Annotated in this window: 58 protein-coding genes (2 of these 58 running past the window's edge); 28 read left to right on the top strand and 30 right to left on the bottom strand. The window is 69.1% G+C overall.

What is annotated here, in order from left to right; genetic code table 11:
* Together ACOCEP_RS16685 and ACOCEP_RS16680 are read right to left on the bottom strand one after the other, a co-directional pair.
* Positions 1 to 341: the 5' portion of a DUF2332 domain-containing protein gene (locus ACOCEP_RS16685; RefSeq protein WP_482338236.1), read on the bottom strand. Its footprint begins 763 nt before the window's first position; the window shows 341 of its 1104 coding nt (coding positions 1-341); it begins with the start codon at positions 339 to 341; its stop codon lies beyond the left edge, outside the window.
* A 33-nt stretch (positions 342 to 374) separates the two neighbouring features.
* On the bottom strand, positions 375 to 953 hold the full coding sequence (locus ACOCEP_RS16680) for a MaoC family dehydratase (protein WP_482338234.1): 579 nt from the start codon (positions 951 to 953) through the stop codon (positions 375 to 377).
* 249 nt (positions 954 to 1202) lie between these two features.
* Between ACOCEP_RS16680 and corA the strand changes: the two genes are divergently transcribed.
* The 3 genes from corA to ACOCEP_RS16665 all read left to right on the top strand — a co-directional run bounded on the left by corA (position 1203) and on the right by ACOCEP_RS16665 (position 3952).
* Positions 1203 to 2291: a magnesium/cobalt transporter CorA gene (corA, locus tag ACOCEP_RS16675; protein WP_340684437.1), complete on the top strand. Its 1089-nt coding sequence runs from the start codon at positions 1203 to 1205 to the stop codon at positions 2289 to 2291.
* A gap of 177 nt (positions 2292 to 2468) precedes the next feature.
* Positions 2469 to 3116 carry a metallophosphoesterase family protein gene (locus ACOCEP_RS16670; protein WP_482338232.1) on the top strand — a complete coding sequence of 216 codons (648 nt, stop codon included), beginning with the start codon at positions 2469 to 2471 and terminating at the stop codon, positions 3114 to 3116.
* Positions 3113 to 3952: a ParB N-terminal domain-containing protein gene (locus ACOCEP_RS16665; protein ID WP_037332111.1), complete on the top strand. Its 840-nt coding sequence runs from the start codon at positions 3113 to 3115 to the stop codon at positions 3950 to 3952. Before ACOCEP_RS16670 ends, ACOCEP_RS16665 begins: the two co-directional genes overlap by 4 nt.
* 200 nt (positions 3953 to 4152) lie before the next feature.
* Here the strand turns inward: ACOCEP_RS16665 and ACOCEP_RS16660 are convergent, their stop codons facing one another.
* Positions 4153 to 5676: an MFS transporter gene (locus ACOCEP_RS16660; RefSeq protein WP_482338231.1), complete on the bottom strand. Its 1524-nt coding sequence runs from the start codon at positions 5674 to 5676 to the stop codon at positions 4153 to 4155.
* A gap of 122 nt (positions 5677 to 5798) precedes the next feature.
* On the opposite strand from ACOCEP_RS16660, the gene ACOCEP_RS16655 reads away from it, so the two are divergent.
* Positions 5799 to 6476 (top strand): TetR/AcrR family transcriptional regulator, encoded by a 678-nt coding sequence (locus ACOCEP_RS16655; RefSeq protein WP_482338229.1) that lies wholly within the window; start codon positions 5799 to 5801, stop codon positions 6474 to 6476.
* A 66-nt stretch (positions 6477 to 6542) separates the two neighbouring features.
* On the opposite strand, the gene ACOCEP_RS16650 is transcribed toward ACOCEP_RS16655, so the two are convergent.
* Positions 6543 to 7466, bottom strand: a complete 924-nt coding sequence (locus ACOCEP_RS16650; RefSeq protein ID WP_482338227.1) for a hypothetical protein — start codon at positions 7464 to 7466, stop codon at positions 6543 to 6545.
* A 199-nt stretch (positions 7467 to 7665) separates the two neighbouring features.
* Between ACOCEP_RS16650 and ACOCEP_RS16645 the strand changes: the two genes are divergently transcribed.
* The gene (locus tag ACOCEP_RS16645) at positions 7666 to 7866 is read left to right on the top strand and encodes a PspC domain-containing protein (RefSeq protein WP_034313416.1); all 201 of its coding nucleotides are present in this window, start codon (positions 7666 to 7668) and stop codon (positions 7864 to 7866) included.
* Positions 7867 to 7872: 6 nt separating this feature from the next.
* Here the strand turns inward: ACOCEP_RS16645 and ACOCEP_RS16640 are convergent, their stop codons facing one another.
* From ACOCEP_RS16640 to ACOCEP_RS16610, 7 genes are all read right to left on the bottom strand, one after another.
* On the bottom strand, positions 7873 to 8634 hold the full coding sequence (locus ACOCEP_RS16640) for an NPP1 family protein (RefSeq protein ID WP_482338225.1): 762 nt from the start codon (positions 8632 to 8634) through the stop codon (positions 7873 to 7875).
* Positions 8635 to 8770: 136 nt separating this feature from the next.
* Positions 8771 to 9949 (bottom strand): ABC transporter ATP-binding protein, encoded by a 1179-nt coding sequence (locus ACOCEP_RS16635; RefSeq protein ID WP_482338224.1) that lies wholly within the window; start codon positions 9947 to 9949, stop codon positions 8771 to 8773.
* 3 nt (positions 9950 to 9952) lie between these two features.
* Complete coding sequence (locus tag ACOCEP_RS16630; RefSeq protein WP_034313318.1) at positions 9953 to 10795, bottom strand: carbohydrate ABC transporter permease; 843 nt, start codon at positions 10793 to 10795, stop codon at positions 9953 to 9955.
* Positions 10795 to 11745, bottom strand: coding sequence for a carbohydrate ABC transporter permease (locus tag ACOCEP_RS16625; RefSeq protein ID WP_482338222.1), 951 nt, complete (start codon positions 11743 to 11745; stop codon positions 10795 to 10797). The genes ACOCEP_RS16630 and ACOCEP_RS16625 overlap by 1 nt, the downstream gene beginning before the upstream one ends.
* Positions 11742 to 13064 (bottom strand): ABC transporter substrate-binding protein, encoded by a 1323-nt coding sequence (locus ACOCEP_RS16620; RefSeq protein WP_482338220.1) that lies wholly within the window; start codon positions 13062 to 13064, stop codon positions 11742 to 11744. Before ACOCEP_RS16620 ends, ACOCEP_RS16625 begins: the two co-directional genes overlap by 4 nt.
* Before the next feature lie 225 nt (positions 13065 to 13289).
* Positions 13290 to 13805, bottom strand: a complete 516-nt coding sequence (locus tag ACOCEP_RS16615; RefSeq protein ID WP_482338219.1) for a YflT domain-containing protein — start codon at positions 13803 to 13805, stop codon at positions 13290 to 13292.
* Positions 13806 to 13950: 145 nt separating this feature from the next.
* Entirely contained in the window at positions 13951 to 15147 is a 1197-nt protein-coding gene (locus tag ACOCEP_RS16610) for an acyl-CoA dehydrogenase family protein (protein ID WP_482338217.1), read from the bottom strand.
* Between the two features lie 159 nt (positions 15148 to 15306).
* Here ACOCEP_RS16610 and ACOCEP_RS16605 point away from each other — a divergent pair, with 159 nt between their 5' ends.
* Genes ACOCEP_RS16605 through ACOCEP_RS16595 form a run of 3 tightly spaced genes read left to right on the top strand, consistent with a single transcriptional unit; the run spans position 15307 to position 16730 of the window.
* A complete protein-coding gene (locus tag ACOCEP_RS16605; RefSeq protein ID WP_482338216.1) occupies positions 15307 to 15624 on the top strand; it encodes a DUF4190 domain-containing protein in 318 nt (105 codons plus the stop codon).
* 31 nt (positions 15625 to 15655) lie between these two features.
* Entirely contained in the window at positions 15656 to 16030 is a 375-nt protein-coding gene (locus ACOCEP_RS16600) for a DUF4190 domain-containing protein (protein ID WP_482338214.1), read from the top strand.
* A 49-nt stretch (positions 16031 to 16079) separates the two neighbouring features.
* Positions 16080 to 16730 (top strand): DUF4190 domain-containing protein, encoded by a 651-nt coding sequence (locus ACOCEP_RS16595; protein ID WP_482338212.1) that lies wholly within the window; start codon positions 16080 to 16082, stop codon positions 16728 to 16730.
* A 48-nt stretch (positions 16731 to 16778) separates the two neighbouring features.
* On the opposite strand, the gene ACOCEP_RS16590 is transcribed toward ACOCEP_RS16595, so the two are convergent.
* Positions 16779 to 17627 (bottom strand): slipin family protein, encoded by an 849-nt coding sequence (locus tag ACOCEP_RS16590; protein ID WP_482338211.1) that lies wholly within the window; start codon positions 17625 to 17627, stop codon positions 16779 to 16781.
* An 88-nt stretch (positions 17628 to 17715) separates the two neighbouring features.
* Here ACOCEP_RS16590 and ACOCEP_RS16585 point away from each other — a divergent pair, with 88 nt between their 5' ends.
* From ACOCEP_RS16585 to ACOCEP_RS16570, 4 genes are read left to right on the top strand one after another with little or no spacing between them, the layout of a single operon-like run.
* Positions 17716 to 18627, top strand: a complete 912-nt coding sequence (locus ACOCEP_RS16585) for an aminoglycoside phosphotransferase family protein (RefSeq protein ID WP_482338209.1) — start codon at positions 17716 to 17718, stop codon at positions 18625 to 18627.
* A 44-nt stretch (positions 18628 to 18671) separates the two neighbouring features.
* Positions 18672 to 19970 carry a magnesium transporter MgtE N-terminal domain-containing protein gene (locus ACOCEP_RS16580; protein WP_482338208.1) on the top strand — a complete coding sequence of 433 codons (1299 nt, stop codon included), beginning with the start codon at positions 18672 to 18674 and terminating at the stop codon, positions 19968 to 19970.
* Positions 19963 to 20472, top strand: a complete 510-nt coding sequence (locus ACOCEP_RS16575; RefSeq protein WP_482338206.1) for a DUF1003 domain-containing protein — start codon at positions 19963 to 19965, stop codon at positions 20470 to 20472. The genes ACOCEP_RS16580 and ACOCEP_RS16575 overlap by 8 nt, the downstream gene beginning before the upstream one ends.
* A gap of 9 nt (positions 20473 to 20481) precedes the next feature.
* Positions 20482 to 21627, top strand: coding sequence for an Mrp/NBP35 family ATP-binding protein (locus ACOCEP_RS16570; protein WP_482338204.1), 1146 nt, complete (start codon positions 20482 to 20484; stop codon positions 21625 to 21627).
* Positions 21628 to 21704: 77 nt separating this feature from the next.
* Here ACOCEP_RS16570 and tatB read toward each other — a convergent pair whose 3' ends face one another.
* From tatB to sigE, 4 genes are all read right to left on the bottom strand, one after another.
* Positions 21705 to 22124, bottom strand: coding sequence for a Sec-independent protein translocase protein TatB (gene tatB, locus ACOCEP_RS16565; protein ID WP_482338203.1), 420 nt, complete (start codon positions 22122 to 22124; stop codon positions 21705 to 21707).
* Positions 22125 to 22179: 55 nt separating this feature from the next.
* Positions 22180 to 23709, bottom strand: a complete 1530-nt coding sequence (locus ACOCEP_RS16560; protein WP_482338201.1) for a S1C family serine protease — start codon at positions 23707 to 23709, stop codon at positions 22180 to 22182.
* Positions 23710 to 23989: 280 nt separating this feature from the next.
* Positions 23990 to 24664, bottom strand: a complete 675-nt coding sequence (locus tag ACOCEP_RS16555; RefSeq protein WP_482338200.1) for an anti-sigma factor family protein — start codon at positions 24662 to 24664, stop codon at positions 23990 to 23992.
* A complete protein-coding gene (gene sigE / locus ACOCEP_RS16550) occupies positions 24661 to 25281 on the bottom strand; it encodes an RNA polymerase sigma factor SigE (RefSeq protein WP_037332153.1) in 621 nt (206 codons plus the stop codon). The genes ACOCEP_RS16555 and sigE overlap by 4 nt, the downstream gene beginning before the upstream one ends.
* 178 nt (positions 25282 to 25459) lie before the next feature.
* Between sigE and ACOCEP_RS16545 the strand changes: the two genes are divergently transcribed.
* Positions 25460 to 26110 carry an O-methyltransferase gene (locus ACOCEP_RS16545; RefSeq protein ID WP_192746594.1) on the top strand — a complete coding sequence of 217 codons (651 nt, stop codon included), beginning with the start codon at positions 25460 to 25462 and terminating at the stop codon, positions 26108 to 26110.
* 13 nt (positions 26111 to 26123) lie between these two features.
* Here ACOCEP_RS16545 and ACOCEP_RS16540 read toward each other — a convergent pair whose 3' ends face one another.
* Positions 26124 to 27368, bottom strand: coding sequence for an MFS transporter (locus ACOCEP_RS16540; protein ID WP_482339740.1), 1245 nt, complete (start codon positions 27366 to 27368; stop codon positions 26124 to 26126).
* Positions 27369 to 27476: 108 nt separating this feature from the next.
* On the opposite strand from ACOCEP_RS16540, the gene ACOCEP_RS16535 reads away from it, so the two are divergent.
* A complete protein-coding gene (locus tag ACOCEP_RS16535; RefSeq protein ID WP_482339739.1) occupies positions 27477 to 28361 on the top strand; it encodes a LysR family transcriptional regulator in 885 nt (294 codons plus the stop codon).
* A gap of 69 nt (positions 28362 to 28430) precedes the next feature.
* Positions 28431 to 29042, top strand: a complete 612-nt coding sequence (locus ACOCEP_RS16530) for a phosphatase PAP2 family protein (protein WP_482338198.1) — start codon at positions 28431 to 28433, stop codon at positions 29040 to 29042.
* A gap of 7 nt (positions 29043 to 29049) precedes the next feature.
* Here ACOCEP_RS16530 and ACOCEP_RS16525 read toward each other — a convergent pair whose 3' ends face one another.
* Together ACOCEP_RS16525 and ACOCEP_RS16520 are read right to left on the bottom strand one after the other, a co-directional pair.
* On the bottom strand, positions 29050 to 30504 hold the full coding sequence (locus tag ACOCEP_RS16525) for a leucyl aminopeptidase family protein (protein WP_482338196.1): 1455 nt from the start codon (positions 30502 to 30504) through the stop codon (positions 29050 to 29052).
* A gap of 90 nt (positions 30505 to 30594) precedes the next feature.
* Positions 30595 to 30762, bottom strand: coding sequence for a DUF3117 domain-containing protein (locus ACOCEP_RS16520; RefSeq protein ID WP_005155393.1), 168 nt, complete (start codon positions 30760 to 30762; stop codon positions 30595 to 30597).
* 195 nt (positions 30763 to 30957) lie between these two features.
* Between ACOCEP_RS16520 and ACOCEP_RS16515 the strand changes: the two genes are divergently transcribed.
* Positions 30958 to 31752 (top strand): enoyl-CoA hydratase/isomerase family protein, encoded by a 795-nt coding sequence (locus ACOCEP_RS16515; protein WP_482338193.1) that lies wholly within the window; start codon positions 30958 to 30960, stop codon positions 31750 to 31752.
* A 110-nt stretch (positions 31753 to 31862) separates the two neighbouring features.
* Entirely contained in the window at positions 31863 to 32342 is a 480-nt protein-coding gene (locus ACOCEP_RS16510) for a hypothetical protein (protein ID WP_482338191.1), read from the top strand.
* Here the strand turns inward: ACOCEP_RS16510 and ACOCEP_RS16505 are convergent.
* From ACOCEP_RS16505 to ACOCEP_RS16475, 7 genes are read right to left on the bottom strand one after another with little or no spacing between them, the layout of a single operon-like run.
* Positions 32339 to 32908 (bottom strand): DNA-3-methyladenine glycosylase I, encoded by a 570-nt coding sequence (locus tag ACOCEP_RS16505; protein WP_482338190.1) that lies wholly within the window; start codon positions 32906 to 32908, stop codon positions 32339 to 32341. The two genes, ACOCEP_RS16510 and ACOCEP_RS16505, sit on opposite strands and share 4 nt — an antisense overlap.
* Positions 32901 to 33350, bottom strand: a complete 450-nt coding sequence (locus ACOCEP_RS16500) for an SRPBCC family protein (protein ID WP_482338188.1) — start codon at positions 33348 to 33350, stop codon at positions 32901 to 32903. The genes ACOCEP_RS16505 and ACOCEP_RS16500 overlap by 8 nt, the downstream gene beginning before the upstream one ends.
* The gene (locus ACOCEP_RS16495; RefSeq protein WP_482338186.1) at positions 33347 to 33649 is read right to left on the bottom strand and encodes a DivIVA domain-containing protein; all 303 of its coding nucleotides are present in this window, start codon (positions 33647 to 33649) and stop codon (positions 33347 to 33349) included. The genes ACOCEP_RS16500 and ACOCEP_RS16495 overlap by 4 nt, the downstream gene beginning before the upstream one ends.
* The gene (locus ACOCEP_RS16490) at positions 33646 to 34317 is read right to left on the bottom strand and encodes a permease prefix domain 1-containing protein (RefSeq protein WP_482338185.1); all 672 of its coding nucleotides are present in this window, start codon (positions 34315 to 34317) and stop codon (positions 33646 to 33648) included. Before ACOCEP_RS16490 ends, ACOCEP_RS16495 begins: the two co-directional genes overlap by 4 nt.
* Complete coding sequence (locus ACOCEP_RS16485) at positions 34314 to 34964, bottom strand: permease prefix domain 1-containing protein (protein ID WP_482338184.1); 651 nt, start codon at positions 34962 to 34964, stop codon at positions 34314 to 34316. Before ACOCEP_RS16485 ends, ACOCEP_RS16490 begins: the two co-directional genes overlap by 4 nt.
* A complete protein-coding gene (locus tag ACOCEP_RS16480; protein ID WP_482338182.1) occupies positions 34961 to 35626 on the bottom strand; it encodes a permease prefix domain 1-containing protein in 666 nt (221 codons plus the stop codon). The genes ACOCEP_RS16485 and ACOCEP_RS16480 overlap by 4 nt, the downstream gene beginning before the upstream one ends.
* Positions 35623 to 35949: a helix-turn-helix transcriptional regulator gene (locus tag ACOCEP_RS16475; RefSeq protein ID WP_016331437.1), complete on the bottom strand. Its 327-nt coding sequence runs from the start codon at positions 35947 to 35949 to the stop codon at positions 35623 to 35625. Before ACOCEP_RS16475 ends, ACOCEP_RS16480 begins: the two co-directional genes overlap by 4 nt.
* Positions 35950 to 36089: 140 nt before the next feature.
* Here ACOCEP_RS16475 and ACOCEP_RS16470 point away from each other — a divergent pair, with 140 nt between their 5' ends.
* Genes ACOCEP_RS16470 through cydC form a run of 4 tightly spaced genes read left to right on the top strand, consistent with a single transcriptional unit; the run spans position 36090 to position 41380 of the window.
* Positions 36090 to 37268, top strand: coding sequence for a cytochrome ubiquinol oxidase subunit I (locus tag ACOCEP_RS16470; RefSeq protein ID WP_482338180.1), 1179 nt, complete (start codon positions 36090 to 36092; stop codon positions 37266 to 37268).
* A 3-nt stretch (positions 37269 to 37271) separates the two neighbouring features.
* A complete protein-coding gene (locus ACOCEP_RS16465; protein ID WP_482338179.1) occupies positions 37272 to 38264 on the top strand; it encodes a cytochrome d ubiquinol oxidase subunit II in 993 nt (330 codons plus the stop codon).
* 9 nt (positions 38265 to 38273) lie between these two features.
* Entirely contained in the window at positions 38274 to 39833 is a 1560-nt protein-coding gene (gene cydD / locus ACOCEP_RS16460) for a thiol reductant ABC exporter subunit CydD (RefSeq protein ID WP_482338177.1), read from the top strand.
* Between the two features lie 11 nt (positions 39834 to 39844).
* Positions 39845 to 41380: a thiol reductant ABC exporter subunit CydC gene (cydC, locus tag ACOCEP_RS16455; protein ID WP_482338175.1), complete on the top strand. Its 1536-nt coding sequence runs from the start codon at positions 39845 to 39847 to the stop codon at positions 41378 to 41380.
* On the opposite strand, the gene ACOCEP_RS16450 is transcribed toward cydC, so the two are convergent.
* Entirely contained in the window at positions 41369 to 42271 is a 903-nt protein-coding gene (locus ACOCEP_RS16450; protein WP_482338172.1) for a glucosyl-3-phosphoglycerate synthase, read from the bottom strand. The genes cydC and ACOCEP_RS16450 overlap by 12 nt on opposite strands.
* A 51-nt stretch (positions 42272 to 42322) precedes the next feature.
* Here ACOCEP_RS16450 and ACOCEP_RS16445 point away from each other — a divergent pair, with 51 nt between their 5' ends.
* The gene (locus tag ACOCEP_RS16445; protein ID WP_126736376.1) at positions 42323 to 42997 is read left to right on the top strand and encodes a lysophospholipid acyltransferase family protein; all 675 of its coding nucleotides are present in this window, start codon (positions 42323 to 42325) and stop codon (positions 42995 to 42997) included.
* A 460-nt stretch (positions 42998 to 43457) separates the two neighbouring features.
* Here ACOCEP_RS16445 and ACOCEP_RS16440 read toward each other — a convergent pair whose 3' ends face one another.
* The 3 genes from ACOCEP_RS16440 to ACOCEP_RS16430 all read right to left on the bottom strand — a co-directional run bounded on the left by ACOCEP_RS16440 (position 43458) and on the right by ACOCEP_RS16430 (position 46796).
* Entirely contained in the window at positions 43458 to 44036 is a 579-nt protein-coding gene (locus ACOCEP_RS16440) for an LOG family protein (protein WP_465417352.1), read from the bottom strand.
* Entirely contained in the window at positions 44036 to 44821 is a 786-nt protein-coding gene (locus ACOCEP_RS16435) for an LOG family protein (RefSeq protein ID WP_126736377.1), read from the bottom strand. The genes ACOCEP_RS16440 and ACOCEP_RS16435 overlap by 1 nt, the downstream gene beginning before the upstream one ends.
* A gap of 112 nt (positions 44822 to 44933) precedes the next feature.
* Positions 44934 to 46796, bottom strand: coding sequence for a glycoside hydrolase family 9 protein (locus ACOCEP_RS16430; RefSeq protein WP_482338171.1), 1863 nt, complete (start codon positions 46794 to 46796; stop codon positions 44934 to 44936).
* Between the two features lie 182 nt (positions 46797 to 46978).
* On the opposite strand from ACOCEP_RS16430, the gene ACOCEP_RS16425 reads away from it, so the two are divergent.
* The 6 genes from ACOCEP_RS16425 to ACOCEP_RS16400 form a co-directional block, all read left to right on the top strand.
* Positions 46979 to 48292, top strand: a complete 1314-nt coding sequence (locus tag ACOCEP_RS16425) for a tetratricopeptide repeat protein (protein ID WP_482338169.1) — start codon at positions 46979 to 46981, stop codon at positions 48290 to 48292.
* A 279-nt stretch (positions 48293 to 48571) separates the two neighbouring features.
* Entirely contained in the window at positions 48572 to 50839 is a 2268-nt protein-coding gene (locus tag ACOCEP_RS16420; RefSeq protein WP_482338168.1) for a M4 family metallopeptidase, read from the top strand.
* A gap of 97 nt (positions 50840 to 50936) precedes the next feature.
* A complete protein-coding gene (locus ACOCEP_RS16415; RefSeq protein ID WP_482338167.1) occupies positions 50937 to 52526 on the top strand; it encodes a M28 family peptidase in 1590 nt (529 codons plus the stop codon).
* 204 nt (positions 52527 to 52730) lie between these two features.
* On the top strand, positions 52731 to 53786 hold the full coding sequence (locus ACOCEP_RS16410; protein ID WP_465483796.1) for a chitinase: 1056 nt from the start codon (positions 52731 to 52733) through the stop codon (positions 53784 to 53786).
* 93 nt (positions 53787 to 53879) lie between these two features.
* Positions 53880 to 55130, top strand: coding sequence for a helix-turn-helix domain-containing protein (locus ACOCEP_RS16405; protein ID WP_482338166.1), 1251 nt, complete (start codon positions 53880 to 53882; stop codon positions 55128 to 55130).
* On the top strand, positions 55127 to 55783 hold the 5' portion of the coding sequence (locus ACOCEP_RS16400) for an aminoglycoside phosphotransferase family protein (RefSeq protein ID WP_482338164.1). Its footprint extends 231 nt past the window's final position; only the first 657 of its 888 coding nucleotides appear in the window; it begins with the start codon at positions 55127 to 55129; the stop codon falls past the right edge of the window. The genes ACOCEP_RS16405 and ACOCEP_RS16400 overlap by 4 nt, the downstream gene beginning before the upstream one ends.

Here is a 55783-nt window from a genome sequence, read left to right as displayed (position 1 = left end):
GTGTACCGCGAGGAGATGATCGCCCTGGCCTTGTCCGCCCGTTCCAGCAGGAACGAGCGGAACAGCGGCCACGTTTCCGAGTCCACGCCGTCGAAACCGCCGACGGACGGGTAGTACCGCGAGAGCGGGTGGATGGGGTCGGCCTGGATGAGCCGGTGCGCCGTCGCCAGGAGCAGCGTTCCGCGCGCTTCACCGCCACGCGCGTCGGTCAGGAGCCCGGCGACGTCGTCGTCCTCGGCCGCCTTCACCGCCAGGTGCTCGTACAGCGGCGAAACACCGGCCGCCTCGACCGTCGCGAACTTCCGCAGACGGCTCTTGATCTCATCCAGCCCGATGGGCATCGACGCGCTCCCTCTTCCCGTTCGTGACACCCATTATTCGTGCGGGACGGGACGGCCGGGCTGTTCACCGCCCCGGCTGTCACCGTAAGACCGCTTCGGCACCATCACCTTGCGACGGAAGACACACACGATCGTGCCGTCCTGCTTGTAGCCGCGGGTCTCGACGTAGACGACGCCCCGGTCGTCCTTCGACTTCGACGGCGTCTTGTCCAGCACCTCGGTCTCGCCGTAGATCGTGTCACCGTGGAAGGTCGGCTTCACGTGCTTCAGCGATTCGACCTCGAGGTTCGCGATCGCCTTGCCGGACACGTCGGGCACGGACATCCCCAGCAGCAGCGAGTAGATGTAGTTGCCGACCACGACGTTCTTGCCGAAGTCGGTGGTCTCCTCCGCGTAGTGCGCGTCGAGGTGCAGCGGATGGTGGTTCATGGTGATGAGACAGAACAGGTGGTCGTCGTACTCGGTGACCGTTTTGCCCGGCCAGTGCTTGTAGACCGCACCGACCTCGAACTCTTCGTAATAGCGACCGAACTGCACCCATTCCTCCTGCACGAGTAACGCGGCGTGAGCCTGGAACGACAGGCCTTCATGTTGAGGAGTACCATCGACCATTGGTGTCGGGCCGTCAACGCGACCCACACCACTGCGTAACCGTCCGCCGAGCCGAGGAGGTGAGGAACCCGATGTCCAGTGGCGATAGTCCGCTTCCTAGTAGTCGCAGCGTTTCCGCCTTCACATCTCGCCGGATCCCCACCTGGCAGGGCTGACGAAACCGGGAACGCTGGCCTAGCCGAGCGGCTCCCCGACCGCTTGGCCCGTCGTCTTCGCGCATCAACGCACGACGTCTGCCCAGGAGATCCCATGCCTGCCATTCCCTCGCTCGGCGGCCTTCGCGGCCGGAGCAACGGCCGCGCCAAGAGCGTCCCCGAACGCCCGCTGCCCGTCCCCCTTTCGGCGTACGTCGTCGATTGCGCGGTGTACGTGGAGGGCAAGCGCCTGCCCGGCCGCTGGACGCACGCCGAGGCCATCAAAGAGGTGCGCAAGCGGCACGCCGGGTTCGTCTGGATCGGCCTGCACGAGCCCGACGCGGTCCAGATCCAGGGCATCGCGGACACGTTCGGCCTGCACGAGCTGGCCGTCGAGGACGCGCTCGAAGCACACCAGCGGCCGAAGCTGGAGCGCTACGACGACACGCTGTTCATGGTGCTGAAGACCGTCCGGTACGTCGAGCACGAGTCGCCCGCGACGGCGAACGAGATCGTCGAGACCGGCGAGCTGATGGCGTTCCTCGGCCGCGACTTCGTGATCACCGTGCGGCACGGGAACCACTCGGGGCTCGCCCGGCTGCGCCGCGAACTCGACCAGGACCCGGAGCGGCTCGACCTCGGGCCGTCCGCCGTGCTGCACGCGATCGCGGACCACGTCGTCGACCACTACCTCGACGTCACCACCGCCATCGAGGCGGACATCGACGAGATGGAGACGCACGTCTTCGCGCCACGGTCCAAGGTGAGCGCCGAGCAGATCTACTTCATGAAGCGCGAGGTGCTGGAGCTGCGGCGCGCGGTCATGCCGCTGGGCACCCCGCTGCAGCGCCTCGCCGAGGGGTACACGCGGCTGATCCCGGACGAGGTCCGCTCGTACTTCCGTGACGTCTCCGACCACCTGACGACCGTGGCGGAGCGGGTCGCGAACTTCGACGAACTGCTGACCACCCTGGTCGACGCGACACTGGCGAAGATCACGCTCCAGCAGAACACCGACATGCGCAAGATCACCGCGTGGGCGGCGATCATCGCGGTCCCCACGGCGCTGGCCGGTATCTACGGGATGAACTTCGACTACATGCCGGAGCTGCACTGGCGCTTCGGCTACCCGGTGGCGATGACGGTCATCTTCGGCGTCTGCATCCTGCTCTACCGAATATTCAGGAAGAACCGCTGGCTCTGACCTCTTCCCGCTTTCGGTAGTACCTGGAGTTCCCCATGCCAAGGATCCTGACCAACCTCAAGTTCTGGGCGCTGGCGTTCTGCGTCGTCTGGCTCGGCATCGTCGTCGCGATCATCGCCAAGGACCCCGCGTTCGCGCACGGCCCGAAGTAGCGCCGCCGGCATTACCCTGGAGCGCGTGAAAGCGCTGGTGGTCGCGGACGAGGTCGAGGAGCGGCTGTGGACGTCCGCCGTCCGCAACCACCCGGCCGACCTCGTGATCGGCGCCGGCGACCTGCCGTACGACTATCTCGAGTTCCTGGCGGGCGCGCTCGACGTGCCGTGTGTCTTCGTTCCCGGCAACCACGACCCCGATCTGTCCGGCTACACGCGCTACGGCGGACTGTCCATGAAGGACGGTTTCCCGACCGTGTGGCCCGGGCCGGCGGGCGGGGTGAACGCGGACGGCCGGGTCGTCGACGTCGGCGGGCTCCGGTTCGCCGGGCTCGGCGGTTCGGTGCGCTACAACGACGGCCCGAACCAGTGGACCCAACGCCAGCAGGCGCGGCGTGCCCGGCGGCTCGTGCGCCGGGCCCGGCTCCGCCGCTGGCGGGACGGACGAGGCGTCGACGTCCTGCTCACGCACGCGCCACCGCGGCACTGCGGCGACCGCGAGGATCCGCCGCACCGCGGGTTCGACTGTCTCCATCGCACGATCGAGTTGTTGCGCCCGAAGTGGTTGCTGCACGGGCATATCCACCCGCACGGTGAACCCGTGCCGGACCGGGTGGTCGGTCCGACCACGGTCCGCAACGTGGTCGGGCACCGGATCATGGAGTTCTCATGAAGGACACGGGCTTTCCCCGCGCGGACGCGGAGCACGACTTCCTCCGCGCGCGACGGCGTCAGGTGCTGTCCCGGCTGGCGAACTGGCTGCGCCGCGAACCCGACGACGTCAACATCATGCTGCCGTTCCACGAGGTGGTCGACGCGCTCGGCTATCTCGGCGAACGCAAGATCGGGGCGCGGGTGATCCGGCTCGATTCGATCGTCGGCAGCGTCGACCGCGGCCGCGACTTCGACCGGCGCTTCCGCCCGACGTCCGGGCGCGTCCGGGAACGCTGGGAGCGGCTGGCACTGGCCACCCGGCGCGGTGAGTCGATTCCGCCGATCGAGGTGTACCGCGTCGGCGAACTGCATTTCATCATCGACGGGCACCACCGCGTTTCGGTGGCGCACGCGATGCGACTGTCCACAATAGAGGCGATGGTCACCGAGGTGCGGACCAAACTGGACCCGAGCGGGATCCGGTACCGCGGCGACCTGATCGTCAAGGACTACCGGCGGCTGTTCCTCGAACGCGTCCCGCTTTCGGGGCACGCGCGGGCTTCGGTGGTGTTCACGGATCCGTGGGACTACGCGCGGCTCGGCGAGCACGTGGAGGCTTGGGGTTTCCGGCTGATGCAGGACGAAGGCGCGTACTCGGACCGCGCGACGCTCGCGCAGCGCTGGTTCGACGAGGAGTTCGTGCCGGTGGTGGCGATGCTGCGGCAGGCGGACCTGATCGGCGCGCGGACGGACGCCGAGGCGTATCTGTGGGTGGCTTGCGAACGGTACCGGTTGATCAGGACGCACCGGTGGGACGACGAGGTCTTCGAGGCCGTGCGGTCACAGTCCCGCTGATGGTCCCTTCAAGTGTCATGAAAGGGTCGTTCAGGACGCTTCTTGTCCTGAACGACCCTTTCATGACATCCGGCGGCGGGCGAAAGACGCCCTCCCCGCAGGCCATGCGGGGAAAGTCCCCTTCAGCCCCCTCCGCGTGCTAGGAACGGTCCTTTCCTTGCAAAATTCGCAAGGAAAGGACCGTTCCTAGCGTTCGCGACCTACATGTGCACGGCGACCGGTGCACCCTCCGAAGCGCCTTCGGAAGCCTTCGCCGGAGCACCCGACCGCAGCAGCAGCCCGCAGATCACCGCCCCGATGACGAAGATCCACCCGCCCCACACGAACGCGGTCGTGTAACTGTGCACAGCCGCTTCCGCCGCCAGCTGCGCCGAAGGCACCTTCCCCGCCGTGAACGACGTCGCCGCGTTACCGGCCAGGGTGCTCAGCAGCGCGGTCCCGATCGAGCCGCCGACCTGCTGCGCGGTGTTGACCGCCGCCGACGCGACACCGGCGTCGTGCGTGTCGACGCCGAAGGTCGCGACGCTCATCGCGGGCGCCATGGCGAGGCCGATGCCGACGCCCATGACCATCAGCGGGAACAGCACCCCGCCGGCGTACGTGCTGGTGGTGTCGATGGCCGAGAGCCAGAACAGGCCCGCGCCGGCGATCAGCATTCCCAGTGACACCAACGGTTTCGCACCGAACCTCGGCAGCAGCACGGCCGTCGCCGACGTCGCGCTCGCCATCAGGGTCGCCACCATCGGCAGGAACGCGACCCCGCTCTGCACCGGCGTGAACCCGAGGTTCAGCTGGATGTAGAAGGTGAGGAACAGGAAGATCGAGAACATCCCGATGGCGAGCAGGAACATCGCGAGGTACGACCCGCCGCGGTCGCGGTCGAGCAGCACCCGCAGTGGCAGCAGCGGATGCGAGACCCGCTGCTGGATCACCACGAACGCGGCCAGCAGGACCACGCCGGCGGCGAGGAAACCCCAGACCGACACCGAGGACCACGAGTCACGCTCGGCGTTCGCGAAACCGTAGACGAGCGCGAAGAGACCGGCCGACGCGGTGATCGTGCCCGGGATGTCGAGCTTCGGGCGCGGACCGTCGGTCTCGGAGTTCTTCAGCAGGACGGCGGAACCGGCGAACGCGATCACCGCGAAAATGATGTTGACGTACATCGACCAGCGCCAGTCGAGGTACTCGGTCAGCACGCCGCCGAGCAGCAGGCCGATCGCCGCGCCGCCACCGCCGATCGCGCCGAAGACGCCGAACGCCTTGCCGCGTTCCTTCGGGTCGGTGAACGTCGTGGTCAGCAGCGAAAGGGCGGCCGGTGCGAGAAGCGCGCCGAAGACACCCTGTGCGGCGCGGGCGACGAGCAGCATTTCGATGCTGGTCGCGGCGCCGCCGATCGCGGACACGATGGCGAAGCCCGCGAGCCCGACGAGGAAGGCGCGTTTGCGGCCGAAGAGGTCCGCGAGCCGCCCGCCCAGCAGGAGCAGGCTGCCGAACGCGAGCGCGTAGGCGGTGACGACCCACTGGCGCGCGTCGTTCGAGAAGCCGAGGTCCTGCTGCGCCGACGGGAGCGCGATGTTCACGACGGTGGCGTCCAGCACCACCATCAGCTGGGCGAGGCCGATCATCACCAGGATCAGCCATCTCCTGGCGTGGTGCGGATTGGTGTGCTGCGCGGCCGCGTCCCCCGGCGGCGTGGCGACAGCGGTGGATGAATCAGACATACGGGCGGTTTCCTCACCGATAGTGACGAAGAAGCTATGTGGAGTAGGTATCTCCCCTTTCTGAGCCCAAGGTACACAAGAAGTGGAGAAGTGTCCTCTACTTCGTTTGTTAAGCTGGACGGATGGCTCGGGAACTCGCTCCCGCCGCACCGGCGCGGCCGCTGCGGCGCGATGCTGAACTCAATCGGCAGCGCATCATCGCGGCGGCGCACACCGTCTTCGGTGAGCGCGGGCTCGAAGCGACCCTCGACGACGTCGCACATCACGCGGGCGTCGGCGTCGGCACCGTCTATCGCCGTTTCCCGAGCAAGGAACACCTGGTCGAGGCCATGTTCGTCGACCAGTTCGAGACGATCCGCGAGTTCGCCGAAGAAGCGCTTCGCGCCGAAGACCCTTGGGAAGGATTCGCGGGCTTCACGTGGCGCGCGGCCGAACTGCACGCCGGTGACCGCGGGTTACGCGAAGTCATGCTGTCGAACGTCTTCGGCCAGGAGCGCGTCGCCGAAGCGAAATCCCGCATGGTGCCGTTGATCACAGAGCTCGTCGAACGGGCTCAGGCGGCAGGCGTCCTCCGCGCCGATTTCATGCCGACGGACATACCGCTCCTGCACCAGATGCTCGGCTCGGTCATCGAGTTCACGCACGGTATCCAGCCGGACCTGTGGCGCCGGTGCCTCGCGATGCTGCTGGACGGCCTGCGCGCCGAACCCGGCCGCGCCACCCCGCTGCCGCATCCGCCCCTGGACGTCGAGGCCCTGGACGAGGCGATGTGCTCGTTCCGCCTGCCCCGGCTGCGCTAGCCCGCGTTCAGTCCTCTGGATGCGGTCCTTGCGCGTGCAACTACCGCATCTAGAGGACGAAACGCGTCAGGGGAGCTTCGGGAACACCGCGGCGGCGACTTCCCGCGCCGCCGCGCAGGTGGCCTCTTCCGGTGCCCCGTCGACGCCCACCACCGAGAGCATCGCCTGCTCGACCCGGTCCGGGGTGCCTGGGATCGGCCGGTGCGTGGTCACCTGGCAGAACGCGCCGGACGTCGCCACCTGCACCTGCCGCCCGCCGAGCGCCTCCGTCGCGCCCGGCGTGGTGTCCGCGCCCACCGAGAGCGTGAAACCGACCTTGCCGCGGATGCAGCTGTGCCCGGACAGCGCCGGGGCCGGTTTGGTCTCCGGGCCGGCGGCGGCGTCGAGCTCGTGCTGGTCGAGCGGCGCGCACGGGGCGACGCGGCCCCACGAACGCTGGTCCAGGTTCAGCCGCCCGACCTTGCGCGTGCCGATCACCCCGGCCGCGCCGTCGACCGTCGCGTCGGCGATCCGGCAGCGGTCGGCCTGATCGGCGGGTGCCGTGTCGTCGGAGGTCACCACGATGGACAGCCTGATCCCGTCGGCGAAGGTGAGCAACCGGGTGCAGGCGGTGTCCTCGTTGAACGTCGACCGCTGGACGCTGACGCCTTCCGGCAACGGCCCGGCGTATTCGTACGGCTGATTGTTCGGATCCTGCCCGGAAGTGATCGGGCCGGTGGTCACGGTGTAGCGATTGGCGCCCTCGACGAATTCGAGACGGCAGTCTTCGAAAGAGGTCAACGGCGGTTTGACCGCGTTTCCGCCGCCGATCACTTTTCGCTGGTCGACGAGGCTGCAGTAATCGAGCGACGAGTATTCCCCGAGCGCCTCGGAAGCGGTCAAGGCCTCCTCACCCGCCGTGGTCGACGGCGTCACCGCCGGTTCCGGAGTGGAACAGGCCGAGACGAGGAACAAACCGCAGATCACCGCGCTGAGTGTCTTCGAGGGCACCGGAGCAGTATCGTCAAAAGATCGCGGAACACCAGCCCCTACGGGCGAAGAACACAGGGTCCGCCACGTTTTCCCAGGTGACCGCCTCACCGCGATTTCACGCCCTTAGGGGTGCGTTTCGTTCCGCGGTGGGATGCGGCGGGGCCGGCACGAGACGAGAATGGGTTTCACACACCGTGACGATCGAGAGGGAAGAACCGTGACGAACCCCGTAGCCGCCCGCCTGACCCGACCGCGCCAGGGCCGCATGATCGGCGGCGTCTGCGCCGGTCTCGCCAAACGCTTCGGCACCACGCCGGGCAAGGTCCGCCTGCTCGCCGTGCTGTCCTGCCTGCTGCCCGGTCCGCAGTTCATCGTCTATCTCGTGCTGTGGCTCGCCCTGCCCGAGAGCGAGTACTGATCCTCCTCAGACGTTGGGATCGAAGGGGATGCCCGCCGGTTTGGCCTTCCCCAGGTTGTATTCGAAGGAGCCGTCCTTGATGGCCAGGCTCGCGCTGCCGAAATCGGCGCGGACGAGCGTGTCCCGGACACCGGGCGGGAACCCGTCCCAGCTGACGAGGTCCGGGTACTGCCAGGCGTTGTAGTGGTTCTCCGGCGGTTCGGTCGCGCTCGCGATGCGGAAGCAGTGCGTGCTCGCGCCGTCCTTGTGATAGACGATCTTCGGGTGCGTCCCCTCCCAGGCGACCTTGGAGCGGTCGTAGGTGGAGTAGTTGCCGTGCGCGGACGTCGAGACGTACCGGGCCTGGCCCTCGTTGACCCAGACGACGACGTGTTCGATGTCGTGTCGGTGCCCGCAGCAGTCGATGCCCGGGACGGCCTGGTCCTTTTCGAAGTACAGGTCGTAGAGGTGGGCGCACCAGCCGTTGTTGCACTTCGAGCGGGCGTAGGAGTTGGTGTTGTCGAGGTCCGACCGGTCGCGGCACTGACCGTTGAGGGCTCCGGAGTTCTTGAGCCCGGTGGCCACCACGCCGGCCGGCGAGATCGCGGGCGTCGGGTAGCAGCCGTCGGTGTCGTAGTCGAACGCCGGCTGCCAGGTGCGGTCGGCTTCGGTCGCGTTCGACGGCAATGCCGGTGGGGGTTCGGCCCAGGCGACGGCCGGCGCGAGCGTGGTGATGAGGACCGCTCCGGCCAGGCCCTGCAGGAGTCGGCGGGTCAGCTTCTTCGGCAAGGCAGGCGCCCTTCTCTCGGTACCCGGAGGATTCCCGATCACCCCAGGTGAGGTAAACCGCCGAAGGTGGGGAAGCGCGTGAAGGCCCCCTTCCCGCGGCTGAGCCGAGGGAAGGGGGCCTTCACGCGCTACAGGACTAGTCGGTGTAGGTCAGGTTCTTGCCGCTGGCCCCGTCGAACAGCTTGATCTTGTCCGCGTCGAACCACAGCTCGACATCCTGGTTCTCCGCCGCGGAAGACGCCGCCGAGAGACGGGCCACGATCTGCGACTCGGCACCCGGAACGTCCGAGGAACCACTGTCGGCGGCGAGATCCGCGAGGTCGGACGACGACGCGGCCTCACCTTCGACGGAGAAGTGCGCGAACTTCTCCGAACCCATCGATTCGAGGACGTCGACGTGGGCGGTGAACGTCGCGCCCTGGCGAGCGGCGGCGTCGACCAGCGCGGCGTCTTCGAAATGCTCCGGCCGGATACCGACGATGACCTCACGCGGCGCGTCGGCGGCTTCGACCAGCTGCCGCACCCGGTCGGTGAGCGGGATGTCGCCCAGCGCGCTGCGGGCCTTCCCGTTCTCCAGCGTCGCGGGCACGAAGTTCATCGACGGGCTGCCGATGAACCCGGCCACGAACAGGTTCGCCGGGTTGTCGTAGAGGAACTGCGGCGAGCCGATCTGCTGGACGTAACCGGCCCGGAGCACGACGACCCGGTCGCCGAGGGTCATCGCCTCGGTCTGGTCGTGCGTGACGTAGAGCGTCGTCGTGCCCAGCTGTTTCTGGATCTTCGACACCGACGTCCGCATCTGGCCGCGGAGCTTCGCGTCCAAGTTGGACAGTGGCTCGTCCATCAGGAACGCCTTGGGGTTGCGGACGATCGCGCGTCCCATCGCGACGCGCTGCCGCTGACCACCGGAGAGGTTCGCCGGTTTGCGGTCCAGGTGCCCGGTCAGATCGAGGATCTGCGCCGCCTCCTCGACCTTCGCCCGCACCGTCCGGTCGTCGACCTTCGCCAGCCGCAACGGGAACGCCATGTTCTCCCGCACGCTCATGTGCGGGTACAGCGCGTAGGACTGGAACACCATCGCGATGTCGCGGTCCTTCGGCGCCTTCTCGTTGACGCGCTGGCCGTCGATGCGCAGCTCGCCGGAGGAGATGTCCTCCAGTCCCGCGACCATGTTCAGCGTCGTGGACTTCCCGCAGCCGGACGGGCCGACCAGGATGATGAACTCACCGTCGGCGATCGTGATGTCCACTTCGGACACCGCGAGGGCGCCGTCGGGGTACTTCTTGGACACTTTTTCGAGAACGATTTCAGCCATGGGTCAGCCCTTCACCGCACCGGACGTCAGCCCCGCCACGATGCGACGCTGGAAGAACAACACGAACAGGATGATCGGGACGGTGATCACCACGGCGGCCGCGGAGATCGTCCCGGTCGGGTCTTCGAACTGCGACGACCCGGTGAAGAACGACAGCGCCGCCGGGACCGTGCGCGAGGCCTCGGTCGAGGTCAGCGAGATCGCGAACAGGAAGTCGTTCCAGCAGAAGATGAACACCAGGATCGCGGTGGTGAACACCCCCGGTGCCGCCAGGGGCGCGATCACCTTCCGGAACGCCTGCGCCGGGGTCGCGCCGTCCATCTTCGCCGCCTTTTCCAGCTCCCACGGGATTTCCCGGAAGAACGCGGAAAGCGTGTAGATCGACAGCGGCAGCGCGAACGTGATGTAGGGCAGGATCAGCCCCGGCCAGGTGTCGAACAGGCCCAGCTCACGTTCGATGTTGAACAGCGGCGTCACCAGCGACACCTGCGGGAACATCGCGATGAGCAGCGACATCCCGACCAGCACCTGCTTGCCGGGGAAGTCCAGCCGCGCGATCGCGTACGCCGCCATCGTGCCGAGGACGACCGCGATCACCGTCGCGATGATCGCGATCCCGATCGAGTTCACCAGCGCCCTGATGAACTCCGTGGTCTCGAAGATGTCCGCGTAGTTCTGCCACGTCCATTCGGACGGGATGAAGTTCCCGTCGTCCAGGGTCTCCTTGGTCTTGAACGAAAGCGAGACCACCCAGAGCACCGGGAACAGCGCGAACACCAGCACGAGGATGTCGACGAGGCCCCATTTGAACTTGCGGCCGGGAGTGACCGCTCCACCGATGGCCATCAGCGCTTACCCCCATTGTCGCTACCGGGTGCGGCCGTGCCGAACACCTTGATGAAGATGAACGCGATGATCGCCACCGTGATGAAGATCAGCACCGCCATCGTCGACCCGATCCCGAGGTTCAGCCCCTTGACCAAATTGTTGTAGGTCTGCATCGACACCGACGACGTGTCCTGCGCGCCGTTCGTGAGCACGAAGATGTTGTCGAAGATGCGGAACGCGTCCAGGGTGCGGAACAGCAGCGCCACCAGGATCGCCGGCTTCATCACCGGCAGCATCACCTTCGTGAACCGCTGCCACGCCGTCGCGCCGTCCATCGCCGCCGCCTTCAGCAGGTCGTCCGGCACCAGTGCCAGGCCCGCCATCAGCAGCAGAGCCATGAACGGCGTCGTCTTCCACACCTCGGCCAGCACGATGATCGCCAGCGACGGCCAGTACTCGGTCAGCGGCGCGCTGTCCGGGAAGAACAGGTTGGCCAGGTAGCCCGTGTCCGGCGTCCAGGCGTAGTACCAGGAGAACGCCGCGACCACCGTCACGATGCCGTACGGGATCAGGGCGACCGTCCGCACGAGGCCCCGCCCGACCAGCGTCCGATGCATGATCAGCGCGAGCCCCATGCCCAGGACGAACTCGATCGCCACCGAAACGATGGTCAACCCCATCGTCGTCCCGAACGCGGTCCACCAATAACCGTTGGACAGCACCGCGATGTAGTTGTCGAGGCCGACGAACTCCTGCTGCGCCGGGAACCTGAGGTCGTAGCGCTGCAGGGAGAGCCAGATCGAGTAGATGATCGGGTACCCGGTGACCGCGATCATCACGATCGCCGCCGGGGCGCACAGCCACAGCCCGAGTCTGCGCTCGGCCTTCTTTCCTTCGCTGAGAACGGGTTTGGCCTTCTTGCCCGGTTCGGCCGCGGTCGCCGAGCCTGCGGTTTCCTGCACGGTCACGGGATCACCCCCTTCGACTGGAGCGCGTCGGCGAGTTCTTCTTTGAGCTTTTCCGCCGTCTTCTGCGGATCGATGGCGGAGGGCGGGGAGAGCACCTTCGACAACACCGTCGAGGCGTTCTGGTAGGCCGGGGTCAGCGGACGCACCGCGGCGTCCTTGAGGGCCTCCAGGATCGTTTCCCGCATCGGGTACTTCGTTTCCATACTCGGGTTGTCGTCACTCTGCGGCGCCGTCGCGTCGAGCGGCAGCGTGTCCGTGTAGAGCGATTCGATCGTCGGCGGGACACCGTCCTTGAGCGCGGAGAACTTCTGGTTCTTCGCGCTGCGCAGGCACAGCGCGACCTCGTAGGCCTCGGCCTTGTGCTTCGAGGTCGAGCTGACCGCCAGGTTGTAGCCACCGATCGTGGTCTTGGCCGGCTTGCCCGCTTCGAACTCCGGATAGGTGGTCCACTTGAAGTGCCGCAGCTCGTCCTTCTTCTCCTTGGCGTAGGAGGCGTAGACGAACGGCCAGTTCAGCTCGAAGGCGGCGTTCCCGCGCTGGAAGGCCTGGCGGACCTCGTCCTCCTTGGAGTTGGTCAGCGACGGGTCGGTGATCCCGGCCGTGGTGACCTTCTTGAGCATCTCCAGCGCCTTGACCGCGCCCTCGTCCATCACGACCGACTTGCCGTCGTCGGACAGGATCTTGCCGCCCGCCGACTCGACGAGCGTGTTGTAGATGACGACCAGGCCCTCGTACTGCGCGCCGGTGAACACGACGTTCGCCGGTTTGCCCTGCGCCTTGAGCGCCTGTGCCTGCTGGATCATCTCGTCCCAGGTCTTCGGCGGCGTCGGGGTCAGGCGGTCGTCGTACCAGAGCAGCTGGACGTTGGTGTTCTTGGTCGCCGCGTAGAGCTTTCCGTTCCACGTGGCGGTTTCGAGCGGTCCCGGCAGGACACCCGCGGTCGCCTCGGCCTTGGCTTCACCCGTCCATTCGTCGACCCAGCCCGCCTCGGCGAACTCCGAGACCCAGGTGACGTCCAGCCCCAGTACGTCGAGCGAATCGTCCCCGGCGGCCAGCCGTCGTACCATCTGTTCCCGCTGGCCGTCGGCCGGGCGCGGGAGCTTGTTGTACACGACCTCGTAGCGTCCGCCGGAGGCCTTGGTGCAATCGTCCACAACGGACTGGAAATTGTCTTCGGGCGCGTAGTAGACGTTGATCTTCAGCCCGGCGTCCGAACCGCAACCCGCCAGCAAGCCGGCCGTCAGCGCCGCCGCGCCGAGTAGCGAGCCGGTGCGGCCTGGTGAGCGGCCCCTCCGGCTCGCGCTCATCCTCTTCCCCATGAGGCCTCCTCACCCGCGCACGCTCGGGGAGCGGCGGCACTAGGACGCGTTGAAGAAGCCCGCGCGCCAGCACCCCGACGTGCTAGTGCTCGGGCGGACACGCTGGAGTACATGACCGCCCGACTGGTGTTGTGCAACCTATTCCGGGCGATCACCGCCCGCAAGCAGTATCGGTAACGATTCAGCGGACCGCACGGCGAACAGGTGAACGAGTACCGCCGAATGTCATCCGGCGGGGCGGCCGCCCAACGCCAGCTGGGCCAGGAGCTCACGCCCCTGTTCGGCCGAACGCGGCTGGCAGAGCACGTCATAACGGCCCGCGACCAGCTGGCTCGCGGAGGAGAAGTCGCGGCGGGACATGCTGTAACTGATCGCGGCGAAGACCGTCCACGCCAGGATGCCGAGCACGAGCCCGCCGATCATGGGCTGCCAGGCGAAACCCTGGTTGTTGAACATGCCCAGCAGCAGCCCGATGATCAGGCCGAACCACGCGCCGGACACCGCGCCTGTGCCGAGCACGCGGCCCCAGCTCAGCCTGCCGACGACGCGCTCGACGAGCATCAGGTCGACGCCGACGATGGTCACGTCGGCGACCCCGAACTCCTTCTCCGCGAGGAAACCGACTGCTTGCTGGGCTTCGCCGTACGTCGCGTAGGAACCGATCGGCCAGCCGGAAGGCGGGGTCGGCAGCCTGGGCAGCCCGCCCGCGGCCCGGCCGCTTCCGCCAAAGGGAGCACTCACGTAATCACCTCTCGCCCGTCCTGGTCCATCTTCTCAAGGACGGGCGAAAGGCGCGAACGTGAGCTGAAGGGCGCTTTCGTCGCGTGGGACGCGACGAAAGCGCCCTTCACCACATCAGATGTGGTGAAGGCGTCCTTCAGCTCCCTCAGGAGCGGGACTTGTACTCGCGAAGCAGACCGCGGCTGATGATGGTCTTCTGGATCTCGCTGGTGCCTTCGCCGATGAGCAGGAACGGCGCCTCGCGCATGAGCCGTTCGATCTCGTACTCCTTGGAGTAGCCATAACCGCCGTGGATGCGGAACGAGTCCTGGGTGACTTCGGCGCAGTACTCGCTGGCGATCAGCTTGGCCATGCCGGCCTCGACGTCGTTGCGCTCGCCGGAGTCCTTGAGGCGGGCGGCGTTGACCATCATCAGGTGCGCGGCCTCGACCTTGGTGGCCATCTCGGCGAGTTTGAACGCGACCGCCTGGTGCTCGGCGATGGCCTTGCCGAAGGTCTTGCGCTGCTGGGCGTACTCGACGGCGAGCTCGAACGCGCGGATCGCGATGCCGCAGGCGCGGGCGGCGACGTTGACGCGGCCGACCTCGACACCGTCCATCATGTACGCGAAGCCCTTGCCCGGCGCTTCGCCGAGGACCTTGTCGGCGCCGATCTTGTAGCCGTCGAACACGGCTTCGGTGGTGTCGACGCCCTTGTAGCCCATTTTGTCGATCTTGCCGGGGATGGTGAGGCCGGGAGCGACCTCGCCGAAGCCCTCGGGCTTCTCGACCAGGAACGTGGTCAGGTTCTGGTGGGCCTTCTCGGCGCCTTCGTCGGTCTTGACGAGCAGCGCGATCAGGTTGGAGCTGCCGCCGTTGGTCAGCCACATCTTCGAACCGTCGATGACGTAACCGTCGTCGGTCTTGCGGGCGCGGGTCTTGATCGCGGCGACGTCGGAGCCGAGGTCCGGCTCGGACATCGAGAACGAGCCGCGGACCTCACCGGTCGCCATCCGCGGCAGGAAGTGCTGCTTCTGCTCCGGCGTCCCGTGACGGGAGATCATGTGCGCGACGATGAAGTGCGTGTTGATGACGCCGGAGACGCTCATCCAGCCGCGCGCGATCTCCTCCACCACGAGCGCGTAGGTCAGCAGCGATTCACCGAGACCGCCGTACTCCTCCGGGATGGTGAGCCCGAACAGGCCCATCTCCTTCATCCCCTCGACGATGTCGGCGGGATAGGTGTCGGAATGCTCCAGCTCCTGCGCGCGCGGGATGACCTCCTTGTCCACGAACTGGCGGACCGTGGCCAGGATTTCGGACTGCACGTCGGTCAAGCCGGCGGTCTGGGCGAGGCGAGCCATCGCTGCTCCCTAAATTCGCGCGCGCCGGGCTCCCGGCGCTGGGTTACCGGTGAGTATGACGCCTGACGTGGGCCCCCGCTATGAGCGCAGTCACGCGTACGCCATCCGTGACCATGCCACTACAGTGACAAGCCGATCACAGTCCGAGGGGGACGAAACGTGGCTCAGCAGCCTTTCGGCGGATTCCCGCCGCACCAGCAGTACGCCTTCCCGAACCAGGCCCCTGCGCGGAGCAAGGACTCCGGCCTGGCGATGGCCGCCCTGATCTTTTCACTCTTCGGGCTGATCGGGCTGGTGTCCGTGATCCCCGGGATCGTCATGGGCCACGTCGCCTTCGCGAAGGCCCGGCGCGGCGAGGTGGGCGGCAAGGGCATGGCGCTCGCCGCGTTCGTCGTCGGCTACCTGATGATCGTCCTGTACGCCATCGCGATCCCCGTCGCGCTGAACATCGCCGCGAAACACGGGGCTTTCCGGTAGCGATACGGTCCTCGTCGACGAGGGGACCACCATGACGAATCCGTACGACCCGTATGGGCAGCAGCCGTCCGGTCAATTCGAGCAGCCCTACGGACTCCAGCCTTACCAGCCGCCGTCACAGCAGTACTACGTCCAGCAGACCTATGTGCGGCCGCCGGACCAGGGCATGGCCGTGGCGTCGCTGGTGTGCTCACTGATCGGGCTCGTCATGTGCTTCCCGGCGATCCTGGGGATCATCTTCGGGCACATCGCGCTTTCCAAGGCCAAACGCGGTGAAGCCGGCGGTCAGGGCATGGCGCAGGCGGGCATGATCATCGGGTACGTCGTGACCGCGCTTTGGCTGATCCCGCTCATCCTCTGGTTCGTTTTCGTGGTGCTCGCGATCGGAGCCGTAGGCGTCTCGTGACCCGTTCGGACGATACGGTGGTGTCCCGCACGAACCAGGGGGCAACCGGATGAGCAGTTCCGACTCGCAGGACACACCGTCGACGTCGTCCTACACCGACTCGAACACCTTCTCGGACCCGACTGTGGTGTCTTCGGCGGCCGAGACCGTGTCGGGCCCGCAGCCCTTTCAGCCGCCGGCGCCCTTCACGCCGCCTCCGCCGTTCGAGCCGCCCGCTCCGTTCGAGGTGCCTTCGGCTTCCGCCCCGGAGCCCCCTCCCGAGCCCGAGCCGGCTTCCGTTCCGGTTCCGATCGAGACGTACGGGCAGGCCATCGACCCGCTGACCGCCGAGCCCGTGCCGCCGCCCTACGCGGCGCCGGAGCCGCCGGTCCCGTCGGTCTACACGCCCGTGCCGTTGCCCGCGGCATATCCGCCGTCGCAGCCGTACAACCCGTACGCGGCGGTCGCTCCCCCGCGGTCGCAGGACAACGGGATGGCGATCGCCGGACTGGTGTGCTCGCTCGTCGGGATCTGCTCCTGTGTGACGGTGATCGTCGGGCTGATTTTGGGGCACATCGGGCTGGCGAGGGCGAACCGCGGCGAGGCGGGCGGGCGCGGCATGGCGCTCGCGGCGGTGATCGTCGCGTACGTCGTGATCGCGCTGTACGTCGGTTTCATCGGGACGATGATCATTCTCGGGGTGAACGGCGAGCTCGAGTGAGTGTCGGGCCTCGTGAGTGACAAGGACGGTTCTAACCGTCCTTACCACTCACGAGACCTGACCCACGTCGCCCGGTTCCCTCGGCGCCGGCGCCACCTGACCGTTGCTTTCCGAGACCTCCGGCTCCTCCGGAGGCGCCTCCTTCTTGGGCGTGTTCGCGTCGAGGAAGCGCAGCAGCTCCACCGGGAACGGCAGGACCAGCGTCGAGTTCTTCTCCGCCGAAACCTGCACGACCGTCTCCAGCAACCGCAGCTGCAACGCCGCCGGGGTGTCGGCCATGGTCGCCGCCGCCTGCGAAAGCTTGTGCGACGCCTGCAACTCCCCGTCGGCCGAGATGACCCGTGCCCGCCGTTCGCGTTCGGCTTCGGCCTGGCGCGACATCGAGCGTTTCATCGACTCCGGCAGCGCGACGTCCTTGATCTCGACGCGGTCGATGTGGATGCCCCAGTCCAGCGCCGGGCTGTCGATCATCAGCTCCAGGCCCTCGTTCAGCCGTTCGCGGTTCGACAGCAGGTCGTCGAGGTCGCTCTTGCCGATGATGGACCGCAGGGAGGTCTGCGCGACCTGGCCGACGGCCGAGCGGTAGTCCTGCACGTTGACCGCGGCGAGCACCGGGTCGATCACCTTGAAGTACACGACCGCGTCCACCCGGACGGTGACGTTGTCGCGGGTGATGCCGTCCTGCGCGGGAATCGGCATCGTGACTATCTGCATGTTGACCTTCTGCAGCCTGTCCGCGATCGGCACCAGCAGCGCGAGTCCCGGCTCCCGGATGGCGGGGCGCACCCGCCCGAATCGGAACACGAGACCGCGTTCGTACTGTTTCACCACGCGAAGGCTGGTCGCGAGCCAAGCACCGCCCGCGACCGCGACCGCACTGAGAATCTCCACCACCATGGCTGCTCCCGGGGTTGTTCTCGCTGTTCACGGTACGCCCGGCGGGTCACGAGGGAAACACGGTGGACAGGCCTGCCAAGGTGGGTTCGTGACCGGTTTCAAGATCCCGCCCAAGTTCCTCGACCGCGCCGCCGAACTCGGCCCCGGAGCCGCCGAGTGGCTCGATTCCCTCCCGTTCCTCGCCGAGAAGTACACCGCCAAGTGGCGGCTCGAGTACGACGGCGAGGCCATGCACGGCTTCGTCGGCGTCGCGCAGCCCGTGCGCCGCGCGGACGGCTCCCCCGCGATCCTCAAACTCGGCTGGCCGCACGAGGAATCCGACGACGAACCGCTCGCACTGTCCACTTGGGCCGGTCAGGGCGCGGTCCTGATGTACGACAACGTGCCCGAGGACGGCGTCCTGCTCCTGGAGCGGCTCGACGCGAGCCGGTCGCTCGAAACGGAGCCGATCCAGGAGGCCGTCGAGACCGTCGGCGCGCTGGCGCGGCGGCTGGCCGTCCCCGCTCCCGAAGCACTGCAGCGATCTCTTCGCGAGGAAGCCGCGGAGCTGGTCACCGAACTCCCGGAGGCTTGGAGCGAACTGGGCGAACCGTTCGATCGCAAGTACATCGACGCCGCCGTGGAAGTCTGCGTGAACCTCGGACCGGAGTCCGGTGAGCTGATGGTGAACGAAGACCTGCACTTCGAGAACGTCCTCGCCGGGACGCGCGAACCGTGGCTGGTGATCGACCCGAAGCCGCTTTCGGGCGATCTGGAGTTCGGCGCGATCTCGATCCTCTGGAACCGGGCAGAAGAGTCCACAATGGACGACAAGCTCACATGGTTCTGCGCGGCGGCCGGGGTGGACGCCGAACGCGCACGGGCATGGACGCTGGTCCGCGCGGTGCAGAACTGGACCTGGCTGTACGAAGACCTCGCCGAGGGCGCCTCGCCCGAAACTCTCGCCGAAGACCCGGCGTACGCCGCCGTCCCCGGAATCGCCGCCTGGGCATTGCGGTGAGCACACGAATCGTCTCCGGCCCCGGGAGCGGATAACCTTCGGGCATGGCAGCCGTGCACAGGGTATTCGCAGCTCAGCTGGCCGGTTTGCCGGTTTTCGGCCCCGATGGGGAATCGATCGGCAAGGTGCGGGACCTCGTGGCGGGCCTGCGCCTGGACCAGCAACCGCCGCGGATCCTGGGCATCGTGGTCGAGCTGACGACGAGGCGTCGCGTGTTCGTGCCGATGTTGCGCGTGACCTCGATCGAACCCAGCGCGGTCACGCTCGCCACCGGATCGGTGAACATGCGGCGCTTCCACCAGCGGCCGAACGAGGTGCTGGTGGTCGGGCAGCTGTTCGACGCGCACGCCACCCTCACCGGCTCGGACACGCGGGTCACCGTCGTCGACGCCGGCATGGAGCCGACGCGCACGCGGGACTGGGTGCTCGCGAAACTCGCGATCCGGGAGCGGTCGAGCAGGCTCGGCCTCGGCAGACGGCGTTCGGCGATGCAGGTGCTGCCGTGGGCGGAGGTGTCCGGGCTCGGGCTCACCGACCTGACCGGCCAGCCCCAGGGCGCGGCACAGCTGCTGATGCTGTTCGACACCATGCGCGCGGCCGACGTCGCCGCCACGGTCCGCGACCTGCCGCTCAAACGACGGCACGAGGTCGCCGACGCGATGGACGACGAGCACCTCGCCGACGTCATCGAGGAGCTCCCCGAAGACGACCAGAAGGAACTGCTGTCCTACCTCGCCGAGGAACGCGCCGCCGACATCCTCGAAGCGATGGATCCCGACGACGCCGCCGACCTGCTGGCCGAACTGGCCCCCGCCGAGCAGAACCGGTTCCTGGAGCTGATGGAACCCGAGGAGTCGGCACCGGTGAAGCGGCTGCTGAAGTACTCGTCCGACACCGCGGGCGGGTTGATGACGCCCGAGCCGGTGGTGCTGACGCCGGACGCCACGGTCGCCGAGGCGCTCGCGCACATCCGCAACGCGGATCTCCCGGTGGCACTGGCCAGCATGGTGTTCGTCTGCCGTCCACCGACCGAGACGCCGACCGGGCGGTTCGTCGGCGTCGTCCACTTCCAGCGGCTGCTGCGCGAACCGCCCGCCGAGATGGTGGCGAGCGCCGTCGACACGCAACTGCCCGCGCTGAAGCCGAACGCTTCGTTGTCCGAGGTCACGCGATACTTCGCCGCCTACAACCTCACCTGCGGGCCGGTGGTGGACACCGAAGACCACCTGCTCGGCGCGGTCACCGTCGACGACGTGCTCGACCACCTGCTCCCCGAGGACTGGCGCGAGACCGGCCTCCACGACATCACCGGCGAGATCACCGAGGAGGCCGAACGTGCCTGAACTTTTGCCCGGGCGGCGGCTGGACCAGCCCCGCGGCCAGAGCCGGTTCAGGCTGAACATCGACCCCGATTCGTTCGGCCGGTTCACCGAACGGATCGCGCGGTTCCTCGGCACCGGGAAGTATCTGTTCTGGCAGACGCTGATCGTCATCGTCTGGATCGTGCTGAACCTGGTCGCGGTCTCGCTGCGGTGGGACCCGTACCCGTTCATCCTGCTGAACCTGGCGTTCTCGACGCAGGCCGCGTACGCCGCGCCGCTGATCCTGCTGGCGCAGAACCGGCAGGACGACCGCGACCGCGTCTCGCTGGAGGAGGACCGGAACCGCGCCGCGCAGACCAAGGCCGACACCGAATACCTCGCGCGGGAGCTGGCGTCGCTGCGGATCGCGCTCGGCGAGGTCGCCACGCGGGACTTCCTGCGAAGCGAGCTCGACCGGCTCCGTGAGGATCTTGATGTCAAGCCTCGCAAGGGCAAACCGGACCGCACGCCTACCGGTACGTAACATGGTGGGGTGACCAGTACGCAGCAACTCCCCAGCGTCGACGATGTCCGCACCGCGCTGAAGGCCGTGTACGACCCGGAGATCAAGAAACCGATCACCGAACTCGGCATGGTCAAGGGCGTGGAGGTCGGCTCGGACGGTGTGGTCACCGTCGGGATCTACCTGACGGTCGCCGGCTGCCCCCTGAAGGCGACGCTGACCAACGACACCACCGAAGCCGTCAAGAAGCTCCCCGGCGTCAACGACGTCCGGGTCGAGCTCGACGTGATGAGCGACGAGCAACGCACGGAGCTGCGAAAATCGCTGCGCGGTGACGCCGCGGAGCCGGTGATCCCGTTCGCGCAGCCGGGTTCGCTGACCCGGGTCTACTGCGTCGCGTCCGGCAAGGGCGGCGTCGGCAAGTCCTCGGTGACGGTGAACCTCGCGGCCGCGATGGCCGAACGCGGGCTTTCCGTCGGCGTGGTGGACGCGGACATCTACGGGCACTCGGTGCCGCGGATGCTCGGCGCGCGGGAGAAGCCGACCAAGGTCGACACCATGATCATGCCGCCGCAGGCGCACGGCGTGAAGGTCATCTCGATCGGCATGTTCACCCCGGGCAACACCCCCGTGGTGTGGCGCGGGCCGATGCTGCACCGCGCGCTGCAGCAGTTCCTCGCCGACGTGTTCTGGGGCGACCTCGACATCCTGCTGCTGGACCTGCCGCCGGGTACCGGCGACATCGCGATCTCGGTGGCGCAGCTCATCCCGAACGCGGAGATCCTGGTCGTCACCACCCCGCAGCAGGCGGCCGCCGAGGTGGCCGAGCGCGCGGGCGCGATCGCGCTGCAGACGCGGCAGCGGGTGGCCGGGGTCATCGAGAACATGTCGTGGCTGGAGACGCCCGACGGCCAGAAGATGGAGATCTTCGGCTCCGGCGGCGGGCAGTCCGTGGCCGATTCGCTGTCGAAGTCGGTCGGGTCGACGGTGCCGCTGCTCGGGCAGGTCCCGATGGACCCGCGTGTGGTTTCCAACGGCGACGCCGGGACGCCGATCGTGCTGGCCGAGCCGGACGCGCCGGCGTCGCTCGTGCTCAAGGAGGCGGCGAAGAAGCTGACCGTCCGGGCGCGCGGGCTGGCCGGGATGATGCTGAACGTCAGCCCCGCGGGCCGCTGACCCCTGATGCGTTTAGTCCTCTAGTTGCGGTACTTGCACACGCAAGGACCGCAACTAGAGGACTGAACGCGGGTGGGTCAGGTGGCGTCCGGGTCGACCGGCGGGCGCTCACCCGGCTTCAGCGGCTCCGGCTGGGAAGCGGTCGCCGGGTAGCCGTTGGGCTTGGCAGAGCCGTTGGTCCCGTTGGCGCCATTGGTGCCGTTGATGTTGTTGATCCCCAGCGGATCCGAGTCACCGTCGAACAGGTGCTGGGTGACGACCCGCTTCGGGTCGAAGTTCCGCAGGCCCCTCAGGTCCTCCAGCGGCTTGCGCAACTGATCGAACTCCGGGCCCATCTCCTCGCGCAGCTGCGTCTTGGCACCGGTGGCGAAGTCGCGGACCTTGCGGACGCTCTTCGCCACCCAGGACGCCGCTTCGGGCAGCCGCTCCGGACCGAGGATGAACAGACCCGCGACGACGATGATGAGGATTTCTCCCCAGCCGACACTCTCGAACACCCGTGTGAACCTCCGCCTCGGCGTCTTCCCCGTTCAGGGTACCCGTCCGAACTCGCTAGTCCGAGGCCAGTTTCACGTCCACGACCAGAGAAGACCCATCCCGGACAAGGCGGACAGGGACCACTTCGCCGACTTCGCGGGCGCGGACCGCGACGAGCAGTTCCGCCGAGTCGCGCACGAGCCGTCCGCCGACCTCCGTGATGACGTCGCCTTCTTTGATCCCGGCGGCGGCCGCGGGGCCGCCAGGGGCGACGTTGCGGACCTGTGCGCCCATGGTGCTGGAGCCCGCGACGGTCGACGAAGCGTTGATGCCGATGTCGGGGTGGACGACCTTGCCGTCCTTGATCAGTGTTTTCGCGATCTTCACCGCGTAGTCACTGGGGATGGCGAACCCGATGCCGATGCTGCCGCCCTCGGCGCTGGACGAGCGGATCGCCGAGTTGATCCCGACCAGCGCACCGGTCGCGTCGACGAGCGCGCCGCCCGAGTTGCCGTGGTTGATCGCGGCGTCGGTCTGGATGGCCTCGTAGATCACCGGCGCGCTGCCACCGTCGCCACCGGCGGTCACCGGGCGGTTGAGCGCGCTCACGATGCCCGCGGTGACCGAGTTCTGCAGCGCCAGCGGCGAACCGACGGCGATCACCGAGTCGCCGACGGCGAGGTCGGAGGACTTCCCGACCTGCAGCGCGGTCAGGTTCTTGACGTCGACCTTGACCACGGCGAGGTCGGTCTTGGGGTCGGCGCCGACGACCTTCGCCTCGACGCGCTTGCCGTCGAAGAACACGGCGGTGACCTTGGTGGCCGCGTCGGCCGTCGCGGCGGAGATCACGTGTTCGTTCGTGAGCACGTAGCCCTGGGTGTCGATGACGACGCCGGAGCCCTGCTGACCGGCTTCGGCGCCGGGTTTGAACACTTCGAGCGAGACCACGGTGGGTGCCACCCGGTGGGCGATGTCCGCGATCGAGCCGGCCGGACGCTCCTTGGCCGCGTCGGCTTCGGAGATGCTGGCCTGCCCGGTCAGTTCGGTGCCGGTGTCGGCGAACCACCAGCCGATCAGCCCGCCGGCGGCGCCGATGACCAGCGCGACCGCGGCGAGCATCGCCAGCGCCTTCGTCTGCACGCGCCGCCCGAAAAGGACCTCAGGAAGGCTCAGCAGCGCACCTTGCGGGCGCTTCGCGTCCTTCTCCTCTTCCGAGTCCTGGTGCACGGCGGGTCCGGCGAGCACCGCTCCGGACGACGGGTCGCGCCAGGGATCCGAGGTCGTCGTCCACAGCGGGCCTTCGGCGCCATTCGCGGACGGTTCGGAGCCGTTGGTCCCGTGCGGCCGCTCCAGCACGACACCTTCGGCGCCCGGCGGGCGGCGGAAGGCCTCGGCGAGTGATTCCGGCGTCGGGGGCGCGAGGTTCAGGCCCGGCGCGGGCTGCCCGTTGCCGCTGGGCTGGTACAGCTTGTCGAAGGCTCCGTCGACGCCGCGCGGCCTGCCGAACGTGGCCGCCTGCGCCGGATCGACGGCGGGCCGGGCCAGCGGGCGCGGCGCCAGCCGATCCCCAGGCTGCTGCGGATTCGCGTTCGGCTGCTCGGTCATCATTCCCCGGGGCTGAGATCAGGTTGGCCGGACGCGAGAGTACGCCAAGCCTCACCCGGGATTCTGCCGTGACCACGGTGAAGTGCGCGTTGATTCCCCGAACCCGGCGAGAAATGTGACACATGAGGAAACTGTGTCTCACGACCTGCCGAAGGCGACCGCGCCACCGCGAGCGTCGTACGCGTGGGCATCGCCAGGAAGGTTTCCGCAAGCACGACGTCCCACCGTGGCTGAGGATCGGCGAGAACAGGGCGCGACGATCTGCTCCTGACGGGGCGGATCAGCGGGCGGACACCGGCATGGGCACGCTGGACGTGCTCGGGCTCGGCGTGGTGCTGCGCGGCGGCTCCGGCTGGGCGCCGCCCAGCTGCGCGGGCAGCAGCCCGGCGTTGACGCCTTGCGGCGGAGTCAAGCCGGTGTTCGGCTGGTCTTCGGTGCCGTCACCCGAGGTCGCGACGAGGGCCAGGGCGCTCAGCACCAGACCCGAAACGACGACTCCGGCGCCTTGCGCGTACTTCCGCCGGGCGAGGCCGAACCGCCCGCCGCCGAGGACGTTCGGCGACTGGCCCAACGGCGCCGATGATCCCAACGGCGCGGTACCGCCCAAGACCCCGGTGTCGCGAAGGCCGGCGACCCGGTCGGGGCGCTGGATGGCCACCAGCTGACCGTCGGCGGTCATCGCCAGGTTGTCCGGCGTACCGGGAAGTTCGGTGTTCTGCGGGATGGAGCACAGGCTGGCCAGGAAACCCGCCGACATCGACGGGGCTCCCGCCTGCTTCACGGCCGCGACGGCCTGGCGCTGGGCGGTCACTTCGGCGGCGCAGGACTGGCAACGGGCGATATGCGCCGAAGCCCGGTCCTGGGCGCCGAGGGACAGCTCGCCGTCCACGAAGGCGACGATGGCGTCCGGAAGCAGATGCGACTCGGGGAGTCCCCAACCTCGCGGTGCGGTCATACCCCCACCTTCGCAGACTCCTGCGCCGCGGCGCGACGGCGCTCCAAAGAAGCGCGAAGCGCCTGGCGGCCGCGGTGGATCCGGCTGCGCACGGTGCCGAGTTTGACACCGAGGGTGGCGCCGATCTCCTCGTACGAGAGGCCTTCGACGTCGCACAGCACGACCGCGGCACGGAACTCGGGCGGCAACTCGTCGAGCGCGGCCTGCAGGTCCGGGTCGAGATGGGTGTCCGAGTAGACCTGCTCGGGGCTCGGGTCGTCACCGACGATGCGATCGGTGTCCTCGGGGAGGCCTTCCATCCGCACACGCGAGCGACGGCGGGCCATGTCGAGGAAGAGGTTCGTGGTGATGCGGTGCAGCCAGCCTTCGAACGTGCCGGGCTTGTAGGACGCGAGCGAGCGGAAGACCCGGATGAAGGTCTCCTGCGTCAGGTCCTCGGCGTCGTGGGCGTTACCGGTCAGGCGGTATGCCAGCCGGTACACGCGGTCGGCGTGCTCACGCACGACCTCGTCCCACGAGGGCGGCGTCCATGCGGCCTCGTCCACCGTCACCGGCGTGACCTGGTCCGCGTGCTGGTCCTGCATCGTGTCCTGCATCGGGGAAGTAGGCACCTCCATCAGCGTCTTCTCCCAACTACTCCACCCAACGCGGGCGATGAGCACGGTGTTCCCGTTGTCGAGGACCAGTCTGTCCGGCCTGCTTATGTTTCTAGTGAGACTGGACTGAGAGGAGGCTGAGAAGTCGTTACCAGGAGTCTTCTGCTCTTTTGACGATAGGCAGCGCTAACCTCCGCGTGTGAATTCCGGGACGCATGCGGGCTCGCCTGCCGAGGCCGCCGACGCCGATCTCGTCGACGGCTACGTCCCCGACGACGAGGTTCTGGCCGCCGCGCGGGCGCGGTCGGCCGATCTGGGCTGCGGCCCGCTGAGCGCGGGCGCGGGTGCGACTCTCCGTTTTCTGGCCACGACGCTGCGGGCGAAGGCCGTCGTCGAGGTCGGGACCGGGGCCGGGGTGAGCGGGTTGTGCCTGCTCGGCGGCATGGTCGACGACGGAATCCTCACCTCGATCGACATCGAGCCGGAGTACCACCGGGCGGCGCGGGCGGCGTTCCGCGAAGCCGGCTACGCGCCGGGGCGGACCCGCCTGATCATGGGGCGCGCGCTCGACGTCCTCCCCCGGCTGACTCCGGGCGGCTACGACCTGGTGTTCGTCGATTCGGCGCCGGTCGAGTACCCGAGTTGCTACGAGAAGGCCGTCTCGCTGCTGCGGCCCGGCGGGATACTGGCGTTCCACAACGTCTCGGGGACCAGGGTGACCGATCCCTCACGGCGTGATCCGGACACCCTGGCGCTGCGGGAGGTCGCGCGGGCGTTCCGGGAGGACGAGCGGCTGGTCCCGGCGCTATTGCCGGTGGGCGGCGGGCTGCTGGTCGCCGCGATCGCGTAGCAAGGGACCTTTGCTACCGCCGGGGGCTGAAGGACGCTTTCACCGCATCGGACGCGACGAAGGGCGCTTTCACCGCGTGTGACGCGGGGAAAGTCCCCTTCAGCACGGCCACCGCGGCGAGCGCCAGCCAAGCGGCGGTGAGCACGATCAGCCAGGTCCAGCCCGCGTGCCCGTAGACACTCGCGCCGACAGCGCCGCCGACGCTGCTGCCGAGGTAGTACGAAAGCGTGTAGAGCCCGCCCACCTGGCCTCGGGCGTTCTCGGGCGCCTCCGCGGCGGCCCAGCCGTTGGCGACGGCGTGCGCGGCGAAGAACGCGCCGGTCAGCACCACGAACCCCGCGACGACCATGGGCAGCGAGTCGGACAGCGTCAGCGCGGCGCCCGCGATCGTGAGCAGCAGCGCACCGGCGAGCGACCGGCGACGCCCGAACCTGCCGACGAGTTTGCCCGCCGTCGCCGACGAGACCGAGCCCATCGCGTACGCGAGGAAGACGAGCGACGCGATCGCGGGCGACAGGTTCAGTGGCTCGCCGGTGAGGCGGAATCCGGCCGCGTTGTACAACGCGACGAACGAGCCCATGGCCAGCAGAGCGACCGCGTACTGGACCAGCAGGACCGGCTTCCGGACGGCCGCGCCGAGCCCTGCCAGCACCGCCCTGCCCTGCTCACGCAACCGTTCTGACCTGCGACGATTCGGGGAAGTGGTAGCAAAGGTCCCTTGCTCCCCCGGCGGCAGGGCCAGCACCGTGACCACCGTGCAGACCAGCCCGATCCCCGCGACCACGATCAGCGCGCCGTGGTACCCGAACGGTCCGGCGGTGAACCCGGCCGCGAGCCGTCCGACCATGCCACCGATGGTGTTCCCGGCGATCATCGCGCCCACCGCCGCCGCGAGCCCGGCCTTGCCGAGCCGTTCCGCGAGGTAGGCGGCGGCCACTCCGGGGAACCCCGCGATCGCGACTCCCTGCAGTGCCCGCAGTACGAGCAGCGCCGGATAGCTGGGCGCGAGCGGCAGCAGGAAACCGAACACGACCGACGCGACCACCGACGCGATGATCACCGGACGCCGTCCCACCACCTCGGAGAGCGCCGCGATGGGCAGCACGGCGATCGCGAGCGCACCGGTCGCGACACTCACCGCGAGCGAAGCGCCACCGGGGTCGAGGTGATACTGCTCGGCCAGCTGTGGCAGCACCGGCTGCGGCGCGTAGAGCAGCGCGAACGAGGAGATCCCGGCCGCGGCGACGGCGATCGTCACGCGACGGGTGGTGGTTCCGGTGGCAGGCACGGTCCCGAAGCTAAGCCTGGCTAAACGATACGTCTAATACGCTCATCTGCCACAATCGATACCGTGCTGAATGAAAGGATGACCGCCCAGCTAGCCCCCCAGCTCGCGCTGCTCACCGCACTCCGCCGCACGACGAACGTCACACGCGCGGCCGAACTGCTCGGCGTCCCACAGCCCACGGTAAGCCGCCGGATCTCGGCGCTCGGCGAGGCCCTCGGCGCCCCGCTCACGGTCCCCGACGGTCGCGGCATCCGGCTCACCCGGGCCGCCGAGCTGCTGGCCGACGCCGCCGAGCGCGCGCTCGCCGCCGTCGACGCCGGAGTCCGCCAAGCCCGTGAAGAGGTCGACCCCGAATCCGGGCACGTCGTCCTCGGCTTCCTGCATCTGCTCGGCAGGTCGCTGGTCCCCACGCTCCTCCGCGGCTATCGCGCGGATCATCCCGGCGTCCGGTTCACCCTGGTCCAGGGGTCGCGTCAGGACATGGTCGACAGGCTGACCAGCGGCGAACTCGACCTCGCGCTGCTCGCACCCGCGCCCGTCGACGACCCGCTGCTCGACACCGCCGTGCTCACCGAGCAGGAGATCTTCCTGTCCGTTCCGACGTCCCACCGCCTCGCGGGCCGGTCCAGCGCCGCCATCGAGGACCTCGAGGACGAGGAGTTCGTGCTCCTCGAAACCGGCTACGGCCTCCGCACCATCACCGACGAGCTGTGCGCCGCGGCCGGCTTCGAGCCGAAGATCGCCTTCGAGGGACAGGAGTCCGACACCGTGCGAGGCCTCGTCGCGGCCGGGCTCGGCGTCGCGCTGCTCCCCCGGTTCGAGCCGGGCAGCCCGGCGGGGGTCGTCGAAGTCCCGTTGGTGCCGCCGGTCGGACGGACCATCGGGCTGGCCTGGCGTCGCGATGTCGTCCTGCCGCCCGCCGTGCTGCGGTTCCGGGAGCGGGTTCGCGCACAACCCTGGTGACGATCGTCAGGGTCGATCCGTGCCGTTCGTCCACCACGCGAGCACGTCGTTTTCGCTAACTTCGGGTGAATGTACGACGACATCGTGGAGTTGGCGGGTGCGAGCCCGAGCTGGCTTCAGGCGACGGGGATCCTGTTCACCGAAGCAGGGCTGCTCGCCTTCGCGGCACTCTTCGCCTGGATGTTGTGGCGGGCGCGCACCTCACCCGTCCGGATCGCCGTGGCGCTGCTGCCGCCCGCCGCGACCGCGATCGCGTACCTGATCAGCGAAGGGCTCAAGAGCGTGATCCAGGAGGACCGGCCGTGCCGGAACCTCGTCACGCTCGTCGACTGCCCGCCGATCGGCGACTGGTCCTTCCCGAGCAACCACTCCACCATCGGGGCGGCGGCCGCCGTCGGGCTGGCGCTCGCTTGGCGACGGCTCGCGCTGTGGGTGCTGCCGGGCGCGGCGCTGATGGGCTTCTCACGGGTCTTCGTCGGCGCGCATTACCCGCACGACGTGCTCGCCGGGCTCGTCCTCGGCTCCGTCACGGCGTGGCTCGTGTTCCGGTACCTGACCGGCCCCGCGACCGGGCTCGCCCGCCGGCTCACCGCGCATGCCGGAGACGCGCCGACGCAGCCCATGCCCAGGGTCGACCTGCGGGGAGGGAGCAAGGGACCTTTGCTACCACCCCGCAGGTAACCGCAGGTCAGGCGTAGGAGGCGACCAGTTCGACCAGCGTCCGCGCCGCGAAACCGGTGGCCCCGGGCACGACGTCGGCGTAGGTCTTGTCGGCCCGCGCGGGGCCGGCGATGTCGAGGTGCGCCCACGGCACCTCGCCGACGAACTCCCGCAGGAACAGCGCCGCCGTGATGCCGCCGGGACCACCCGGCATCTGCCGGACGTCACCGTGCGAGCCCTGCACGGTCTCGGCGAGGTCCTCCAGCAGCGGCATCCGCCACCACGCCTCGCCGACCCGCTCGCCCGCCTTCGTGACCCGCTCCGCGAGCGCGTCCTCGGTGGCGAAGACGCCGCCGGTGCGGACGCCGAGCGAGACCTTCATGGCCCCGGTCAGGGTCGCCGCGTCGATCACCGCGTCCGGCTTGTGCTTCTTGATGCCGTAGACGAGCGCGTCGGCCAGGACCATGCGGCCCTCGGCGTCGGTGTTGCCCACCTCGGTGGTCTTGCCGCCGTAGTGCCGGACGATGTCGCCGGGCCGGTACGACGAACCGGACACGTGGTTTTCGGCGGCGGGCACCAGCCCGGTCACCTTCACCGGCAGGCGCAGCGCGGCGATCGCGCGGACCGCGGCGATGATCGCCGCGCCGCCCGCCATGTCGGTGCGCATGAGGTGCATGCCGTCGGCCGGTTTGATCGAAAGGCCGCCGGTGTCGAAGGTGATGCCCTTGCCGACCAGCAGCAGATGCGTCGTCGCCCCGCGCGGCCGGTATTCCAGCTCGATCAGCCGCGGCGGCGCGGCAGACCCGCCGCCGACGGCGAGGACACCGCCGAAGCCCTGCTCGGCCAGCCACTTCTCGTCCCGCGCCGTCACGGTCAGGTTCGGGATGCCACCGGCGACCCGGGCGGCCGTGTCGGCGAGCCAGGCGGGGGTCTTGACGTTCGACGGCGTGTTCGCCAGGTCGCGCGCGAACGCGGCGGCCGCGGCGAGTTCGCGAACCCGGTCCAAGGCGTCCGCGTGACGTGTGATCAAGCGCACGGTCCGCAGGCTCGGCTTCGGCTCCTCGGCCGTCACCGTGAACCGGTAACCGCCGAGCAGCAGCCCGAACGCGAGTTCCTCGACGTGCTCGGCGCCGGCGTCCTCGGGCAGTTCGACGGCGAAGGCGCGGAACGCCTTCTGCCCCGCCTTGACGTCGTCCTCCAGCGCCGAGGAAACGGCACGGACCAGCGCCGCGCCGGCTTTGCGGTACTGCTTGGGCTCGCCGTCGCCGATGCCCGCCAGCCAGCGGACGCCGCCGGTCGGCACGGTCTGGACGTCACCGGCCTTACCGGTGGGACGTACACCGCCGATCTCCGCGAGCCCGGCGTCACCGTCCTCTTCGGACGGCGCGGCGATCAGCGTGGCCAGCGGCGTACCGCGCCTGAGGTCGTCCGAGACTTCGAGTTCGAGCAGCTTCCCCGGAACGGGGGGTAGCGGGTTACGCACAGTGAGCGACCTCCGGGCGCAGATGAACCGCGACCCCGGCCTCCGAGAGGAGACCGGGGTGCGGGTGGTTGAACGTTGGTGCGGTCCGGCTCAGCCGGTGACCTCCTGCAAGGCCGCGCCGAGATCCTTCGCTTCTTCCGCGGAGAGTTCGACGACGAGACGCCCACCACCTTCGAGTGGTACGCGCATCACGAGGCCCCGCCCCTCCTTAGTCACTTCGAGGGGACCATCTCCGGTCCGGGGCTTCATGGCCGCCATAGCGTGCTCCCTCCGTCTCAACCGGCGCGCCCGGGTCGCGCTCGTCAAAGCCAGCCGGGTCTACTGTCCATTGTCCCTCATCAGCGGCCGAGCGCGAACGCGGACCGATCTTTTGCCGCCGTATCGGTGCTGGTATGCGGCTCGCGAGGCTGAAAGACTCCTCTCTGACCGCAGTTTCGCCGACTAGGAGATCCCGTGACCACATCCGACGTTCTGCTGACCGCCGACGCCGATGGCGTGCGCACCTTCACGCTGAACCGGCCGCAGGCGTACAACTCGCTGACCGTCGAACTCAAGGAACTGCTGCTGGCGGGCCTGACCGAGGCCGCGGCCGACGACAGTGTCCGCGCGGTCGTGCTGACCGGTTCGGGCAAGGCGTTCTGCGCCGGGCAGGACCTGAAGGAGCACGTCGGGCTGCTGCAGGCGGGTGACCCCGCGCCGCTACACACGGTCAAGGAGCACTACAACCCGATCGTCAAGACGATCGTCACGATGCCGAAGCCGGTCATCGCGGCGGTGAACGGCCCGGCGGCCGGCGCGGGCGCGGCCTTCGCGTACGCGAGCGACCTCCGGATCGCCGCGACGTCGGCGAACTTCCTGATGGCGTTCGCGAACGTCGGCCTCGGCCCGGATTCGGGCGCGTCGTGGACGCTGCAGCGGCTGATCGGTCTCGGCCGCGCGGCCGAGCTGATGCTGCTGGCGCGCACGGTCGACTCGGCTGAGGCGCTGACGCTGGGACTGGTCGGCGAAGTCGTTCCGGACGAGGAACTGGCCGCCCGCGCGCAGAAGGTCGCCGCGAAGCTCGCGGCGGGCCCGACGGTCGCGTACGCGAAGATCAAGAACGTCCTGTCCGTCGCCGCGGAGTCGTCCCTCGAAGAGGCGCTGGACGCCGAGGACGCCGCGCAGTCCGCGCTCGGCGCGACCGCTGATCACACCGAAGCGGTGGAGGCCTTCGTGGGCAAGCGCAAGCCGAACTTCCAGGGCAAGTAGCCCCTCGCCGCCTGCTATGAACGGTCCGTTCCTTGCAAATTCTGCAAGGAACGGACCGTTCATAGCGCGTGCGGGGACCGGTACCGGGCAACCGCGGCTAACCTCCCGCAGTGCTCCCGCCCCACCTTCGGACAGCAGCCGCTGAGCACGACCTCGGCGGTTTCCTCCGTCGCTACCGCCGCAGGCCGGGCCTTGTCGGGACCTTCTTCGCCTTCGCACCTCTCGCGGGCGCGCTGGCGCTCGGGATCCGCGAAGGTGACCTGACCGGAGCGCTCGCCATCATCCTGTTCGTGTGGCCGCCGCTCTTCCTCTGGTGGTGCGTGTCGACAAGGAGACGGCTCGACAGTGGCCTGTACGTCTTCGAAGGCGGTTTCGCCGACGTACACGGCCGCAAGGTGCTCCACGCGATCACCTGGCCCGAAGTCCGCTCGGTCCAGTACGCGACCCGCTCCCTCTGGGCGGGCCTGATCCCCGTCGCCCGCACCGCGCGCTGCGTGATCGAACTGAGCGACGGCGGCAGGATCGAACTCGACGGCAGCTACCGCGCGCTGCACGGACTGGCCGAAGACCTCCACGCCCGCTCGGCCTAGGCGGCCCGGAAGCAGTCCTTCACGTGGTCGTCGACCATCCCGGTCGCCTGCATCAGCGCGTAACAGGTCGTCGGCCCGAGGAACACGAAGCCGCGCTTCTTGAGGTCCTTCGCCATGGCCTTCGACTCGTCGGTGATCGCCGGGACGTCCGCCATCCGCCGCGGCCGCTTCTGCCGAGCCGGCGCGAACGACCACAGCAGGTCGTCCAGCGAACCGTCCAGCTCGGAGATCGCCCGCGCGTTGGTGATCGCCGCGAGGATCTTCGCCCGGTTCCGCACGATCGACGCGTCCGCCATGAGCCGGGCGACGTCGTCGTCGGTGAAGACCGCGACCTTCTCCGGCACGAACCCGGCGAACGCCGTCCGGAACGACTCCCGTTTCCGCAGGATCGTGATCCACGAAAGCCCGGACTGGAACGACTCCAGGCAGAGGCGTTCGTACAGCTCTTCATCGCCGTGGAGCGGGAAACCCCATTCGGTGTCGTGGTACTCGGCGTAGTCCGGCGCCGAATTGCCCCACGAGCACCGCTTGATCCCGTCCGCCCCCAGCAGACCCGCCTCAGCCAACCCGGTACCCCTCCGCGTACTTCACGAATCTCTGCAGGCTCAGCCGCAGCCCCAGTTCGAAGCCCGGTTTCGCGACCGGCCAGCCGAGCCGCCCGACGACACCGAACGGCGGCCGCAGATGCTCCGCCCAGACGAACGTCGACGCGTGCGGACCCTTCTCGATCACCTGGAAGACCCCGGTGCCCTGCACGATCTTGCCGAGATGCCGCACGACACAGCGCAGCGGCGGTTCCCAGCCGGTGATCTCCATGGTGTCGGTGAACCCGATCCCGGCCACGCCGGTGAACGCCGACAGCTTCGACCCCACGCTACGCCCGTTGCCTTCGACGACCTTGACCTCGGTGCCGAGCATCCATTCGCCCTGGCGTTCCCAGTCGGTCAGGGCGAGCCAAGCCGTCCCGGCCGGTACCGCGACGTCGACGGAGACGACGACATCGGTCACCTGGCGCCCTCGCGCTCGGCCTCCAGCGCGGCCACCTTGGCGCGCAGCTCCTCGATCTCGACGCCGAGCCGCCGCATCACCCAGTCCACTTCGGACATCTTGTAGCCGCGCAGCACCATCTGGTAGCGGACGGCGTGGACGTCCTCGGCGGTGAGGTCCTCGGCGGGCAGCCTGGTCGGCGAGCTGCCGGGCGGCAGCGGGGCCAGCTCCTCGCCCCGGCCGAACACCACGGCGGCCAGCAGAAACACCACGGCGGCCACCAGCAGCATGACTACGAGATAGATCAGGGCGGTCGTCACGCCACGATCGTGGCACACGAACGCCACGATCGTCGCGCCAGCAACGCGAGTCGCACGCTGAGGACCACCCAGAGCACCATCAGGATCCCGCACGGCACCGACAGGAACAGTCTCGACGCGTCGATGACGCCGGTGGCGATCACCAGCAACGCCACCGAAAGCAGGTTCAGCCCGACGGCCTCGCCGATCAGCACGCCGGCGGTCTTGACCAGCCGGGCGCCGTCCATCCGCCGGGAGAGCCACCGCATGGAGACGAGGGCGATCACCCCCAGCACCGGCACGATGAAGACCGAACCGTGGGTGAACTGGGCGATGTACTTGTACCAGCCCGGCGCCGGCGCGAGCTGCGACCACTCGCCGAAGGTCCATTTCCGGGCGAACTCCCAGGCGAGCTGCATCAGCGGCACACCGAGGATCAGTTTCCACAGGGTGCGGGTGCCGCTGTGCATACCCAGTTCGGCCTGGTAGTCCCGGGCGATCAGGTGCACCGGCCCGAAATCCGCGACGGCGCGCCGCTGCGCCTCGTGTTCGCTCCAGCCTCCGTCGCGGTACGCGTCCGCGGCGTCGTCGAGCCCGTCCCGCGCTTCACGCAGCAGATCCCGCTTCGCCGTCGCCGGGCCGTCCAGCCGGGCGCGCAACTCCCCGAGATAGGCCTCGATCGCCGTCATGCCGTGGTTCTCCAACTCCGCGCGGCGACCGTGAGCCGCATGCTGAACAGGATCCAGGTTCCGGACAGGGCCGCGCACGGCACGCTGACGAGCATCCGCGCGGGCTCCAGCAGCCCGGTCGCGCCGCCGTAGGTCGCGACCGCGACGAGGTTCAACCCCACGGCCGCGGCCAGCGTCCACGAGACCGCGCGCGCGGCCGGCGCGCCGGCCGTCCGACGCGAGAGCAGCCGTGCCGCGAGCAGCCCGGCGATCGCGACCGCCGGGGACAACGCCGCGAGTGTGTCGGCCGTGCCGATCGCTCGGTGGTACCACGACGGCGCGGCGCCGAGCTCCGACCAGTCGGCGAAGCCCCGCGCCAGATCCCAGGCGAGGATCAGCAGCGGGACACCGGCGATCAGCTCCCACAGCACGCGGATGTCGCGCCGCAGCCCCAGTTCCGCCTGGTAGTCGCGGGCGATCACCGCGACCGGGCCGAAGTCGGCGACCGCACGGCGTTCGGCTTCCGCCTCGTCCACACCGCCCGCGCGATACGCCTCGGCCGCGTCGATCAGACCGTCCCTGGCCTCGGTGAGCAGGTCGGCTTTGGCCGCCCGCGGCCCGGACAGGCGGGCGTCGAGTTCGCCGATGCAGGACTCGATCGCGTTCATGCGGCGAGCGCGGGCCGGGGCCGGAAAGCCGGTGTGAGCAGCCAGAAACTGAAGGCGACCCAGCCGAGCGCCACCAGGTTGCACACGAGGCTGACGTTCATCCTCGACGGATCGAGAACCGTGGTGCTCACGGTGAGCAGCAGCAGCGCCAGCAGGTTCGTGCCCGCCGCGGCACCCACCGTCCACCGCGTCACCTTTCCCAGCCTCACGCTGTCGAGCCGGCGCCCCAGCCGCCGGGCCCCGAAAAGCGAAACCGCCCCGATCACGGCCGGAACGAGGACCAGGACGCCGAAGAGTTCGATGACGGCCATGTACCACTCCGGGTTCGGCTTTCCCGAGCGGCTCCAGTCGCCATAGGTCCAGATCCGTGCCAGCTCCCAGGTCACCTGGATCACCGGCACACCGACGATGACCTTCCACAGGGTGCCGATGTCGCCGCGCAACGCCAGCTCGGCCTGATAGTCACGCGCGATCACCGCGACCGGGCCGAAGTCGGCGACGGCGCGACGTTCGGCCTCCGCCTCGCCGACACCGCCTTCGCGATACGCCTCGGCCGCGTCGACCAGACCGTCCCTGGCCTCGGTGAGCAGATCGGTCTTCGCCTTCGCCGACCCGTTCAGCCGGCGGTCCAGATCGCCGAGATAACCGTCGATCGTGCTCATGCCGTGCTCCCCCCGAGGACACCACCGATCACGGTGGTGAACTCCTGCCACTCCGCCCGTTCCGCCGCCAAGGCCTTCTGCCCGGAGCGGGTGAGCTTGTACGTACGACGTTTGCGGCCGGACACGACGTCCCATTCGCTGGCGAGGTATCCGGCGCGCTCCAAGCGGCGAAGCGCCGGATAGACGGTGCCCGTCGGCAGGTCGAGCGCACCGTCGCTGCGGAGCTGGAGCGCCTCGATGATGGCGTACCCGTGCAGCTTCCGGCCGTCGAGGACGGCGAGGAGCAGCGCGTCGAGGTGCCCGCGCAGGCTGTCGGCCTTCATAGATAGACAGTCTACACATCGCCGCATACCAGGGTAGCCGGGACTTTCCCGGACCGGCCTCAGGGAATGTCCCCGAGATCACCCCGATTTCATAGATTTAGTGGCTACATGTAGACAGCCTACGTATACAGTGCCTCGACATGGACGCACTCCCGATCGCGAGACTCCAGTTCGCGACGACGACCTCGTTCCACTTCCTGTTCGTGCTGCTCACACTGGGGCTCGTGACACTCGTCGCGGTGATGCAGACACGCTCCGCGTTCGGCGCCAAGCCGGAGCTCACGCGGATGACTCGTTTCTGGGGCAAGCTTTACGTGATCAATTACGCGCTGGGAATCGTCACCGGAATCGTGATGGAATTCCAGTTCGGGCTCACCTGGACCGGCCTGTCCGCGGTCGCGGGCGACGTCTTCGGCGCTCCACTGGCCATCGAGACGCTGGTGGCGTTCTTCGCCGAATCGACCTTCCTCGGGCTCTGGATCTTCGGCTGGGGGCGGCTGAACAAATGGGTCCACCTGACGCTGATCTGGCTGGTCACGCTGACCGCGTACGCCTCGGCGCTGTTCATCATGGTGGCCAACTCGTTCCTGCAGAACCCGGTCGGCACGCATGCCGAGAACGGCGTGCTGAAACTCGACGACTTCGGCGCGCTGTTCACCAACCCGGCGCTGACGGCCTCGCTGCCGCACGTGCTGAGCGCGGCGCTGATGACCGGCGGCTTCTTCGTGGTCGGCGTCAGCGCGTACCACTTCATCAAGCGCACCAAGGAGATCGAGTTCTTCCAGCGGTCGATGCGGATCGGCGTGCTCGCTTCGCTCGTCGGCAGCACGATGGTGATCGGTTTCGGTTTCGCCCAGTTCGGCCCGCTCGGGGAGTACCACCCCGGCAAGCTGGAGGGAGCGGATCCCGTCGTCGGGGCCTCACTGGGCTTCATGATCCAGATCGGGTTCATCGCCTTCCTCGCCTCGATCCTCGGCACGCTGCTGCTGTTCCGGAACTGGATCACCAAGGTGCGGCCGCTGCTGTACGTGATGGTGCTGGCCATCCCGTTGCCGTTCGTCGCGGCGATCCTCGGCTGGCTGGTGCGGGAGATCGGCCGTCAGCCGTGGCTGATCCGCGGGCAGCTGACCACCGCCGACGCCGTCGCGGCGATCCCGGCGGGGCAGATCCTCTTCTCCTTCATCGCTTTCACGCTGTTGTTCCTGGTGCTCGCGATCGCCGACTGGGTGCTGATGTCGCGGGTCGCGAAACGCGGTCCCGACCCGGTCGAAGAGGCGACCGTGCCCCGTGCCGAACTTCCCGTCCTGAGCGGAGTCTGACCGATGGTGATCCTCTGGTGGTGCGTGCTCGGTTTCCTGACCGCCGGCTATTTCGCGCTGGCCGGCTACGACTACGGCGTCGGCATGCTGCTCGGCAGGCTGGGCCGTGACGAGGCGGGACGGCGGCGTGTGCTCGGTGCTTTCGGCCCGTTCTTCCTGGCCAACGAGGTGTGGCTGGTGGCCGCGGTCGGCGTCCTGTTCGGCGCCTTCCCGCATCTGGAAGGAAAAGTGTTCGCCGGGGCCTACATCCCGGTGGTGACCCTGCTGCTCGGCCTGGTCACGTTCACCGCGGCGGTGCAGCTGCGCAGCAGGCGGCCGGACGCGGGCCGCGGCGCCTGGACGCTGGCGATCACCGTCGGCGCGTGGGTGACGGCCGTGTCCTGGGGAGTGTTCCTCGGCAACCTCGTGCTCGGGCTCCCGCTCGACGCGGCCGGGAAACCGAGCGGCGACGTCCTCGCGGTGTTCAGCCCGTACGCGCTGCTCTGGGGTGCCGGGTTCGTCGCGCTGTTCGCCTTGCAGGGAGCGGCTTTCCTCGCCGTGCGGGCGCCGGCGGAGTTCACCGCCCGCGCGAACCGGATCGCCAAGGCCCTGCTCGCGCCGGCGCTCGCGTTCCTGGTCGTGGCGGTCGTGTGGGGCGCCGTCGAGACCACCGCGTCGTGGACCGTGCTGCCCGCGATCGTGCTGGCGTTCGGCGCGCTGGGGATCGCGGCCGCGGCTCTGCGTGCGGGGCGGCACAAGACGGCGCTGGTCGCCACCATGACGCTGTCCGCGTCGCCGGTGCTGGCCATCGGAACCCTGCGCCTCCCGGACGCGCTGGTGTCCTCTGTGGACGAAGGCTTCTCGTTGAGCCTGACGGAAGCGGCCACCAGCACCGAGATGCTCGGCCTGCTCACGTTCGTCCTGCCCCCGGCGCTGGTGGCGATCGCCGCCGTGCAGTGGGTGACCTGGCGCAGGCACGACACCCGCGTCGACCAGCGTTCGCTGCTGCACTTCTAGGAGCTCGAGATGCCTCCCCTTCCCGGGCTGCGACGCCATTTCGGCGTACTGGCCGTCCTCGGCACACTGACCGCCGCGGCGATCCTCGTCCAGGCCGACGGCCTCGCGACGCTGCTCACCGGCGGCGGGGTGACCTGGACTCTCGTGGCCGCCGTCGCGGTACGGGCGTCGCTCGCGGGCGTCCAGGGTTGCCTCGGCGGCCGGTTCGCGGCGACGGTCAAGGCCGGGCTGCGCAAGCGGCTGCTCGCCGCGGACGCCGAGAACCCCGGCGCGGTCGCCACCCTGGTGACCAAGGGGATCGACGCGAGCGACGCCTACCTGACCGGGTATCTGCCGACGGTGGTGCTCTCGGCGATCGTGCCGGTCGCGGTGCTGATCCGGCTGTTCGCCGCGGATCTGTCCTCGGCGCTGATCATCCTCGCGACGCTGCCACTGATCCCGGTGTTCGCGATCCTGGTCGGGCAGCACACGAAGGCGAAGACCGCCAAGCAGTGGTCGCTGCTGTCCAAGCTGGGCGGGCATTTCCTCGACGTCGTGCGCGGGCTCGGCACGCTCAAGGTGTTCGGCCGCGCGGAGGCGCAGGCGAAGACGGTGCGCGCGATGGCGGACGCGCACACCGACGCGACGATGCGCACGCTGCGGGTCGCGTTCCTGTCCGCGCTGGTGCTGGAACTGGTGGCGACGCTTTCGGTGGCGCTGGTCGCCGTGCCGATCGGCTTCCGGCTGCTGGAAGGCGGCATGGTCGTGCACACGGCGGTGCTGGTGCTGCTGCTCGCGCCCGAGGCGTACCTGCCGCTGCGGGCGGCCGGGGCGAAGTTCCACGCCAGCGCGGAGGGGCTCGCCACGTTGCGCGAGGCACTGGCCGCGCACTGCGAGGACGTCGTCCAGGGCTCGCGGGTGGCCCGCCGTGGTGCGCCGCGGATCGTGCTGGAGAAGGTGGGCGTCGCGTATGGCGAAGAGACCGTACTGTCCGAAGTGGACATGACGATCGAGGCGGGCGAGCACGTCGCGCTGGTCGGGCCCAGCGGTTCCGGGAAGAGCACGCTGCTGGCGGTCCTGCTGGGCTTCGTGACGCCGACGTCCGGCCGGGTCCTGGTCGACGGTGTCGATCTGCGCGATCTGGATCAGGCCGCGTGGCGGGCGGGGGCGGCGTGGGTGCCGCAGCGGCCCACGTTGTTCACCGGGACCGTCGAAGAGAACATCGCCATGGGCCAGGTGCCGGACGTCCAGGCGGCGGCGCGCGCGGCCGCGTTCGACGAGGTCGCGCGCGGGTTGCCCGACGGCTACCGGACGCGGATCGGTGAACTGGGCGCGCCGCTTTCGGCCGGGCAGCGGCAACGGCTCGGCCTCGCCAGGGCGCTGGCGCGCACCGAGGCGGGCCTGGCGCTGCTCGACGAGCCGACCGCCCGGCTCGACGCGGGGACCGAGGCCGCCGTGCTCGGCGCGACCCGCGAACTGCTCACCGGCCGGACCGCGGTGCTCGTCGCCCACCGGCCCGCGATGGCCGCGCTGGCCACCCGCGTCCTCGAAGTCCGCGATGGCGCCGTACGAGAACGGGAACTGGTGTGAACGTCTGGGGAGTGTCCGCAAAGGACGTAATGCGGCTGGCCCGGGCCGGGCTGATCGGGGCCGGGGCCGAACTGGCGGGATTGGCGCTGATGGCCACCGCCGCGTGGCTGCTGCTGAAGGCGGCCGAGCAGCCGCCGCTGGCGTCGCTCACCGTGGCGATCGTCGCAGTGCGGACCCTGGCGTTGCTGCGCGGCGGGCTGCGGTACGCGGAACGGCTCGCCGGGCACGAGGTCGTCCTGCGCTATCTCGGCGCGTTGCGGACCCGCGTGTACACGTCTTTGCTGCCGCACCGGGTCTCGCGGCATTCGGGCGGCGATCTCGTCACCCGGCTGGTGTCCGATGTGGACGCCGTGCAGGACGCGATCCTGCGCTGTCTGCTGCCCGCCGGGGTCGCCGCCTTCGTCGGCGCGGTGTCGACGACGGTCGCGCTGATCGCCAGCCCGGCCGCCGGGCTGGTGCTCGCGCTCGGGCTCGCCGTCGCCGGGATCGGATTGCCGTGGCTGTGCGTGCGGATCACCCGTGCGGCGGCGGAAGCGAACGCTCCGGCCCGCGCCGACCTCGCCGAACGGTCGGTCGAGCTGATCACCGGACGGCGCGAGCTGATCGCCTACGGCGTCCACGAGTCCACTGTGGACGCAGCACACACCGCGGTCGATTCCCTGGCTTCGCGGGATCGGGCGACGGCGAACCGCACGAGCCTGCTGACCGCGTCCGGAATCCTCGTCCAGCTGCTGACCTGCGTCGCGATCGCGCTGACCGCCGGGGTTTCGGCGCCGCTGACCGCGGCGCTGGCCCTGGGCGCGCTGGCCGTGTTCGAGCTGGTCCTGCCGCTGACCGCGGCCGCCCAGCGCTGGGTCGAGGTCCGCGCGTCGGCCGAGCGGGTGCGCGCGCTGCTGACCGAGGTGCCGCCCGCACGCGGCACCGTCGCGCCCGAGCCGGGGCATCTGCGGCTCGAAGGGGTCGGCGTCCGGTTCGAGGGCAGGGCCCCCGCGCTGGACGGCGTCGACCTCGACCTGCCGCCGGGCAAACGCGTCGGGATCGTGGGGCCGAGCGGGGCAGGGAAGACGACGCTGCTGAACGTGCTGCTGGGTGCCGTGGCGCCGACGTCTGGGCGCGCCCTGCTGAACGGGCGACCTCTGGAGACCTACGATCCGACGTTGCTGCCGTCGGTGATTTCGGGCGCGCTCGCGGACGCGCACGTCTTCCACACCACGGTTCGGGAGAACCTGCTGCTAGCGAAGCCCGGCTCTTCGGACGCCGAATTGCTCGCCGCCTGCGAAACGGCCGGATTCGACCTGCCGCTGGATCGCGAGGTCGGCTCGGACGGCGACGGGCTGTCCGGTGGGCAGCGTCAGCGGCTCATCCTGGCGAGAGCAGTGCTCTCTGCACCGCCGATCCTCGTACTGGACGAGCCTGTCGAGGGGCTGGATCCGGACCACGGCGACGCCGTCCTGGCGGACGTGCTCGCGGCCGCGCGCGGCACGGTGGTCCTGGTGACACACCGTGAGTCGCAGGTGGCCGGGTTCGACGAGGTGCTACGCCTTTAGACCGCGTACTTCCCGCATCGGCGGTCGGTCCCCGACCGACACCTCGGCGACCTCCGGCAGCCATTCGTCACCCACCTGCGCGAACTGGGTGAGCTGGGCCGGGTCGTCGGATTTGATCCCGCAGCGCGCGAGCGCCGTCCCGAGGATCTGGCGCGCCATCACCCCCAGCTGAAGCAGCGAGCGGTTGCGATGCTTGCGTACGCCGAGATTGACCTGGGCGAGCCCTTCGAGCCCGTAGCGCGCTTCGGCGTCCAGGATGAGTCCGATTTCGACGCCGTACCCGGCCGCGAAGGGAACCGACTCCAAGAACTCGCGCGTCGCGGCGTATTCGCCGCCCAGGGGCTGGATGAGCCCCGAGAGCGACGGGCGCAGCGCCGAGAGGACCGGTCGCGCCAGCAACTCGGTCACCCGGCCGCCGCCGCTGCTTTCCAGCCGCAGCGGCCGCCGGTAGAACCCCTTGACCAGGTGAACGCCGGTTTCGCAGAGCAGGGGGCCGAGCAGGGTCGGCACGAACGCCGGATCCGGGTCGACGAGGTCCGAGTCCAGGAACACGACGACGTCACCGGTCGTCGCGGCCAGCGACCGCCACAGCACCTCGCCCTTGCCCGGCACCGGCGGCAGCTCGGGGAGCACGTCCTCGCGGTGCACCACGCGCGCGCCGGCGCGGGCGGCGAGCTCGGCGGTGGCGTCGGTGGACCCGGAGTCCATGACGATCAGCTCGTCGACGACCGTGCCCAGCAACGGGCGGACCGTGCCGACGACCTCGGCGACGGTGTCCTCTTCGTCGAGTGCCGGTAGCACGACCGAAACCGTCCGGTCACCCTTCGCGGCGACGATGTCTTCGACCGTCCAGCCGGGGTTCTGCCACGTACGCCGCTCGAACCAACTCATGAGTAGTGATCGTGCCATGCTGGAGTCCGACACCCTGTCGATGGAGGAACCTTGCTACCGCTACTCGTCCGATTCGTGCTCGGACCGCTGGTCAGAGCGCTGTACCGCCCCGAGATCCGCGGCGTGGAGAACATCCCCGCCACCGGGCCGGTGCTGCTCGCACCCAACCATCGGGCGGCGCTGGACACCGGCGTGATCACTTTCACGGCGATGCGGCAGGTCAAGTTCCTCGGCAAGGCGGAGTACTTCACCGGGCGCGGGCTCAAGGGCAAACTGATGGCCGGTTTCCTGGGCGGCCTCGGCTATGTCCCGGTCGAACGCGGCAACGCGCAGGCCGGTCTCGCCGCGCTGGAAGCGGCGCGGAAGGTGCTCGACGCGGGCGGCGCGTTCGCGATCTACCCCGAAGGCACCCGCTCGCTGGACGGCCGGCTGCACCGTGGCCACACCGGTGTCGCGGCCCTGGCGCTGGCGACCGGGGCGAAGGTCGTGCCCGTCGCGCTTTCCGGGACCGAAAACCTGCAGCCCGCCGGCAAGCGGATCCCGCGGCGGGCGAAGATCACCGTCACCTACGGCGCTCCGCTGGACTTCTCGCGGTACGAGGGGCAGGACTCGTCGCCGGCGATCCGGCGCTCGGTGACCGACGAGATCATGTACGCCATCCTGGAGCTTTCGGGGCAGGAGTACGTCGACTCTTATCACAAACGGCCTGATCAGAGCGCTGCTTGACGGTCTCGCGGGGCGGGGTGGTAGCAAAGGTCCCTTGCTCCCCCGCTTGCTCGCGGCTCCGCCTCGCCGATGCAATGAAAGTGTCTTTCCTTGCAAATTTTGCAAGGAAAGACACTTTCATTGCACGCGAGAGTTGGACTAAAGGGACGTTTGGCGCATTCCGGTGCGGCTGGTGCTGGGTGAAGTGCCGTGAAGGCCTCCTTCACGGACCCTGGGTCCCTCAAGGGGGCCTTCACGGACTCTGGGTCCCTCAGGGGGCCTTCACGGACTCGCCAGCCACCTCACGAACCCCAAATGCCCCCGTGCCCCCACACGTCACAAGCGACGCGCGTGAAGGCCCCCTTCCCTCGGCTGAGCCGAGGGAACTCGCCCTTCGCGGCACCCCAAGTACGTGAAGGACCCCTTCACAGCGCTAGGCGCAATGAAGGAGTCCTTCACGTACCGACCGCGACCCCAAGCCCTACTTCGCCCACTTAGGCCGAGGCGGCGGCACGTAGTCCGCGAAGCCGTCCAGAAGCGCCGAAGCGTCCGAGTCGATCGACAGCATGTCCCGGTACCCAGCCGACAGAAAACCCTCCGACACCATGTGGTCGGCGAACTTCAGCAGCGGCGCGTAGTACCCGCCGACGTCGACCAGCCCGATCGGCTTCTCGTGCAGCCCGAGCTGGGCCCACGTCCACACCTCGAACAGCTCCTCCAGCGTCCCCGCCCCGCCGGGCAGCGCGAGGAAGCCGTCGGACAGCGCGGCCATCTTCGCCTTCCGCTGGTGCATGTCGGCGACGACGTGCAGTTCGGTCAGGCCCGCGTGCGCGATCTCGACGCTGCCCAGCGCCTCGGGGATCACGCCGATCACCTCACCGCCCGCGGCGAGCGCGGCGTCCGCGACGACGCCCATGGTCCCGACCGAAGCGCCGCCGTAGACCAGCCCGATCCCCCGCGAGGCCAGCAACGTGCCCAGGGCGCGAGCCTCCTCGGCATACCGCGGGTCGAAGCCCATCGATGAGCCGCAGAAGACGCAGACCCGGCGCGGCGCCGCCATCAGTGGGTGTCCTCCCATGCCTGGTACGACTCCTGCACGACGCGCACGGCGTCGTCGATGTCGTCGGTGACGTGCAGCAGGTCGAGGTCCTTCTCGCCGATCTTGCCCTCGGCGAGCAGCGTCTTGGCGATCCAGTCGTACAGCCCGCCCCAGTAGTCGCTGCCGAACAGCACTACCGGGAACTTCGTGACCTTCTTCGTCTGCACCAGGGTGAGCGCCTCGAACAGCTCGTCGAGCGTGCCGAAGCCGCCGGGCAGGCAGATGAACGCCTGCGAGTACTTGATGAACATCGTCTTGCGGGCGAAGAAGTACCGGAAGTTGACGCCGAGGTCGACCCACGGGTTCAGGCCCTGCTCGAACGGCAGCTCGATACCGAGGCCGACCGAGAACCCGCCCGCTTCGTTGGCGCCGCGGTTCACCGCCTCCATCGCGCCGGGGCCGCCGCCGGTCATCACCGCGAAGCCCGCGTTCGCGAGCGCGCCGCCGATCTTGCGGCCGAGTTCGTACTCCGGGTGGTCCCGCTTGGTCCGCGCCGAACCGAACACCGTCACCGCGCGCGGCACCTCGGCGAGCGCGCCGAAGCCTTCGACGAACTCCGCCTGGATCCGCAGTACGCGCCACGGGTCGGTGTGCACCCAGTCGCTCGGCCCCCGCGAGTCCAGCAGGCGCTGGTCGGTGGTGCTGCCCTGGTCGCGGCGATCCCGCCGCAGCACGACCGGGCCCTTGTGGCGCTCGATCGGACGTTCCGGGTACTGGCCGTCGGGGAACTCGCTTGTCTCACTCACCCCGCCAAGCCTACGACGTCGTCACCGTCCGGAGCGGCGGCATCGCCGCGAACAGGAGTTGTCGGCTACGCGAACGCGGGGCCCGCCGGTGAGCGGGCCCCGCGAGCACGACTCAGGAACGTCCGGTCAGCGCGAACGCGAGCATGGCCGTCGAGGTGAAGTCGATGGCGGGCTCGTTGCTCGGCCACGACGCGAGGTCGTCGGCGTAGCGGGACTCGGGGGTGTCGAAGGCTTCGAACGGCTTCCGGCAGTCCTTCGACCCGGGCGGGAGCTCCATGTGCTCGAAGTTCTCCGCTCCGTTGGGGCCGTTCACGACGGCGCCGTAGAGCAGTTTCTCCTCGCCCGCGAGGTTCGCCGCCTGGTGGTGCGGGCACCGCGGGTACGTGGTGCCGACGCCGACGACCAGCGAGATGCCCCACGCGTTCGCGCCGAGGGTGAAGTTCCGCTGCTGCGAGCCGAACGCCGCGTACCGTCGGTCACCGGTCAGGTCCGCGTAGAGCCGCTCGGTCGCGGCGAACCCGAAGCTCTTGCTGGCCGCGTCGAATTCCTTCACCGAGACCGCGGTCCGGAAAGGACTCTGAGCCGCGCTCGCGACACCTTCGTCGAGCTGACGCCGCAGATCGCCGATCAGTTCCTTCGGGCCGAGCGCGGCACCCGGGACACCGTGCCGCAGGAGCTTCGCCAGTTCGGCGTGCGCCAGCGCGCTGGTGTCGTACAGGTTGAGCGTGCTCTTCTCTTCGACGTCGATGTAGGCCTTCGCCCAGTGCGCCGCCTGCCGCGTCCACTCGGCGGACCGCGGGTCACGCAGGGCCTTGGCCGCCAGCGCCAGCTGCGTCGCGCCGAGTTCCATGTCGTCCCGCCAGGACGACTCCGGGTAGTACGCGTGCGGGAACGCGGTGACCAGTTCGCCGACGTTCTCGGTCTTGGCCTGCGCGAACACCGAGGCGGCCTCGGCGAAGTACTTCTTCGCCAGCGCCGGGTCGCGCTTCGACTCGACCTGCGCGCCGAGCGCGAACGCGGCGGCCACGCGGCCGGCCAGGTTCGGGCTGAGCGCGGAACCGCCGGGGTTGGCCGGGAAGACCGGCCGGTGCTTCACGAAGTACTTGGGGTCACCCGGCTTCACGTCGAGCGGGTCGTCGTCCTGCGGGTTCCGCCAGACGTCGTGGTCGCCGAGGAAGCCGAACTTGTCGCTGCCCGTACCGATCCCGACCTGGGCGTAGAGCGTCTTGCTCTTCTCGTCCCACATCTTGTCGAGCCAGTCGAGGCCGAGCTTGACCTCCGCGGCCAGCGCCCGGTCGTAGTCCTCGCGGAGCACGTAACCCAGCTCCGCCAGCGAGTACGCCGTGTTCGACGTGAACTTGACGAAATCGCCCGCGTCGACCCAGCCGCCCTCGACGTCGACCGGCCCGCCCGCCGGCTTCAGCGGTTCGGTGATCTCGTCGCCGAATTCGCCGCCGAACGCCGGCCATTCGTAGACCGTGGCCTGTTTGTCCGCCAGATGCGAGGGTTCGCGGCCGAGACGGCCGGGGATGATGTCGTCACCGTCGCGCTGCGCCTGGAAGAACTCGTTGGTGGCGCGGACGAGCGGCGTGAAGAGCCGGTCCTTGGTGTCCACCCGGAACGTCGGCGACGTCGCCTTGGTCTCGCCGGAAACCTCGATCCGGTACTTGCCCGGCAGCCAGACCTTCGACAGGTCGAGCTGGTACACCGCCGGGTACTTCGCGTTCCACGCGCCGAGCGACTGCCCGGTCCGTCCACGATGGACGGTGCGGCCACGTTCGTCGATCACCGAGAACGAACCCGGCGCGCTGGAGAGGAGATAGGCGTGTTTGGTCTCGGTGATGCCGTAGCCGACCTGGTCGACCCGGACCTCACCCCGCACCGCCGCCGCGGCCGAAACCGCCGGAACCGTCAAACCCCCGAGGACCAGTGCCGAAACCGCGGCCACCGTCCGGGACCAGGAACTCACCATCATCGGCGCCCCGCTCACATTTAGTTAAGAAAGTTTCCTTTTTATTGCGCAAGACGCTAGCCCGCCGAGCGCCACCAGTCAATATGTCCGTTTCACCGGTCGAAAGTCACCGGATCCGGCCGTTGTCGGCGGATATCCGTCCAGCTCAGGCCGATGCCGGGCGGGAAATCGTCTACCGTGGATCGGTGCCGCCCAGCGCAGAACCACTCGGCGCGCGGATCCGGCGGCTGCGCCGGGCACGCGGGCTGACTCAGCGTGAGCTCGCCGAGCCACGCTACGACCGCGGCTTCCTCGCCAAGGTCGAGTCCGGCCGCCGTCTTCCCTCGGACGAAGTACTCGCCCACCTCGCGCCACGGCTCGGCCTCACCGCGGACGAACTCCGCTTCGACCGGCCGCCCGGCGCCGCCGGAGAACTCGGCGACGCGCTCGAAGCCGCGTATCGCGAGTTGCAGAAGGGCGGGCTCGAAGCCGCCGAGCGCGAGTTCGCCCGGGTGGAACGCCGAGCGGCGGAGTACCGGCTGCCCGACGTCCAATGCCACGCGCGGTTCCACCTCGGCGAGGTCCAGTGGCAGCGCTACGACATCCCGTTGGCGGACAAGGGATTCGCGCACGCCATGGAACTCGCCGACGCCGCGTCGCCCCGGTTGCGCGCGATGATCGTCAACCGCGTCGCCGCCTGTCGCGCACTCTCGGGGGACCTGGGCGCTTCGGTCGCGCTCGTGGAAAACGCGCTCGCCGACCTTCGCGCGGCCGGACCGACCGATCCCGACGCCGAACTGGCGCTGGTGACCGCGTTGATCCACCCGCTGATCGAAATGGGCGCGCTCCGCCGCGCCCGCCGGGCCGCCGAGGAGGGCCGTCGCGTCCTCCCGTCCGCCCGCCACGCGGACATCGCCGCGCGCTATCACCGGCAGGCCGCGCAACTGTGGCAGGAGATCGGCCTGGCCGACCGCGCGGAGAAGGACCTTTCGCGGGCGCTGCGCCTGTTCACCTCCCTCGGCTACGACCGCGACGCCGCCCGGAGCCGCTGGGCGCGCGGCTTCCTGTGGCGACGGCTGGGCAGACTCGACGAGGCACACGCCGAACTGCGGCTCGCCCGCGATCTCCTGGCCAAGGCCGGCTCGCAGGAAGGCGTACTCGGCGCGACCATCGAGCTCGCCGATGTCCGCCGCCGCCAAGGGGAACTCGATGAGGCGGCCGAACTCGCCGAAGGGATCCGCCCGCTTCTGGATCGATCCCCCGATATCGAGGCCAGGGCCGAGGTTCTCCGGTTGCTGGGACTCATCGCCCGCGCGCGTGGCGACCTGCCCGAGGCGACCGCGCTACTCGAAGAAGCCGCCACCGCACAGGAAAAGTCCGAACTGCGCGGCGCACTGGTCGCCACCGCGCTGCATTTGGGCGACACGTTGCGCGCCCGCGGATTAATCGAAAAAGCCGCCGAGGCCTATCGCCGCGGCGTACGCGCGGCCGCTATGTCCGATTTCGGGCCGACCGGCTGAAAACCATACGAAAGTCGCCATATATCGCACATGGCGCGAAAAACTCTTACCACACAGGCATTTCATTCCCCGCATGTCGATCTTCACCGGCTCCGCTAGGCCATCCGGCCCATTGACGCACCTTGTGACCGGCTCCTTTACTCGGACGTGTCCATCGGGATAACTCCAGTTATCCGAATGGGCACGCTCCCCGTCCCCCCGCCGTGCGCCCGCCAGGTCGAATTCCCCGCCGCGCCTGAAGGCCGGACGGGTACACGGTCCTGCCCATGGAAGGTTCACATGACCGTTCAGCGAGGGCTCAGAACAGGGTTGGCGGCCGTCGCCGGCCTTGCCCTGAGCATGACGTTCCCGGTGACCCCGGCGAACGCGACCACCGCCACCATCCAGCCCGCGAGCCCCGACGCCGTGGCCGCGAGCGCGGCCGACCGGGCCGCCGCGACCGGTGTAGACCAGTTGCGGAGGGGGGCGCAGGAAGACTTCCGCCGCGTCGGGCTGACCCCCGGTGGCGGAGGACTCTTCTACGCCGCTTACGAACGAACCTACCGTGGCCTGCCCGTCGTGGGCGGGGACGCGGTGGTGGTGGCCGACGGCGCCGGACGCGTCCGCGGCACCAGCGCCGCGGAGACCGCGGCGATCTCGGTCGACACCAAGGCCAGGATCTCCGCGGCGAAGGCGACCGAGGTCGCCCGTGGCCAGCTGTCCACAGTAGACAGTGTGGCCGCGCCGAAGCTCGTCGTGCTGGCGGGGAACTCCCCCAAGCTCGCCTACGAGGTCGTCGTCGCCGGTACCAAGGCGGCGAACCCGAGCAACCTGCACGTCTTCGTGGACGGCGTCACCGGCGCGGTGCTCGAAACCCGTGACGACGTCAAGATGTCCAACTTCCCGGCCGCCGCGCCGAAGGCGGCGGCGAACGACGTCAGCACGCTGGGCGCCGGGAACAGCTACTACGTCGGAAACGTCACCATCGACACGACGAACTCCGGCGGCACGTACACGATGCGCGACCCGCAGCGCACCAACATCAGCTGCGCCCGCCAGAACGGCTCGCCGTTCAGCGGACCGGACGACAACTGGGGCAACGGTTCCGGCACCGACCTGGAAACCGCCTGCGTCGACGCGCTCTTCGGCGTGCAGACCGAGTGGAAGATGCTGGGCGAATGGCTCGGCCGCAACGGCATCAACGGCAACGGCGGCGGCTTCCCCGCCTACGTCGGCCTCAACCAGGCCAACGCCTTCTGGAACGGCTCCTCGACCACCTACGGCCGCTCGCAGGACAGCCAGCGCCAGGCCACCCCGATGGACGTCGTCGCGCACGAGTACGGCCACGCCATCTTCCAGACCACGCCGGGTGGCGCGGGCAGCGGCAACGAGAACGGCGGGCTCAACGAGTCCACCGGTGACATCTTCGGCGCCGTCACCGAGCACTACGCCAACAACGCCAAGGACGTCCCCGACTACGACGTCGGCGAGGGGGTGAACCTGGTCGGCCGCGGGCCGATCCGGTACATGAACCAGCCGAGCCGGATCTCCGGCAACCCCGACTGCTACTCGTCGTCCATCCCGAACACCGAGGTGCACGCCGCCGCGGGCCCGCAGAACCACTGGTTCTACCTGCTGGCCGAGGGCACCGCGCCGGTCGGCAAGCCGGCCAGCCCGACCTGCAACAACACCTCGATCACCGGGATCGGCATCCAGAAGGCCGCGAAGATCTTCTACAACGGCCTGCTGAAGAAGACCTCCAGCTGGAACCACCGCGCGGCCCGCAAGGCCACCCTGGAAGCGGCGCTCGCGCTGTACCCGGGTTCCTGCACCGAGTTCAACACCACCAAGGCGGCGTGGAACGCCATCAGCGTTCCCGCGGCGACCGGCGAACCGGCCTCGTGCACCCCGCAGGGTGACGACTTCTCGGTCGGCGTCACCCCGGCGGCGGGTTCGGTCAAACCGGGCGAGTCGGCCTCGGTCACGGTGAACACCGCGACCACCAACGGTGCGGCGCAGACGGTTTCGCTGAGCGCGAGCGGCCTCCCCGCCGGGGCGACCGCGACGTTCAACCCCGCCTCGGTGCAGTCCGGCGGCTCCTCGACCCTCACCATCGCGACGTCGGCGAGCACCCCTGACGGCACCAGCACCATCACGGTGACCGGCACCGCGGCGAGCGGAACGCACACCGCGCAGTACAAGCTCACCGTCGGCACCGGCGGTGACGTGCGCACCTACACCAACGACACCGACTACGCGCTGAACGACTACGGCACGGTGAACAGCCCGATCACCTCGACCGCCACCGGCAACGCGGTTTCGCCGGTGAAGGTGACGGTCACCGGGACGCACACCTGCTCCGAGGACCTGCGCATCAGCCTGAAGGCCCCCGACGGCAGCACGTACTCGGTCAAGCCCACCGGTTCCCTGCCCTGCACCGATCTGGGCACCCGGAACTACTCGGTGAACGTGACCAACGAAGTCGCGGCGGGCACCTGGACCCTCGTGGTCTACGACGCCTACGCGCAGGACACCGGCACGCTTTCCAGCTGGTCGATCACCGTCTAGCCCTCGACTCCGCAAGTCCGTGAAGGCCTCCTTGAGGGACTCAGAGTCCCTCAAGGAGGCCTTCACGGACCATCACCCCAGAAAGGAAGACCCCGGCATGAAGTGGGGAAAGCGACTAGGAGCGGCCGTCGTCGGCATGGCCGCCGTACTGGGTGTCGTCACGGCGCCCGCGCAGGCGGTCACGGCCGCCGCGGCGCCGGACATCTCGCTCGCCAACGTCAAGGCGCATTTGAGCGCGTTGCAGACCATCGCCAACCAGAACGGCGGCAACCGCGCCTCCGGCCGTCCCGGCTACCCGGCGTCGGTGTCCTATGTGGCGCAGAAGCTGCGCGACGCGGGCTACAACGTCACGCTCCAGACCTGCACGAGCTGCGCGGGTTCGAACCAGAACGTCATCGCGGAATGGCCGCAGGGTGACGCGAGCCAGGTCATCATGCTCGGCGCGCACCTCGACAGCGTCAGCGCCGGCCCCGGGATCAACGACAACGGCTCGGGTTCGGCCTCGATCCTCGAAGTCGCGCTGACCCTGGCCCGCGAGAACCCGGCGATGGCCAAGCGGGTCCGCTTCGGCTGGTGGGCCGATGAGGAGTCCGGGCTCCGCGGATCCAGGTTCTACGTCAACAGCCTGCCGCAGACCGAGCGCACGAAGATCAAGACCTACCTGAACTTCGACATGATCGGCTCGGACAACTGGGGCTACTTCGTCTATGACGACGTCGCTTCGGTCAAGGCCGTGTTCGACGAGTACTTCCGGACGATCGGCATCCAGACCGAGGGCGACACCGAGGGCGACGGCCGTTCGGACCACGCGTCGTTCAAGAGCGCGGGTATCCCGGTCGGCGGTCTCGCGACCGGCGCCGGATACACGAAGAGCGCGGCACAGCAACAGAAATGGGGCGGCACCGCCGGGCGGCCGTTCGACAGCTGCTACCACCGCGCGTGCGACACCCTGTCGAACATCCCGGACACCCCGCTGGAGAAGAACAGCGACGCGATCGCGTACGCGCTGTGGAAGCTGGCCGTCGGCACGTCGACCGGGCCCGACTTCTCGCTCGGCCTCTCGCCGTCCTCCGGCACCGTCCAAGCGGGACAGTCGACGACCGTCACGGTGAACACCGCGACGACTTCCGGTGCGGCGCAAGCGGTTTCGCTGAGCGCCAGTGGCCTCCCCGCCGGGGCGACCGCGACGTTCAACCCCGCTTCGGTGCAGTCCGGCGGCTCCTCGACGCTCACCATCGCGACGTCGGCGAGCACCCCCAGCGGCACCAGCACGATCACCGTGACCGGTGACGGGACCTCGGTGGACCGCACGGCGCAGTACACGCTCACCGTCGGCGACGTCAGCGTGCGCACGTTCACCAACGGCACCGACTTCGCGCTCAACGACTACGCGACGGTCAACAGCCCGATCACGTCCACCGCGACGGGCGCGGCGACCTCGCCGGTGAAGGTGTCGATCACCGGGACGCACACCTGCTCCGAGGATCTCCGGATCAGCCTGAAGGCCCCTGACGGCAGCACGTACTCGGTGAAGCCGACCGGTTCCCTGCCCTGTACGGATCTCGGCACCAGGACGTACTCGGTGCCCGTGACCAACGAGGCCGCTTCCGGCACTTGGACGCTCGTGCTCTACGACGCCTATGCGCAGGACACCGGCACGCTCGACAGCTGGACCATCACCGTCTGACCCCTTCGAATGGCGAGGGCCATCTCACGAGGACACCCGGCCTCGTGAGATGGCCCTCGTGCGTGAGGGGGAATTCCGGGCAACTCTTCGATATCTGGTCTAGACCACCCGATCGTCGGTAGCGTCGCACCGGCACCGCGACCTATGTTGAGCCGAACGGCCGCTTCCTGTTCGTTCAAACCGCTTTCGAGATGGGAGCTGGGTATGTTCGGTCGCGTCTCACGGCTGCTCGCAATCACCGGCGCGGCGGTACTCGCCGTCACCACCCTCGTCGCCCTGGGCTCGGCGCAGGCGTCACCCGACGCCGAGGTCTGCGCGGTCAAATCGAAGCCCGCGGGCAAGGTCCTGCAGGGCTACTGGGAGAACTGGGACGGCGCGTCGAACGGCGTCCATCCACCGCTGGGCTGGATCCCGATCACGGACGCCCGGATCAAGGCCAATGGGTACAACGTGATCAACGCGGCCTTTCCGGTCATCCTGTCCGACGGAACGGCCAAATGGGAGGATGGGATGGACGCGACTGTGAAGGTCGCGACCCCGTCCGAAATGTGCGCCGCGAAAGACGCCGGTGCGACCATTCTGATGTCCATCGGCGGCGCCACCGCGGGCATCGACCTGAATTCGGCCACCGTCGCGGACAAATTCGTCGCGACCATCGTGCCGATCCTGAAGAAGTACAACTTCGACGGGATCGACATCGACATCGAAACCGGCCTCACCGGCAGCGGGAACATCACCACGCTTTCCGCGTCGCAGAAGAACCTCATCCGCATCATCGACGGCGTCCTCGCCGCCATGCCGCCGAACTTCGGGCTCACCATGGCGCCCGAGACCGCGTACGTCACCGGCGGCAGCGTCGTCTACGGCTCGATCTGGGGCGCGTACCTGCCGATCATCAAGAAGTACGCGGACAACGGCCGGCTGTGGTGGCTGAACATGCAGTACTACAACGGAAGCATGTACGGCTGCTCCGGTGATTCGTACCAGGCCGGGACGGTCCAGGGCTTCGTCGCGCAGACCAACTGCCTCGACAAGGGCCTGGTGATCCAGGGCCAGACGATCCGCGTCCCGTACGACAAGCAGGCCCCCGGCCTGCCCGCACAGGCGGGCGCCGGCGGCGGCTACATGTCACCGAGCCTGGTTTCCCAGGCATACCGCAGCATCCCGGCGCTGAAGGGCCTGATGACCTGGTCGATCAACTGGGACGGCTCACGGAACTGGACCTTCGGGCAGAACGTGAAGTCGCTGCAGGGTCGCTGATCTCCCGTGTCGTCCGGCTGATCACGCGAGCTCACCGTGCGGAACCGGCGAACTCGCGTGATCAGGGGGCGGACTCACGTATCGTTCCCGCTCATGGGCGAGGAGGTCGGTGGACGGCTACGGCGGCTCCGCGCCGAGCGCGGCCTCACCCAGCGCGAACTCGCCGAACCGCACTACACCGCCGCGTACGTGTCGTCCGTCGAGACGGGCGCGCGGACACCCTCCGGTGACGCGATGCGCCACTTCGCCGCGCGGCTCGGCGTGGACGCCGGCGAACTGCTCGGCGTGACGTCGCCCCGCGACGACGTCCGTCTCGACCTGGACATCGCGGCCGCCGCGGCGGAATTCCTGGCGGGGAACGGTTCGGCGCCGAAGATGCGCCGGCTGGCCCAGCGGGCCGAGAAGATCGGCCGCGACCGGCAGGCCGGGCTCGCCTGGCTGTGGCTCGCGAGGTTCACCGAGGGCGACGCCAGGGCGCGGTCGGTGGCCGCCGCCGAAGCCGCGCTCACCGACGACATCCCGCCGTACCGCGAACTGGCCGCCGTGTTGCGGGCGAACGTCCTGATCGACCGGGGCGAGCCGCATCACGCGATGCACCTGCTCCGGGCCGCGCTCGACGCGAGCCTCGGCCGTCATCCGCATCCCGTGCTCCTGCTGACCCTGCACGCGTACCTCGCCGACGGGCAACTCCGTCTCGGCGAGAACGTCCAGGCCGCGCAGCACGCGGGAGCGGCACTCCGGCTGGCTCGCGGCGGGGAGATCCTGTCCGAACTCGCCGAGAACCAGCGACGGCTGGCCGAGTCCTACCTCGGCGAAGGGCGGCTGGCGGACGCCGTCGCCGCTGTGGCGGCGCTGCACGACCTGCTCCACGAACGCGCCCTGCGGCCGGTGCTGGCCCGGTGCCTGTTCGCGCGGGCGCTGAACCGGCGTGCCGACGACCTCGAAGGCGCTCTCGCGGACCTTCGCGCGTCACGCGCGGCGGCGCCCGATCACGCGGTGATGCTGGAGCTCGCCGACGTCTGCCGTGAACTCGGTCGTCTCGACGACTCCGCGGCGCTACTCTCCGAAGCAACCGAAGCCATCCCGGAGGACTCGCCGCTGTCCGCTTCACTCTCGTTCCAGCAGGGCTCACTGGCGTTGGCCCGTGGAGACCTCGAAGCAGCCGAAGCAGGCTTCGCGCATGCCATCGACGTAGCCGCGCTCCACGACACTCGTGGCGTCTTGGCCGCTTCGATCGACAAAGCGGGAGAGCTCCTTCGCGATCAGGGGCGTTTCGAAGAGGCCGCGGACCTACTGCGGCATGGACTGCTCCTTCTCGGAGCCGAGGAGGACGTTTCCCAGTGACCGAAGTGGACTTGGAAGACATCAGCGGGCGTCTGGTGAGCCGATTCGGCGCCGACGCCGACGGATGGCTCGCCGGGGTCCCCGCCCTCGCCGCGGGGCTGGCCTCCCGCTGGAGCTTCGAGCTCGGCGAGCTGTTCGAGAGCGGGGCTTCGTCCGTCGTCCTGCGCTGCCGGTGGTCCGACGGGACACCGGCGGTGCTCAAGCTCAGCCCAGATGGGGAGCTGCTGGCCAAACAGCTCGAAATGCTGCGGGTCTTCGCGCCCTCGGGCCGGGTGCCCGCCGTCCTCGCCGCCGACGCGGAAGCCGGCGCGATGGTGCTGGAGGAGGTCCGGCCGGGCACCCCGGCGGAGGACCTGCCGCTGTCGACCTTGCCGGAACGCTGGGGAGAACTGCTCACCGCGCTGCATTCCGTCGCCCCGCCCGCGGGCTGGCCGTGGAGCCTGCGCGGCCGGTTCGAGGAGTCTTTCGCCCGGATCGGCAAGCGGATCACCGAACCGGCCATCGCCGCCAAGATCGGCCCGGACATCTGGCGGCTGGCGATCGAGCGCTGCGAGAAGCTGCTGGACACGCAGGCCGGCGTCGTGCTGCTCCACGGCGATCTGCATCTCGGCAACGCCTTGGACGGCGGCTCGCGCGGCCTGATCGCGATCGAT

The organism is Amycolatopsis sp. CA-211722, assembly GCF_056828465.1.
Note: the sequence above shows the minus strand (reverse complement) of the source record. Positions and strands in the feature narration are given on the sequence as shown.

Excerpts from the sequence above, each read along its gene's own strand:
- ACOCEP_RS16480 (WP_482338182.1), bottom strand. The coding sequence starts at position 35,626 with ATGAGCACGATCGACGGTTATCTCGGCGATCTGGACCGCCGGCTGAAC.
- ACOCEP_RS16430 (WP_482338171.1), bottom strand. The coding sequence starts at position 46,796 with ATGATGGTGAGTTCCTGGTCCCGGACGGTGGCCGCGGTTTCGGCACTG.
- ACOCEP_RS16600 (WP_482338214.1), top strand. The coding sequence starts at position 15,656 with ATGACGAATCCGTACGACCCGTATGGGCAGCAGCCGTCCGGTCAATTC.
- ACOCEP_RS16635 (WP_482338224.1), bottom strand. The coding sequence starts at position 9,949 with ATGGCTGAAATCGTTCTCGAAAAAGTGTCCAAGAAGTACCCCGACGGC.
- ACOCEP_RS16475 (WP_016331437.1), bottom strand. The coding sequence starts at position 35,949 with ATGAAGGCCGACAGCCTGCGCGGGCACCTCGACGCGCTGCTCCTCGCC.
- ACOCEP_RS16665 (WP_037332111.1), top strand. The coding sequence starts at position 3,113 with ATGAAGGACACGGGCTTTCCCCGCGCGGACGCGGAGCACGACTTCCTC.
- ACOCEP_RS16410 (WP_465483796.1), top strand. The coding sequence starts at position 52,731 with ATGTTCGGTCGCGTCTCACGGCTGCTCGCAATCACCGGCGCGGCGGTA.
- ACOCEP_RS16630 (WP_034313318.1), bottom strand. The coding sequence starts at position 10,795 with ATGGCCATCGGTGGAGCGGTCACTCCCGGCCGCAAGTTCAAATGGGGC.
- ACOCEP_RS16415 (WP_482338167.1), top strand. The coding sequence starts at position 50,937 with ATGAAGTGGGGAAAGCGACTAGGAGCGGCCGTCGTCGGCATGGCCGCC.
- corA (WP_340684437.1), top strand. The coding sequence starts at position 1,203 with ATGCCTGCCATTCCCTCGCTCGGCGGCCTTCGCGGCCGGAGCAACGGC.
- ACOCEP_RS16520 (WP_005155393.1), bottom strand. The coding sequence starts at position 30,762 with ATGGCGGCCATGAAGCCCCGGACCGGAGATGGTCCCCTCGAAGTGACT.
- ACOCEP_RS16440 (WP_465417352.1), bottom strand. The coding sequence starts at position 44,036 with ATGGCGGCGCCGCGCCGGGTCTGCGTCTTCTGCGGCTCATCGATGGGC.
- ACOCEP_RS16560 (WP_482338201.1), bottom strand. The coding sequence starts at position 23,709 with ATGACCGAGCAGCCGAACGCGAATCCGCAGCAGCCTGGGGATCGGCTG.
- ACOCEP_RS16595 (WP_482338212.1), top strand. The coding sequence starts at position 16,080 with ATGAGCAGTTCCGACTCGCAGGACACACCGTCGACGTCGTCCTACACC.
- sigE (WP_037332153.1), bottom strand. The coding sequence starts at position 25,281 with ATGGAGGTGCCTACTTCCCCGATGCAGGACACGATGCAGGACCAGCAC.
- ACOCEP_RS16450 (WP_482338172.1), bottom strand. The coding sequence starts at position 42,271 with ATGAGTTGGTTCGAGCGGCGTACGTGGCAGAACCCCGGCTGGACGGTC.
- ACOCEP_RS16465 (WP_482338179.1), top strand. The coding sequence starts at position 37,272 with ATGGTGATCCTCTGGTGGTGCGTGCTCGGTTTCCTGACCGCCGGCTAT.
- ACOCEP_RS16555 (WP_482338200.1), bottom strand. The coding sequence starts at position 24,664 with ATGACCGCACCGCGAGGTTGGGGACTCCCCGAGTCGCATCTGCTTCCG.
- ACOCEP_RS16485 (WP_482338184.1), bottom strand. The coding sequence starts at position 34,964 with ATGAACGCGATCGAGTCCTGCATCGGCGAACTCGACGCCCGCCTGTCC.
- ACOCEP_RS16580 (WP_482338208.1), top strand. The coding sequence starts at position 18,672 with ATGGCAGCCGTGCACAGGGTATTCGCAGCTCAGCTGGCCGGTTTGCCG.
- ACOCEP_RS16405 (WP_482338166.1), top strand. The coding sequence starts at position 53,880 with ATGGGCGAGGAGGTCGGTGGACGGCTACGGCGGCTCCGCGCCGAGCGC.
- ACOCEP_RS16655 (WP_482338229.1), top strand. The coding sequence starts at position 5,799 with ATGGCTCGGGAACTCGCTCCCGCCGCACCGGCGCGGCCGCTGCGGCGC.
- ACOCEP_RS16530 (WP_482338198.1), top strand. The coding sequence starts at position 28,431 with ATGTACGACGACATCGTGGAGTTGGCGGGTGCGAGCCCGAGCTGGCTT.
- ACOCEP_RS16660 (WP_482338231.1), bottom strand. The coding sequence starts at position 5,676 with ATGTCTGATTCATCCACCGCTGTCGCCACGCCGCCGGGGGACGCGGCC.
- ACOCEP_RS16420 (WP_482338168.1), top strand. The coding sequence starts at position 48,572 with ATGACCGTTCAGCGAGGGCTCAGAACAGGGTTGGCGGCCGTCGCCGGC.
- ACOCEP_RS16620 (WP_482338220.1), bottom strand. The coding sequence starts at position 13,064 with ATGGGGAAGAGGATGAGCGCGAGCCGGAGGGGCCGCTCACCAGGCCGC.
- ACOCEP_RS16590 (WP_482338211.1), bottom strand. The coding sequence starts at position 17,627 with ATGGTGGTGGAGATTCTCAGTGCGGTCGCGGTCGCGGGCGGTGCTTGG.
- cydD (WP_482338177.1), top strand. The coding sequence starts at position 38,274 with ATGCCTCCCCTTCCCGGGCTGCGACGCCATTTCGGCGTACTGGCCGTC.
- ACOCEP_RS16680 (WP_482338234.1), bottom strand. The coding sequence starts at position 953 with ATGGTCGATGGTACTCCTCAACATGAAGGCCTGTCGTTCCAGGCTCAC.
- ACOCEP_RS16470 (WP_482338180.1), top strand. The coding sequence starts at position 36,090 with ATGGACGCACTCCCGATCGCGAGACTCCAGTTCGCGACGACGACCTCG.
- ACOCEP_RS16535 (WP_482339739.1), top strand. The coding sequence starts at position 27,477 with ATGACCGCCCAGCTAGCCCCCCAGCTCGCGCTGCTCACCGCACTCCGC.
- ACOCEP_RS16610 (WP_482338217.1), bottom strand. The coding sequence starts at position 15,147 with ATGGCTCGCCTCGCCCAGACCGCCGGCTTGACCGACGTGCAGTCCGAA.
- ACOCEP_RS16490 (WP_482338185.1), bottom strand. The coding sequence starts at position 34,317 with ATGACGGCGATCGAGGCCTATCTCGGGGAGTTGCGCGCCCGGCTGGAC.